Source organism: Micromonospora carbonacea, from assembly GCF_014205165.1.
Taxonomy (GTDB): Bacteria; Actinomycetota; Actinomycetes; order Mycobacteriales; family Micromonosporaceae; genus Micromonospora; species Micromonospora carbonacea.
In genome coordinates this window covers 3280097-3334218 of the sequence record NZ_JACHMZ010000001.1, presented here as the reverse complement: position 1 = coordinate 3334218, position 54122 = coordinate 3280097, and the positions used below count along the sequence as shown (strand labels likewise).

Genomic DNA, 54122 nt, shown 5'->3' with positions numbered 1-54122 from the left:
CACGGACGGCCGCCCGTGAGCGGCCCCGGGTTGGCTGGCGCGGGGGCCGACGACGAGCAGGTGACCCGCTGGGCGCGGCTGGCCGGCGCGGGCGACCAGCCGGCGGCCGCCGCCTTCGTCCGGGCGCTCCAGGGCCCGGTGTGGCGGTTCCTGGCCCACCTCGCCGGTCCGGGGGAGGCCGACGACCTGACCCAGGAGACGTTCCTGCGCGCGCTGCGCAGCCTGCCCGGCTTCGCCGGCCGCTCCTCGGCCCGCACCTGGGTGTTCAGCATTGCCCGCCGGGTCGCCGTCGACCACGTCCGCACGGCGATGACCCGCCCGCGCACGGCGGCGCTGCCGGACTGGCAGGCGGCGGCGGAGGACGCGACCGCGACCGGGCCGGGCGCCGACGACGGGGTCGTCCTGCGCCAGCTCATCGCGGGCCTGGCCCCGGAGCGCCGGGAGGCGTTCGTCGCCACCCAGGTCGCCGGCCTGTCGTACGCGGAGGCGGCGCAGGTCTGCGGCTGCCCCGTCGGGACGATCCGCTCCCGGGTCGCGCGGGCGCGGGAGGACCTCGTCGCCGCCTGGCACGCCGACACCCGGTCGACGCGGGCCGGCTGAGCCCACCCGCCCCGGGCACCGGGGCCCGGTCAGGCGGCCCGCCGGTCGCCCCGCCCCCCGACGGCCGCGCCGCGGCGGGCGTGGGCCTGCGCCGAGTACGGGTGCGGGGGCAGCAGCCGCAGCGTCGGCGTCGACGGCTCGGGCGCGTCCAGCTCGACGCGCCAGCGGGATCCCGGCGACCGGCCCTGCCGGGGCGCGGGCCCACCCGGCCGCAGGCCGGGGCGCGACAGCAGCGCGGTGAGCACCCAGCCGAACACCAGGATCGCGTGGCTGACCAGCCGCGACACGGCGACCTGGCCGGTCACCAGGTCGTTGACCGACAGCAGCACCAGGGTCGCGACGAAGGCGCTGAGCATCGGCAGCACGCCGGCCGGCGGAAACCGTCGTACCGCCACGAACAGGAATCCGGCGCCCACGGCGACGTTCCACGCCGCCGACTCGTGCCACAGGTGCTGCCCGGTGACGTGCGCGTGGGCGACGCTGGTGCCCCGGCCGACCTGCACCAGGCCCAGCACCACCTGCACCGCCCCCACCAGCCCCAGCGTGGCCCGCAGCCCGGCGACCAGCCGCTCCCGCCACCGTTGCGCCGACCACCGTTGCGCCCACCGCCGTGGCCGCCGCTGCGGCCCGCCGGCCACGGCGGCGAGCACCGCGTCGGCCAGGTCGGGCGTCGCCGTCACCACCCGGGTACGCGCCCGGCGGGTCACCGCCGCGGCCGTCTCGAACCACACCCGGCAGTCACCGCACGTGATCAAATGCCCCTCGGCCGCGACCCGCTCGGCCGGGGTCTCCTCCCCGTCCAACTGGGCCGACAGCATCTCCCGCCACCGCTCGCACCGCATGTACGGATAGTCGCTCGGCGGCGCGGCGTGGTTCCCGCGCGATCCGGCGGGGCGTCGGGGCGGCGGCGCGGCCGGTCGTTGCGGCGGGCGCACGGGTGGCCCGCGCGTGCGTCCGCCCCGACCTGAGCGCCCGCGGCGGCAGGTGCGCAGGTGGCCCGCGCGTGTGCCCGCCGTCACCCGAGTGCCCGCGGCGGCGGGCCCGGCCGACGGCCGGGCGACCCGCCCCGGAGTGTCTACTGTGGATCCGACGAGGGCTGTGATCTCATGCTCTCATGATCAATCCCTCTCCTCTCATGCGTCTGGTGGCCGGTGTGTGGGGGTTCAAGACCCTCGCCGTCGGCGTCGAGTTCGGGCTGTTCACCCGCCTCGCGGGCGGCCGGACGATCACCCTCGCCGAGGCCGCCGCCGAGTTCGGGCTCGACGAGCGCCCCGCCGACCTCCTGCTGGCCGCGAGCGCGTCCCTCGGCCTGCTGGAGCGGGCCGGCGACGGCTACCGCAACACCGAGCTGGCCGAGCAGTTCCTGGTGGAGGGGCGGCCCTACTACTTCGGCGCCCAGGTGCGCTACTCCGACCTGCGCACCTACCTGCCGTGGCACCGCATCGCCGACGCGCTGCGCACCAACCGGCCGCTGACCTGGGACCCGCAGGCGCAGGAGTCGCTGTTCGACACCGTCGACCCGGAGATGCTGGCGCAGTTCTGGGACGCCATGTTCTCCACCTCCAGCTTCACCGCCCGCGCGCTGGCCGACACGTACGACTTCGGGGCGCACACCCGGCTGCTCGACGTCGGCGGCGGGGCCGGGGCGTTCCCGATCGAGTTCTGCCGCCGGCTGCCGCAGCTGCGGGCGACGATCTTCGACCTGCCCCACGTGTGCGCGAAGGCACAGGAGCGGATCGCGGCCGAGGGCCTGACCGACCGGATCGGCACGGTCGCCGGCGACTTCCTCGCCGACCCGGCGCTCCCGGAGGGGCACGACGTCGTCCTGCTCAGCATGATCCTGCACGACTGGGACGAACCGACCAACCGGGCGCTGCTGGCCAAGTGCCACGCCGCGCTGCCGCCCGGTGGCGCGGTCGTCATCTGCGAGCTGCTGCTCGACGACGACCGCGCCGGCCCACCGGAGGCGGCCCTGATGGGCATGAACATGCTCGTCGAGACCGAGGGCGGCAAGAACTACTCCGGCGCCGAGTACGCGGCGTGGCTCGCCGACGCCGGCTTCGTCGACGTCGAGCGGCTGACGTTCGACGCGCCGGGCGCCAACGGCGCCGTGGTGGGCCGCCGGGCCTGACGCGCCGACCGGGTCGGGCGGGTCGCGGCCCGCCCGACCCGGTCAGGCCGCCGGTTTGTACGCGGTGACCAGCTCCCAGCCGCCGGGCAGCACCGCCACCCGCTCGAAGCCGACCTCCTTGAGCAGCCCCGTGTAGAACTCGACCTCCCGCAGCCGGCTCACGCAGCTGTCGACGCCGATCAGGAAGTAGCTCCAGAAGAACTGCATCGCCAGCCGGTCCGGGGTGCGGAACTCCTCGCCGATGAGCAGCAGCCCGCCCGGTTCGAGGGCCCGGTACGCCGCCTCGACCAGCCGGCGGGCGACGTCGTTGGGCCAGTCGTGCAGCACCCGGACGAACGCCAGCGCGTCGTAGCCGGTCGGCAGCGCCTCGGCGAAGAAGTCCCCGCCGACGAAGCCCAGCCGCTCGGCATGGCCGCGCCGCTGCCGGGTCTCGGCCACCAGGGGCGCCACCGCCGGCAGGTTGAACACGTCGGCCCGCAGGTGCGGGGCGTCGTCGAGCACCCGGGCGGCGAGCGTGCCGTCGCCGCCGCCGACGTCGAGCAGCCGGCGGCGGTCCGCCCAGAGCCGGTCGGCGTGCCGGTGCAGGGTCTCCAGCACCGGCCCGAGCCCGACGGCCATGCTGCGCTCGAACGCGGCGGTCTGCTCGTCGGTGCGCGGCGGCCACGCGAAGTCCTCGTCGGTCATGCCGACCTCGCCGCGCAGGCTCTCGGCCAGCCGGCCGTGCAGCACGCGCCACGGGTAGCGGTCCCGGTCCCGCTCGACGGCGCCCGGCCCGACGACCGCCGCCACGGCGTCGCGCAGCCCCGGCTCGGCCCGGTAGCGGGCGGCGGCGATGTCGTCGTCGGGCTCCTCGCGGGTGACGACGCCGAGGCTCTCCAGGCAGTCCAGGAACTTGTACAGCCGCAGCGGCCGGAACCCGAACCGCGCGGCGAGGTCGCCCAGGCGGGCGGGGCCCGGCTCCAGCGCGTCGAGCAGGCCCAGGGCGAGGGCCGTCTCCAGCACGTCCATCGCCTTCGGGCCGTTGGCGAGCAGGCTCATCAGCGCCCGCGGCGACAGGGTGACGTTCACCGGCGGACCTCCGCTTCCAGGGCGTCCATGAACACGTCGATCTCCTCCAGGGTGTTGTAGACGTGCGGGCCGACCCGTAGCCAGCCGCGCCAGCTGCAGATCACGTTCCGCGCGGCGAGCCGCCGCTTGACCGCCTCCCCGTCGGGCACGTCGAGGCAGACGACGCCGCCGCGGCGGTGCGGCTCGGTCGGGCTGACCACCGTGATCCCGGCGGCGGCGGCCCGCTCGACGATCCGCCCGGTGCAGGCCAGGGAGTGCCGCCGGATCGCGGGCGCCCCGACGCCGGCCAGCAGGTCCAGGCCCACCTGGGAGACCAGCGAGGTGAGCGGGAACGGCGTGCCGCCGGCGAACCGTTGCGCGCCGGCCGCCCAGCCGGTCGACGGCCGGAACGTCAGCGCGACGTCCCCGGCCTGCCAGCCGGTCGCCGCCGGTTCCAGCCGGGGCGTCAGGTCGGGCCGGACGTAGCAGAAGGCGGTGCCGACGCCGCACAGCCACTTGTGCGCGCCGCCGAGGACGACGTCCACGCCCAGCGCGGTCACGTCCAGCGGCACCACCCCGACCGTCTGGAAGGCGTCGACGATCACCAGGGCGCCGGCGTCGTGGGCGTGGGCGACGAGCCGGGGCAGGTCGATGGTGTCGCCGGAGGCGAAGCTGGCGTGCGGCACGCACACGAGCAGCGTCCGCTCGTCGATGCGCGCTTCGAGGGCGTCCTGGTCGAACCGGACACCGCCGGTGGCGACGACGTCGGCGTGCGCCCCGTAGCGGCCGAACGCGTTCCAGACGAACGGCACGGTCGGGAACTCCAGGTCGGTGGTGACGACCCGGTCGCGGGGCGGGCGGTAGTCGAAGCAGGAGGCGATCCGGGCCAGCAGGGTGCTCAGGTTCGCGTCGGTGACGACGCTGCCCGCGGGCGCGCCGATGAGCGTGGCCACCGAGTCGGCGTACCGGTCGAGGCCGACGTGCCAGCCCTGCCACACGTCGTCGCGCCAGCCGCGCAGGGTCTCCCAGTAGTCGGCCAGCACCCGCTGCGCGCCCTGCGGGACCGCGCCGGTGGAGTTGTTGTTCAGGTAGACGCAGGTGCGCAGCAGCGGGAACTCGGCGCGCAGGGCGGCGTGCGCGTCCGCGTCGAGGCAGCGCGCCTCGTCGGCGGCCGGGGCCGGGTCGGGGGTGCTCACGCGGGACAGCCTCCGGTGTTCGTCGGCGGGGCCGTCGCGCCCGGGTCGGGGCCGACGGCGGTGAAGACGGGGGTGGAGCGGACGGCGGCCAGGTAGGGGGTGCCCTCCGTGTATCCGGTGCCGGGGCGCGCGCCGAGCATCCGGACCGCCAGCCGGTGGTGGGTGCGCCGCCAGCCGAGCACCGCCTCGGCGAAGGCGCGCATCTCCCGCTCCACCCGGTCGCGGTCGGCCCCGGCGAGCCGGCCGGCGTGGGCCGCCGCCCGGTAGGCGGCGTCGACCGACGGGTGCCCGGCGAGCACCCACTCGCGCACCTCCGGCACCGAGCGGTAGGCCGCCGAGTCCAGCCGCGACCCGTCGGGGGTACGGCACAGCGACTCCACCAGCTTGTAGGAGCGGGACTGGATGGCGCTGGCCCCCTCGGTGTACTCCCGGAAGGTCCGGAAGGACTCCGGCTGCATGGTGGCCAGGAGCGAGAACAGCGGCGCGGCGGCGGCGAGCCGGTCGCGGGCGGACGCCAGCGGGCCGGCCGCCGTGCCCGGCTGCCCGGTGCGCAGGGCGGCGACCGTGCCGCGCAGTTCGTCGGCGAGCCCGGCGAAGACGCACTCGTACGCCTGGAGCACCCGGACGAACAGGTACTCGTCGTGCGACCGGTACACCGGCAGCATGCTCAGCCGCAGCCGGTGCTCCTCGTCGCCGGTGCCGTCGGCGACGGCGAACGCGTGCAGGGCCGCCGCGGCGGTGGCCGGACTCCGGTCGTCGACCGTCCACGCCGGGTCCAGCCGGGACATCGCGGGCAACACGGCCCGGACGCCGAGCCGCAGGCGCTTCGCGACCGTCGCCGGGCCGGGGCGCTGCTCGGGGAGCAGGGTGGTGGCTCCGGCCGTGGCGGCGAGTTCGAAGGCGAGGGCGTCGGCGACCAGCCGCACCAGGAGCCGGTCGGAGTCGCGGCGGGCGTCCGCCGGGTCGGGCACCGCGTCGGTCCCGGGGTCGTCCGCCGTGCAGGGCAGCCGCAGCAGGGGCAGCGCGAGGTAGCTGCGGTAGTCGTACCGGCCGTCCCACTTGTCGAGCGCGACGTCGAGGAACTCGCGCAGCAACCGGTGCGGCTCCGTGGGCCCGGCGGCGGCGCGCCCCGCCGCGACGACGTGCGTCCGTATCTCGTCGAGAAGTGCGAGCAGTTCTTTTTCGACAAAGTGTTTACCGACGCGCTGGAACGCGTCGAGCACCGCAGAGTAGGGAAAGTCGCCGGGATCGGATAGGCCGGATCGCCAAATCGTCAGCTCACGCACGAACGGCACCTCAACATTACGGTCGTGTTAAATACGGACGGTGAGGAACCGACGATTCCGGCGGCGGCCGGTCAGGGCCGTGGGGTGGCCGGCGCGGGGCCGGCGACGCCCACCCGCAGCTGCCACAGCTCGGGGAAGAACCGGTGGTCGATCAGCCGGGCGAGCATCGTCGCCGGGCTGCCCGGCGTGCCGGCCGGGCCGTGCCCGCCGATGCGCAGGGCCACCTGGTAGTGCCGCACCCGCCAGGACGCGACCCGTTCGTCCCACTCCACCATGGCCTCGGCCAGCCTGTGCAGCGGATCGGCGGGGTCGGTGCCCGGCAGCGCGGACACGTCGACGCCGACGGCGGCGAGGTGGTCGGCGAAGGCCCGGCCGAGCCGCCGGCTGGCGGCCTGCACCTGCCGCCAACCAGGCGATTCTGCGCCGGAGCCGTTGCCGAGCGCCGGCTGCATGGCCTGGAAGTCGGCCGGGGACAGGTGGCGGAACATCTCCAGCTGGTCGGTGACCAGCCGCACGCCGAGCGCCGCCCGGGTCAGCAGCAGCTCCGCCGCGCCCGGCTCGCCGGCGTCGAGTCGCGCGGCGGCCTCGCGCAGCTCGGACGCGGCGAGCTTGAGCCACAGCTCCGTCGACTGGTGGACCACCTGGAAGAGCAGCTCGTCGCGACAGATCACCTGCTCCGGGGTGCGTTGCAGGTCGAGCAGCTCGTCGACGCGCATGTAACGCGCATAGTCGGTGTCGCCGTCGCCCGGCAGCACGGGTGAGTGGTCCCGCTTCACGGAATTGTCCCCTTCGGCTAAGCGTCGGGGCACCTGAACGCGACCCGCGACGGCTCATCGCGGCGGACATTATCCAACGACGTCGAGCAATATGTCACGCCCGGGGATCCCGTCCGTAGGACGGCAGGGGTAATTCGAGCCTTCTCGACCGTTTCATTCGGCGGAAAGGAGACCGCCCGGCGCGCTGTCGAATAGGGGCGCGCCGGGCCGGGGAACGGATCAGCCGCGCAGGGCCAGGTCGAGCACGGAGCCCAGCCCGTTGGGCCGGCCCGGCTCGGCCTCGGGCAGCAGCAGCGCCGCGCAGCCGGCCCGCACCGCCCCGGCGTCCGCCGCCGTGTCGCCCACCATCAGCGCCCGCTCCGCGTCCACCCCGAGCATCCCGCAGGCCCGCCAGAAGATCGCCGGGTCCGGCTTGCAGCGCCCCACCTCGTAGGACAGGACGAACGCGTCCACCAGGGCGTCGAGACCCCACGCGGCGAAGAACGGCCGGATGTCGAAGCCGATGTTGCTCACCACCGCCACCTTCACCCCCGCCGACCGCAGCGCCGCGAGGGTCGGCGCGGTGTCCGGGTACGGCACCCACCCGTCGGGCCGCAGCACCCGCTCGTAGAGCGCGTCGGCGAGGCCGTCGATCCCGGCGTCCACGGTGGCCGCCAACCCCGTGTACGCGCCCCGGTGCGCGTGCGGGTAGAGGTCCCGCTCGGCCCACAGCTCGGCCAGCGCCGGCGGCACCCGCGCCGGCAGCGGCCCGCCGGCCCGGCCGGCGGTGAGCAGCCGGTCGGCCAGCGCGGTGGCCCGCACCCGCTCCAGGGCCACCCCGCACGCCCGCGCGGCGGCGAGCACCCAGTCGTGGGGCTCCTCCACCTGCGCGAGGGTGCCGTGGAAGTCGAACAGGACCGCCTCGACGGGCCGACGGGACGCCCCGACGCCCGCGGCGGAGTCGGCGCTCGGTGGGGTCGACTGGGTCGGTTCGGCATGATCCGGCACGCCGTGCACCCTACCGACCGCCCCCGACCCCCCTGTCGGACGGCCTTGCGGCGGTGGTCGTCGGAGGCACGCACTAATCTTGGTGACATGTCGAGCCCCGCCGAGCGGTACGCCGCGGCGCGCCGCCGGGCCGCGCAGGCCTCACAGTTCCCGGCGCTGGACGAGTTCACCCTTGACCTGGGGTTCGATCTCGACGACTTCCAGCGGGAGGCGTGCCAGGCCCTGGAACGGGGCAGCGGCGTGCTGGTCTGCGCCCCCACCGGCGCCGGCAAGACCGTGGTCGGCGAGTTCGCCGTACACCTGGCCCTGCGCGGCACGCCCGTGCGGCCGGCGGCGGCCGACGGCGACGGCCCGCCGCCCGCCCGGCGCAAGTGCTTCTACACCACGCCGATCAAGGCGCTGTCCAACCAGAAGTACCACGACCTGGTCGACCGCTACGGCGTCGAGCACGTCGGCCTGCTCACCGGCGACAACGCGATCAACGGCGACGCCCCGGTGGTCGTGATGACCACCGAGGTGCTGCGCAACATGCTCTACGCCGGCTCGGCCACCCTCGAGGGCCTGGCCTACGTGGTCATGGACGAGGTGCACTACCTCGCCGACCGGTTCCGCGGCGGGGTCTGGGAAGAGGTGATCATCCACCTGCCCGCCTCGGTGACCCTGGTCTCGCTGTCGGCGACCGTCTCCAACGCCGAGGAGTTCGCCGACTGGCTGGTCACCGTGCGCGGCGAGACCGCCGTGGTGGTCAGCGAGCACCGCCCGGTGCCGCTGTGGCAGCACATGCTCGTCGGCAAGCGGATGTTCGACCTCTTCCACGACGCCGACGCCGCCCGCAAGCACGACGTGCACCCGGAGCTGCTGCGCTACACCCGCGAGACGGTGCGCCGCCTGGAGCTGGGGGAGGGGCGCAGCGCCGGGCCGGGCGGCGGCCGGCGCGGGCCGCGCTGGCGGGGCCCGCTGCGCCCGGACATCGTGGACCGGCTCGACCGGGAGGGGCTGCTGCCGGCGATCCTGTTCATCTTCAGCCGCGCCGGCTGCGCCGCCGCCGTGCAGCAGTGCCTCGCCGCCGGCCTGCGGCTCACCAACCCGGAGGAGCGCGCCGAGATCCGCCGGGTCGTCGAGTCGCGGGTCACCGCCATCCCCGGCGAGGACCTGACGGTGCTCGGCTACTGGGAGTGGCTCGACGGCCTGGAGCGCGGCCTGGCCGCCCACCACGCCGGCATGCTGCCGGTGTTCAAGGAGGTCGTCGAGGAGCTGTTCGTCCGGGGCCTGGTCAAGGCGGTCTTCGCCACCGAGACCCTGGCGCTGGGCATCAACATGCCGGCCCGCTGCGTCGTCCTCGAACGCCTCGTGAAGTTCAACGGCGAGGCCCACGTCGACCTCACCCCGGGCGAATACACCCAGCTCACCGGGCGCGCCGGCCGCCGGGGCATCGACGTCGAGGGGCACGCCGTCGTGGTCTGGTCGCCCGAGACCGACCCCCGGCACGTGGCGGGCCTGGCCTCCACCCGCACCTACCCGCTGCGGTCCAGCTTCCGCCCGTCCTACAACATGGCCGTCAACCTGGTCGGCACGGTCGGCGCGGAGCCCGCCCGCGCGCTGCTGGAGAGCTCGTTCGCCCAGTTCCAGGCCGACCGGTCGGTGGTCGGCCTGGCCCGGCAGGTGCAGCGCAACACCGAGACCATCGACGCGTACGGCGCGGAGGCCGCCTGCCACCACGGCGACTTCGACGAGTACTTCGCCCTGCGGGTGGCCATCGCCGACCGGGAGCGCGCCATCGCCCGGCAGGGCCAGCACCAGCGCAAGGCCGCCGCCGTGGCGTCGCTGGAGCGGCTGCGCGTCGGCGACGTGATCCGGGTGCCGTCCGGCCGGCGCGCCGGCCTCGCGGTGGTGCTCGACCCGGCCACCGGCGGGTTCGGCGAGCCCCGTCCGCTCGTGCTCACCCAGGACCGGTGGGCCGGGCGGGTCAGCCCCGGCGACTTCACCACCCCGGCGGAGGTGCTCGCCCGCATCCGGGTGCCCAAGCACTTCAACCACCGTTCCCCGGCGGCCCGTCGCGACCTCGCCGCCGAGGTCAGCGGCACCGGCCTGGACCGGCACGGCGGCCGGCGGGGCGGCCGGTCCCGGCAGGGCGCGGGCGAGGACCACGCGCTCAGCCAGCTCCGCACCGAGCTGCGCCGGCACCCCTGCCACGCCTGCCCCGACCGGGAGGAGCACGCCCGCTGGGCCGAGCGGCGCCGCCGCCTCGAACGCGACACCGAGGAGCTGCGCCAGCGGGTCGCCGGCCGCACCGGCTCCCTGGCCCGCACGTTCGACCGGATCGTCGCGCTGCTCACCGCCCGCGGCTACCTGTCGGCCGATGGGGCCGTGACCGACGCCGGGCGGATGCTCGGCCGGATCTGGACCGAGGCCGACCTGCTGGTCGCCGAGTGCCTGCGCCAGGGCGTCTGGGACGGGCTCTCCCCGGCGGAGCTGGCCGCCGCCGTGTCGGTGGTGGTGTTCGAGGCCCGCCGGGACGCCGACGAGCGGGCGTCGCTGCCGCGCGGCCCCGTCGCGGACGCGGTGGACGAGACGCTGCACCTGTGGAGCGGCATCGAGGCCGACGAGGCCGCCCGTGGCCTCGCGGTGACCCGCGAGCCCGACCTCGGCTTCGCCTGGCCGATCTACCGTTGGGCCCGGGGCGAGGCCCTGGCCAAGGTGCTCGCCAGCGGGCACCAGCTCGACGGCGAGATGCCGGCCGGCGACTTCGTCCGCTGGGCCCGCCAGGTCGTCGACCTGCTCGGTCAGGTCGCCGACTCCGGCGGCGCCTCCACCGAGCTGCGCGCCACGGCCCGGCAGGCCATCGCCGCCGTCAACCGGGGCGTCCTCGCCTACCACGCCACCGCCTGACGGTCACCCTGCGTCATTTCGACGCGGGTCCCATGCGTCGGACTGTCACCGCAACAGCACCCCCCGAAGTGGTCGGGGGGCGCTGTTGCGGCAGCTCAACGCGTCCCCGATCATGTCTGCGGCGCGTCGTCGACGCGCCGGTGACCGGGTGGGGGGACAACCGCCGTGGCGGAGATCAATCACTTTGAGTACGGCTGGATCACGCCGGCGCTCAGCTACGCGCTGTCGGTGCTGGGCTCGTTCCTCGGTCTGGTCTGCGCGGGCCGCATCCGGGCCGCCGCCACCACCGGCCAACGCGTGTGGTGGGGCACCCTCGCCGCCTGGGCGATCGGCGGCACCGCGATCTGGAGCATGCACTTCATGGCGATGCTCGGCTTCGCCGTCGAGGGCACCCGGATCCGCTACGACGTGCCGGTCACCGTGGCGAGCGCCCTCATCGCCGTGGTCGCGGTCGGCATCGGCCTGGCCATCGTCGGCACCGGCCGGGTCTCCGCGCTGCGCATCGGCATCGGGGGCGGGCTGACCGGGGCCGGGGTCGTCGCCATGCACTACACCGGGATGGCGGCGATGCGGCTCGGTGGTTTCCTCGGCTACGACGGCGTGCGGGTCGCCCTGTCGGTGGCGATCGCCGTGGTCGCGGCGACCGTGGCGCTGTGGCTGGCCGTCACCGTGCGCCGCGCCCTGGCCGTCGCCGCCTCCGCGCTGGTGATGGGCGTCGCCGTCAACGGCATGCACTTCACCGGCATGAGTGCCCTGTCGGTGCACCTGCACGAGCAGCAGGGTGAGATCACCGGCGCCGGTTTCAGCACCCTGCTGGTGCCCATCGTCCTCGCGGTGATCCTCGTGGTGGTGGGGCTGGTCTACGCCCTGCTCGCGGCCCCCACCGAGGAGGACCGGGCCGGCGCCGCCTACCTCGACGCGCGCCGGGCCGACCCGGCCGGGGCGAGCGTGCCGGATCCGCAGCCGGCCCCGGACCCGGTCGGGCTGCGCGCCCGCGGCACCCGGGCCCGGCCCGGCAGCACGTTCCCGACCCGCCGCGTCGACCCGCCGCGCTGACCCCGCGCCGGGCCGCACGCCGTCCTCGCCGGACCCGGGGCTCGGCCCGGGCCGCGGTCGCTGGCGGCGAGGCCGGGCGCGGCGCGGTCAGTCGCGGGTGGCGAGGGCGTCGACGAGGCGGCGGCAGGAGCCGGCCAGGTTCCAGCGCTCGGCCAGCGCCAGCAGCCGGTCCGGGTCGGCCGGGGCCTGCGGCAGCGCCGTGGGCAGCTCCGGCAGCGGCACGTCCAGCGCCACCCGCACCACCGTCGGCGCGACGGCCAGGTAGCCGCGGGCGGCGTCCAGCCGGGCCCGTAGGCCGGGGGCGAACCCGGCGTCGGGGTCGTCGAGCGCGGCGAGGATGCCGGCGACGCCGCCGTAGCGGTCGACCAGCCGGGCCGCGGTCTTCTCGCCGACGCCCGGCACGCCGGGCAGCCCGTCGCTGGGGTCGCCGCGCAGGGCCGCGAAGTCGGCGTACCGGTCGGCGGGCACCCCGTAGCGGGCGCGCACCGCCGCGTCGTCGCAGTCCTCCAGCTTCGCCACGCCCCGCCCGACGTAGAGCAGCCGCACCCCGCGCGCGTCGTCGACGAGTTGGAACAGGTCCCGGTCGCCGGAGACCACCTCCGCCGGTGCGGGCTGGGTCACCGACAGCGTGCCCAGCACGTCGTCGGCCTCGTAGCCGGCGGCCCCGACCGCCGTGATGCCGATCGCGGCCAGCACGTCCAGGATCACCGGCACCTGCGGGCCGAGGGTGTCGGGCACCTCCTCGCCCCCCTCCGCGGCCACCCGGTGCGCCTTGTACGACGGCAGGAGCGCCACCCGCCAGTCGGGACGCCAGTCGTGGTCCAGGGCGCAGACCAGCCGGTCGGGGCGGCGGGTGCGCACCAGTGTGGCGAGCATGTCGAGGAATCCGCGCACCGCGTTGACGGGGCTGCCGTCGGCGGCCCGCGCGGCGGACTCGGGGACGCCGAAGTAGGCCCGGAAGTAGAGGCTGGGAGCGTCGATCAGCAGGATCGGGGATCGGTGTGCCACGCCGGACAGCGTGGCACAGCCGTCCGACGATCCGGGCGCGGCGCGGCGGTCAGCGCGGCCCGTCGTGCCGGTAGAGCGTCTCCCGGCGGGCGAGGCGCTGCACGGCGTAGCTCGCCACCAGCAGGACGAGGGCGACGGCCGCCTCCAGCCACGCGAGGGCCCCGTTGGCGACGGTGAGGCCGACCGCCAGCAGCACCAGCCCGGCGACGGCGAGGATGCCGGCCCACAACAGCCCGCGCCGCCGCCGCGCCCCGCGCTCCCGCTCGCCGCCCATCGCTCCGCCTTCCCGCCCGTCGGCCGGTGTTCCGGTGCCGGCGTGGGTCCAGGCTATCGACGTCGCCGCCCGCCTCGGGCGGGTTCGACGCGACACCGCCGCCTCCCACAGGTGGCCAAACGACCGTTAAGCTCACAGGGTGGGAACCGGCGGCAGACCCGGCCACCGGAACCCGACGCCGCCCGCACGACGGGCGGCGAGACCGGCTCAACACCACCCCCACGGAGCTCAGCGCGCTATGACCGTCGACCGGATCCTGCCCACCGACGAGGCCCACGACCTGCTCGACCTCGCCACCGAGCTCGCCGACCGGGAGCTCGCCCCCCGCGCCGCCGCGTTCGAGTCCCGCGCCGAGTTCCCCCGGGAGGTGCTGCGCACCCTCGGCCGCGCCGGCCTGCTCGGCCTGCCCTACGCCGAGGAGCACGGCGGGGCCGCCCAGCCCTACGAGGTGTACCTGCAGGTGCTGGAAGTGCTTGCCAGCCGCTGGCTCGCCGTCGCCGAGGCGGTCAGCGTGCACACCCTGTCCTGCTACCCCCTGGCCCAGTTCGGCACGGACGCCCAGCGCAAGCTGCTGCCCGACATGATCGGCGGGGAGCTGCTCGGCGCGTACTGCCTGTCGGAGCCGCAGGGCGGCTCGGACGCGGCGGCGCTGACCACGAGGGCCGTGCGCGACGGCGAGGCGTACGTGGTCACCGGCACCAAGGCGTGGATCACCCACGCGCAGGTGGCCGACTTCTACAACATCTTCTGCCGCACCGGCGGGCCCGGCCCGAAGGGCATCTCCTGCCTGCTCGCCGACCGCGACACCCCCGGCATCGTGCCGCAGGCCGCCGAGCGGACCATGGGCCTGCACGCCTCCCCGGTGGCGCAGGTCGCCCTCGACGACGCCCGCGTGCCCGCCGACCGCCTCATCGGCGGGGAGGGCACCGGCTTCACCATCGCCATGTCCGCCCTGGACTCCGGCCGCCTCGGCATCGCCGCCTGCGCCGTCGGCCTGGCCCAGGCCGCCCTCGACCACGCGGTCGGCTACGCCCGTGAGCGTCGGCAGTTCGGGCGGGCGATCGTCGACTTCCAGGGCCTCGGGTTCATCCTGGCCGACCACGCCACCCAGATCTCCGCCGCCCGCGCGCTCACGCTGGCCGCCGCGCGGCTGCGCGACGCCGGCCGGCCGTACTCGATCGAGGCGGCGAAGGCGAAGCTGTTCGCCACGGACGTGGCGATGCGGGTGACCATCGACGCGGTGCAGGTGCTCGGCGGGGCCGGCTACGTCGCCGACCATCCCGTCGAGCGCTACCTGCGGGAGGCGAAGGTGCTCCAGATCGTCGAGGGCACCAACCAGATCCAGCGCCTGGTGATCTCCCGCGCCCTGGCCAGGGGCTGAGCGCGCGCCCGCGGTGCGGGCCCGGCCCCGCACCGCCGGCCCCCGGTGTCAACGATTGATGTCCGGCTATCCGGTGGCTAGCCTCTGCTTGCCATGGTCCGTCGACGACCGCACGGAGGCCCGCGCATGGATCACGAGAACCCGTCCGGCTGTTGCGGCGGCCCGTCCGCGCCGCCGCAGGCCGGGCTCAGCCGCCGTACGCTGCTGCGGGGCGCGGCGCTGACCACCGGCGCCCTCACCGTCGGCGTCGTCGCCCTGCCCGGGGCGGCCCACGCGGCGCCCGCCATCTACAACCCGTTCGCCGGCTACCCGATCACCGGCACCTGGGAGGAGCACCTCGCCAGGGGCTCGCTCGGCGGCATCGACTTCGGGATGGGCGTCGGCACGAACCTGCCGGCCTGCGGCGCCGGGACGATCCAGAACATCCCGAACAACGGCACGGGCGGGCACACCGTGACCATCCACCACTCCGACGGCTACCGCAGCCAGTACCTGCACCTGTCGCAGTTCCTGCTGTCCGACGGCACCGCCGTCGCCGCCGGGACGGTGGTGGGGCGTTCCGGGGGCGCCGCCGGTGCCCCCGGTTCCGGCAACTCCACCGGCCCGCACCTGCACTGGCACATGATCAACCCGAGCGGGGTGCGGATCAACCCGTTGACCTACGTCGGCCAGAACCCGGGCGGCGGCCTGCCCAAGACGACCACCGAGCAGGACGGCATCCCGGGGCCCATCTGCTACAAGCGGATGCAGAACTGGCTGCGGATCACGTCGGGCTACCTGGGCCCGATCGACGGCGTGCCGGGGGTGAACACCTACGCCGCCCTGCAACGGGCCATGCGCGGCTACGGCTACACCGGGCCGATCGACGGCGTGCCCGGGGTGAACACCTGGAAGGCCGTGCAACGGCTCGCCTCCGGCTGGGGCTACACCGGCCCGGTCGACGGGGTGATGGGCCCCAACTCCTGGCGCGGCTTCGCCCGCTTCCTCAACCAGGACCAGTGGGACTGAGGCCCGACGCGGAAGGTCACCCGGGTCGCACCGAGCGTCACGCGGGGCGGGGGCGTCGTCGCGTGGGAGCGCTTTTACCGGTAGGTTGCACGCCGTGGAGGAGATCGACCGGGCCATCGTCGCGGCGCTGACCGCCGACGGGCGGCTGTCGTACACGGACCTGGCGGAGAAGGTGGGCCTGTCGGTGTCCGCCGTGCACCAGCGGGTCCGCCGGCTGGAGCAGCGCGGGGTGATCCGGGGCTACGCCGCCCGGGTCTCCTTCGAGGCGGTCGACCTGCCGCTGAGCGCGTTCGTGGCGATCCGGCCGTTCGACCCGTCGCAGCCCGACGACGCCCCGGAGCGGCTGGCCCACCTGCCCGAGATCGACTCCTGCTACTCGGTGGCGGGGGAGGACTTCTACCTGCTGCTGGTGCGGGTGGCCTCCCCGGCGGACCTGGAGCGCCTGCTCCAGGAGATCCGCACGGCCGCGAACGTCACCACCCGCACCACCGTGGTCCTGTCCACCCCGTACGAGAACCGGCCGCCGAAGATCAGCGGGGAGCCGTCGACCCGGGTGCGGTCCCGGGCGGTGGGGGAGGCGGCTGGTTCCACCGCAGGATGACCCGCCGGCCGTGCTCGTGGCCGAGGACGCTGACCGTGGCGGTGTCCAGCCGCAGCAGCCCGCCGCCGGACGGCGGGAGGCCGATCCACCGGGCGCCCAGCACCCGCAGGCTGTGCGCGTGGCCGACCAGGGCGACGTCGCCGTCGGCGAGCGCGGCGGCGGCGCGGGCCAGCACCCGGTCGAGCCGCGCGCCCACCTCGGCCGGTGACTCCCCGGCGGGGCAGCCGTCGGTCCAGATGTTCCACCCTGGGCGGCCGGTGTGGATGTCGGCGGTGGTGACGCCCTCGTACCGGCCGTAGTTCCACTCGGCCAGGTCCTCGTCGGCCGCCGTGACGGCGAGCCCGGCCAGTTCGGCGGTGCGCAGCGCCCGGCGGCGCGGGCTGGCCAGCACCAGGGCGAACCGCCGGCCGGCGAGGGGGGTGGCGAGCGCGCGGGCCTCCCGCTCGCCGTCGGCGGTGAGCTCCAGGTCGGTGTACGAGGTGTGCCGGCGGCTGGCGCTCCACTCGGTCTCGCCGTGGCGGACGAGGACGATCTCTCCCATCGGCCCAGTCAACCAGGTTCCCCGCCGTGCACGCGGCACCTAGCCTCCTAGGATGCGCTGCCGCGTGTGACGCCGCCCGCATCCCAGGTTTCCGCTGCCCCACACCCGGGCATGCCTGTGGTCAGGGGCAGTGAAGCCCCGGACCGCCGGAGCAGAGGGAGTGGACATGAGCTTCACCGACAAGGCGAAGAACAAGGCACAGGAGCTGGCCGGCGCCGCCAAGGAGCGCGTCGGCGACATGACGGACAACGAGCGCCTGCGCGCCGAGGGCGCCACCGAGCAGAGCGACGCGCGGGCCCGTCAGGCGGGCGAGCACGTCAAGGACGCCGGCCGGGACGTGCGCGACGCGTTCACCAAGTGACCGACCGCGCGGCGGCCCCGGAGGACTGCCTCCGGGGCCGCCGTCGTCGTGTCGTCCCCGCGTCCGGCCGGGGGAGAGGGCGGGCTAGGAGACCCGGGTGACGCGGATCGCGTCGGCGATGACGAGGCCGGCGCCGGTGGTCCACCGGCTCACGCCGACCCGGTTGGCGTCGCCGGCGGGGAGGGCGAACGTGCCGAGGGCGCGCCACTGGCCGCCGGTGGCGCGCTGGTCGACGTACACGGTCTTGTTGCCGGTGGTGGTGGCGACGAGGTACGGGGTGGCGCTGTTGTATCCGGCGTTGGCCGGCCACCAGGCGTCGACGCGGTAGGTGCCGGTGGCCGGGACGTTGACCCGGTACCAGGCGACGTCGCTGGCCGCGACGGGGTCGGCGTAGCGGTAGTCGGCGCCGTAGCGCTGCCCGGAGTAGGTGGAGACGCGCCAGTTGGCGCTGGCGGTGAAGCGGCCGGAGGTGGCGTTGTCGACGACGGCGCTCCAGGCGGTGCCGCCGTTCATCCGGGCGGCGACGTCGGCGCGCATGACGTCCAGGTCGATGAAGGACGGGTCGATCTTGCCGGTGGTGCTGGTTTCGCGGTGGCCCCGGGCATAGCTGGCGTCCCGGCCGAGGCGGGTGAGCACGGCGACGGTGGCGCGCAGCGACGCCTCGTACTGGGCGGGGGTCATCTCCTGGCTGACGCCGTTGTAGTCGATCTCCCAGCCGATCATGAGGGTGTTGCCGTCGCCGGCGGGGATGGGTCCGCTGCCGCCGCTGGCGCCGGCGTGGTTGGCGCGGCCGGCGGAGATGAGGTGGAACACGCCGTGGTAGTCGACGAGGGCCTGGCAGAGGGGCCCGGGCAGGTCGGAGCGGCCGTTGATGCAGATGCCCAGGGCGGGGTGGGGGTTGGTGGCGCTGGAGGTGGAGGCGGTGTGGTGCCACAGCACGCCGATGGGGTCGAAGTCGCCGGGGCGCATCCGGTTGCGCCAGTCACCCTCCTCGACGACCTGGACGCCGGCGGCGCGCAGGACGTCGGCGAGCCAGCCGACGGTGGCCATCAGGACCGCTCGATCAGGTCGGCGAGGCATTCGGCGCGGGCCTCGGCCCGGGCGGGCGCGGGGCGCAGGGCGACGGTGAGCGCGGCGGCGACGAGGGCGGGGAAGCCGAGGAGCCCTCGGCGGCGCAGGCGGGCGACGGGTGACGTGGCCACGGCACTCCTCACAGCGGCGGACGGTGGTCCGCCCGGTCGGTGGTCAGGGATGACGGCACGCTATCCGGTCGCGCCTGTCGATGTCGATACCCTTCAATCAATCGGCTGGGGTTGAAGGTTTCCCGCGGCGCGGGCCCGTCCGGAGGCGCTCGGGTCCGGGTCGGACACGGGCTGTCGGCCGGTCTGTCGCGGTCTTCCGGCCCTGTCCGGGGGCGGCCGGCCGCTGCTGCACTCGGGGCATGGTCGTCAAGCTGCGTGGGTTGGTGCGGCGTTGGCCGGTGGCGTCGTTCTTCGCCCTGGCCTACGTGCTGTCGTGGGGTTGGTGGGTGCCGATCGCGGTCGCCGGGGGTGTGGTGCGCGGCGGCGATCCGTGGCCCACCCACATGCCCGGCCTGCTCGGGCCGCTGCTGGCGGCGGTGACGGTCACCGCCGTGACCGGTGGCCGGGCGGCGGTGGCCGGGTACGTCGGGCGGCTGTGGCGCTGGCGCGGCGGCTGGCGCACGGCGCTGCTGGCCGTCAGTCCGTTGGCCATGCTGGCCGTCGGGCTGGCCGCCGTCGCCCTGGCCGGTCAGCCGGTCCCGCCGTGGCGGGACCTGTTCGTGATCAGCGGGTTGCCGTCGGCGGCGCTGCCGATGCTCCTGGGTCTGGTGGTGCTCAACGGCCTGGGGAGGAGGGCGGTTGGCGCGGCTTCGCCCAGGAGCAGCTCCAGGCCCGCCACGGGCCGGTCCGGGCGGCGCTGCTCACCGCCGTCGGGTGGGCGGTCTGGCACGCGCCGTTGTTCGTCATCCTGGCCACCTTCCGTGGCTTCCGCCCCGCCGTGCTGCCCGGCTTCTTCCTCGGCATGGTCGCCGGCGCGGTGGTCCTGGCCTTCGTCTACAACGCCGCCGGCGGGGGCGTCGCCGCCGCGGCCTGCTGGCATGTGGCCTACAACCTGTCCTCGGCATCGGCCGCCGCGTCGGGAACCGTCGCCGCCGTCTCCACCGCCGTGGTCATGCTGTGGGCGGTGGCCCTGCTGGTCATGGCCTGGCGTGCCGCCCGCCGCGGCGCGCCGTGGCCGTTGCTCGCCGGAAGGCGTCGGGCCGGATCCGAACCTCTGACCCTAGTATCCTAGGATGCGCTACGGGGCGTGACCCGCCACGCCAGAACCGAAAAGCATGGGCCCCGGCATCCGCCGGGGCCCATGCGGTCGAGCGGGTGCCGGTCAGTCGTCGCGGTGGTCGTGCCACCACTGCTGGCCGGCGGCGGGCAGGGTGTCGATCGGGTCGTAGTAGGCGTAGCGCTTGTTGAGCGCCTCCAGGTCGGCCGACTCGATGGAGGTGCGGTAGTTCTTCGTCCAGTAGGAGATGCCGCGCTCGCGGTCGTAGTCGGTGAGCATGTGCACCCACCGCTTGCCGACGAACGGCACGTCGCAGACGATCCGCGGGGTGGCGTAGCCGGGGAGGTAGCCCATGATGTCGTGCTGGAGCTGCTGGGCGTGCCAGACCGGGACCCGCCAGTGCTCCGCGTTGGGGATCATGTCGCACATGTAGAAGTAGTAGGGCAGGATGCCCGCCTCGCCCTGGAGCGCGAAGCAGAGGTCGAGCAGGTCGGGGGCGGTGGCGTTGACGCCGCGCATGAGGACGCCCTGGTTGCGTACGTCGCGTACGCCGACGTCGAGGGCGGTCTGGGCGGCCTTCGCGACCAGCGGGGTGAGCGACTGGGCGTGGTTGACGTGGGTGTGGATGGCCAGGTTGACGCCGCGGCGGGCGGCGGTGCGGGCGACGCGTTCCAGGCCCTCGACGACGTCGGGCTGGAGCCAGTGCTGGGGCAGGCCCATGAGGGCCTTGGTGGCGAGGCGGATGTCGCGGATGGTTTCGATCTCCAGCAGCCGCATCAGGTACGACTCGAGGTTGCGCCACGGGACGTTGGCCACGTCGCCGCCGGAGACGACCACGTCGCGTACGCCGGGGTGGGCCTTGAGGTAGGTGATGTGGGCGTCGTAGCGGTCGACGGGCTTGAGGGTGAGCTTGAGCTTGTCGACGGCGGGGGTGGAGTTGCCGACGAGGTCCATCCGGGTGCAGTGCCCGCAGTACTGGGGGCAGGTGGAGAGCAGCTCGGCGAGGACCTTGGTCGGGTAGCGGTGGGTGAGGCCCTCGGCGACCCACATGTCGTGCTCGTGGAGGGAGTCGCGGCTGGCGTAGGGGTGGGAGGGCCAGTCGGTGCGCCGGTCGGAGGCGACGGGGATCATGTAGCGCCGGATGGGGTCGGCGAGGAGCGCGGCGGTGGTGAGCGGCGCGTGCGGCACCATGGTGTTGATCATCTGGGGTGGCACGAGCATGGACATGGTGGCCAGGGCCTGCTGGTCGGCTTCCAGGTCGGCGTAGAAGGACTCGTCGACGGTGTCGCCGAGGACGGCGTGCAGCTGCTTGATGTTCTTGACGCAGTTGACGCGCTGCCACTGGGCGCTTTCCCACTGTTCGCGGGTGACGTGACGCCAGCCGGGGAAGCGGGTCCAGTCGGGTTCGACCAGGGGGCGGCGGCGGTATTCGTAGGGCTGCCCGGCGGTCGGTGCGGCGACCGGGGCGTGACGGGGCTGAGGGATGGTCTCAGCCGGTTGGGTCTGGGTCACGGCCCCTCCTCGGTGCATGGTGCGGATGATCGGCGGCCCGTAGGCTACTGGAAAATATCCGGCGAAGAAATTAGTCTGCCGTAAGTTTTCCCGCGATGCGAGTCCTGCGCGGGGCTTCGGGCGGCTGGACAGGGGAGGTCGGCGTGACGTCACCGGTGGGTCTGCACCGTGTTGTCGAACCGGCGGGGGTGCTGCCGCAGGCGGCGTGGCGGTTGGACGCCAGTGCGCCGATAGCGCCGAACGAGGTGCGGATCCGGGTGGAGCGGTTGAACCTGGACGCGGCGAGTTTCCGGCAGTTGTGGCAGAAGCACGGCGGGGACGGGGGGAAGGTCCGCGCCGAGGTGCTGGAGATCGTCGCGACGCGGGGGAAGATGCAGAACCCGGTGACGGGGTCGGGCGGGATGCTGATCGGCACCGTGGAGGAGGCGGGCCGGCGGTCGCCGCTGGGGCTGCGGGTGGGTGACCGGGTGGCGACGTTGGTGTCGCTGACGTTGACCCCGTTGACGATCACCGACGGGTTGGCCCGCTGGGACGGGCGCAGCGAGCAGGTGCCGTGTGACGGGTGGGCGATCCTGTTCGCGCGGTCGATCGCGGCGGTGTTGCCGGCGGATCTGCACCCGGAGTTGTCCCTCGCCGTGTTGGACGTGTGCGGGGCGCCGGCGTTGACGGCGCGGGTGGTGGCCGATCAGGTGGCGCGGCGGGAGCGGGCGGGTGATCCGCGTCCGGTGTCGGTGGCGGTGATCGGTGGGGCGGGCAAGAGCGGGTCGTTGTCGTTGGCTGCGGCGCGGCGGGCGGGTGCGGCTCGTACGGTCGGGGTGGTGCCGGTGGTGGCGGAGCGGGACGCGCTGACGGCGGCCGGGCTGGCCGATGTGGTGGCGTTGGCGGATGCGCGGGATCCGGTGGGGTTGTCGACGGCGGTGACGTCGGCGTTGGGGGTGCCGGCGGACGTGACGGTGGTGTGCGTGGACGTGCCGGGTTGTGAGCACGGGGCGGTGTTGGCGACGGCGGACGGCGGGACGGTGATCTTTTTCTCGATGGCGACGAGTTTCGCGGCGGCGGCGTTGGGGGCGGAGGGGTTGGCGGCGGACGTGACGATGCTGGTGGGCAACGGGTACGTGCCGGGGCACGCGGAGTTGGCGTTGGGGTTGTTGCGGTCGGAGCCTGGGGTGCGCGGCCTGTTCGAGGCCCGGTTGGCGGCAGACTGACGTCATGACTAGTCCCTCGATCTTGTACCGCGGTGGTGTGCTGCACTGTCCGGCGGATCCGCGTGCGACGGCGTTGTTGGTGCGTGACGGGCGGATCGCCTGGTTGGGGGTGGATGCGGAGGCGCCGGCGGCGGATCGGGTGGTGGATCTGGCGGGGGCGTTGGTGACGCCGGCGTTCGTGGACGCGCACGTGCATGCGACGGACACGGGGTTGGCGTTGGCGGGGCTGGATCTGTCGGCGGTGGGGTCGGGGGGGCAGTTGTTGGACGCGGTGTCGGTGTTCGCGGCGGGTCTGCCGGGTGACGCGGTGGTGTTGGGGCACGGGTGGGACGAGTCGGGGTGGGACGATCCGCGGTTGCCGGATGCGGTGGCGTTGGGTCGGGCGGCGGGTGGGCGGCGGGTGTACCTGTCGCAGGCGTCGATCCATTCGGCGTTGGTGTCGGCGGCGTTGCTGGCGGCGTGTCCCGAGGTGGCGGCGGCGGCCGGGTTCGACGCGTCGGGGTGGTTGCGGCGGGACGCGCATCACGTGGTGCGGGCGGCGGCGTTCGGGTCGGTGACGCGGGCGCAGCGGGTGGCGGCGCAGCGGCGGGCCCTGGCGCAGGCGGCGTCGTTGGGGATCGCGGCGGTGCACGAGTGTGGCGGTCCGGAGATCTCCGACGAGGAGGACTTCACGGGGTTGCTGGCGGTGTCCGGGCGGGGTGTGCCGGAGGTGTACGGGTACTGGGGTGAGTTGTTGGGTGCGGCGCGGGCGCGGGAGTTGGGTGCGGTGGGTGCGGGTGGGGATCTGTTCGCGGACGGTGCGTTGGGGTCGCGGACGGCGCACGTGTCGGCGGCGTACCTGGATGGGGAGCCGGGGGCGTGTGGGCACGGGTACGTGACGGCGGAGCAGGTGCGTGACCACTTGTTGGATTGTGTGGCGCACGGGGTGCAGGGCGGGTTCCACGCGATCGGTGATGCGGCGATCGGGACGGTGTTGGCGGGGTTCGCGGGGGCGGCGGAGCGGGTGGGGGTGGAGCGGTTGCGGGCGGGGCGGCACCGGGTGGAGCACGCGGAGTTGATGGGGCGGCGGTCGATCGCGGGTTTCGTGGAGTTCGGGATCGTGGCGTCGATGCAGCCGGCGTTCGACCGGTTGTGGGGTGGTGCGGGTCGGATGTATGAGGCGCGGTTGGGGTTGTCGCGGTCGTTGGAGTCGAATCCGATGGGTGCGATGCATTCGGTGGGGGTGGCGTTGGCTTTCGGGTCTGATTCGCCGGTGACGCCGTTGGATCCGTGGGGTTCGGTGCGGGCGGCGGCGGCGCATCACAATCCGGTGCAGCGGATGAGTGTGCGGGCGGCGTTCGCGGCGCACACCCGGGGTGGGTGGCGGGCGGTGCAGCTGGACAACGAGGGTGTGTTGGCGTTGGGGGCGCCGGCGACGTTCGCGGTGTGGGACACCCCGGCGGGGGTGGACCGGGGGTTGCCGGTGTTGCAGGCCGAGGACCCGGAGTTGCGGGGTGCGGATGATCCGACGCCGTTGCCGGTGTGTCGGGCGACGGTGTTGCGGGGTGACGTGATCTACGAGGAAGGCGTGTCGTGACGGGCAAGCTTGGGTTGGATCCGGCGCTGGTGGGGCGGGCGCGGGAGTTGGCGCGTCGGGCCGGGCAGCCGGTGGTGGATCTGGCGCGTAGCCACACGACGGTGTCGGTGGAGCGGGCGGTGTTGCGGCTCGCGGGGGTGTCCGGTGCTGATCCGGACGGGATTCCGTGGGTGAACCGTCTGGTGGACGCGGTGGTCGCCGACGTGGGGTTGGGGCACGGGGTGGCGGTGCCGGTGTTCGACGCGTTGGCGCGGGAGGGCGTGTCGGATGTGACGTTGTTGGCGCAGAAGGCGGCGGCGGGGTCGGTGCGGTTCGGTGTGCCGTCGGGGCGGGCGGCGTCGGCGGCGCGGCGGGGGTCGCGGCGGGCGGTGGCGGCGGGGATCCGGCGCATCGATCGGCGGCGGGCGGAGCGGGATCGTCTGGTGAGGCGGTTCGGGGATCCGGCGCGGCGGCCGTGGATCTATCTGATCGTGGCGACGGGTGACATCTACGAGGACATTCCGCAGGCGCAGGCGGCGGCGCGGGCGGGTGCGGACGTGATCGCGGTGATCCGGTCGACGGGGCAGTCGTTGTTGGACTATGTGCCGGAGGGGGCGACGCGGGAGGGGTTCGCGGGGACGTATGCGACGCAGGAGAACTTCCGGTTGATGCGGGCGGCGTTGGATGAGTCGTCGCGGGAGTTGGGTCGGTACGTGCGGTTGACGAACTACGCGTCGGGTCTGTGTATGCCGGAGATGGCGACGTTGGCGGGCCTGGAGCGGCTGGACATGATGCTCAACGATTCGATGTACGGGATTTTGTTCCGGGACATCAATCCGATTCGGACGTTCGTGGACCAGCGGTTTTCGCGGCAGGTGCACGCGCGGGCGGGGATCATCATCAACACGGGTGAGGACAACTATCTGACCACTGCGGACGCGGTGGACGAGGCGCACACGGTGACGGTGTCGCAGTTGTTGAACGAGTTCTTCGCGCACGAGGCGGGTTTGGCGGACTGGCAGTTGGGGCTGGGGCACGCGTTCGAGATCAATCCGGATGTGCCGGAGTCGTTGCGTCTGGAGTTGGCGCACGCGTTGTTGGCGCGGGAGTTGTTTCCGGACGCGCCGTTGAAGTGGATGCCGCCGACGAAGCACATGACGGGGGACGTGTTCCGGGGGAACCTGTTGGACGGGTTCTTCAATCTGGTGGGTGCGATGACGGGGCAGGGGATCCTGCTGGTGGGGATGATGACGGAGGCGGTGGTGACGCCGTGGTTGTCGGACCGGGACATCGCGTTGCAGAACGTGCGGTACGTGTTGGGTGCGGCGGGTGGGTTGCACGAGGATTTCGTGCCGGCGTCGGGTGGGTTCATCCAGCAGCGGGCGAACCGGGTGCTGGGTGAGGCGGTGGACCTGTTGGAGCGGATCGGGGATCAGTCGTTGTTGACGGCGATCGCGGAGGGCACGTTCGGGATCATGAAGCGGCCGGCGGACCGGGGGAAGGGTCTTTCCGGGGTGGCGCGGCATGAGGGGGACTACTACAACCCGGCGACGGAGATCCTGGAGCTGTCGGCATGAGCGAGCGCACCGAGCGGAGCGAGGGCCGCGTCGGCCAGCGCAGCATGAGCGAGGAGAGCGAGGGCGTGTCCGGCCGGCGCGGCACGGGTGGGAAGAGCATCGTGCGGCCGTACGGGGACACGACGGGTGACGGCATGGTGCAGGTGTCGTTCACGTTGCCGGTGCCGCACGACAAGCGGGCCGAGGGCGCGGCGGTGCAGCTGGCGAACAGGATGGGCATGGATCCGGCGATGCTGGTGCACGCCAAGCCGATCGGTGACGGGTTCACGTTCTTCGTGGTGTATGGGCGGGTGAACCACCTGGTGGACCTGTCGACGGTGCAGGTGGTGGAGCGTGACTTCCCGCTGTTGTCGGCGAAGGAGGTCAACGCGGTGGTGAAGCGGCGGCTGCGGCGGAAGCTGTCGGTGGTGGGCGCGTGCATCGGCACGGATGCGCACACGGTGGGGATCGACGCGATCCTCAACGTGAAGGGCATCGCCGGGGAGAAGGGCCTGGAGTACTACCGGGAGTTGAAGGTGACGAACCTGGGTGCGCAGGTGAGTGTGCCGGAGCTGGTGGAGGCGGCGCGGCGGGAACGCGCCGACGCGGTGCTGGTGTCGCAGGTGGTGACGCAGCGGGATGCGCATCTGCACAACACGCGGGAGATGTCGGCGGCGTTCCGGGAGGCGTTGCCGGCGGGGCGGCGGCCGTTGTTGATCGTGGGTGGGCCGCGGTTCGACGAGACGATGACCGCCGAGTTGGGCGTGGATCGGATCTTCGGTCGGGGCACCACCCCGGGCGAGGTGGCCAGCTATCTCGTCCATGCGTTGGTCACGTCGAGGAAGGCGGGTGTGGCATGAGTGATCCCCGGGTCGGTCTGACCGTCGTGCACCGCCGGTATGTGCCGTATTCGCATGCCCACTATGCGGGGAGCCTGGTGGACGGGGCGTACGCGTTGGGGTTGTTCGGGGACGTCGCGACGGAGGTGTGTATCCGGACCGACGGGGACGAGGGGTTGTTCGCGTCGTATTCGCAGGTGCAGTTCCGGGCGCCGGTGCGGGCGGGTGACGTGGTGGAGGTGGCGGCGACGGTGACGCGGGTGGGCACGCGCAGCCGCACGATCGACTTCGAGGCGCGGGTGGTGTGTCGGGGGCGTCCGGACCGGGGTGGGTCGGCCGCGGAGGTGTTGGCCGAGCCGATCGTGGCGGTGACGGCGACCGGCACGGTGGTCGTGCCGCCGGTGGCGTGAGCACGGCGGTCTGCGTCGACGTCGGTTCGACGTACACGAAGGCGGTGGTGGTCGACCTGGACGGCGGCCGGCTGGTCGGTGCGGGGGCGTCGCCGACGACGGTGGGTTCGGACGTGCTGCTCGGGTTGGACGCGGCGGTGGGGGCGGCGACGGCGGCGGCCGGTGTGGGTGACGTGCCGTGGTACGTGTGTTCGTCGGCCGGTGGTGGGTTGCGCCTGGCGGTGGTGGGCTACGAGGCGTTGGTGACGGCGCAGGCGGGTCGGCGGGTGGGCCTGTCGGCGGGGGCGGACGTGGTGCACGTGGCCGCGGGCCGGTTGGGTGCGGCGGAGGTGGCGGCGTTGCGGGCGGCGCGTCCGGATGTGGTGTTGCTGGTGGGTGGCACCGACGGTGGGGACGCGGAGGTGTTGACGCACAACGCGACGCGCCTGGCGCGGGCGCGGTGGCGGGTGCCGGTGGTGTTGGCGGGCAACGTCGACGTGCGCGAGGAGTTGCGGGCGGTGTTGGCGGGGTCGGGGGTGCCGGTGTCGGTGGCCGACAACGTGTTGCCGCGGATCGGGGTGTTGGAGCCGGGGTCGGCGCGGGCGGCGATCCGGGAGGTGTTCCTGCGGCATGTGATCGGTGGGAAGCGCCTGTCGCGGGGGCCCCGGTTCGGGCGGCTGGTGCGGGCGGCGACGCCGGACGCGGTGCTGACGGGGGTGGAGGTCCTCGCCGACGCCGTCGGTGGGGACCTGTTGGTGGTGGACGTGGGTGGGGCGACGACGGACGTGTATTCGGTGTTGACGCCGGACGAGCGGGCGGGCGGGCCGGGGCGGGAGGTCGCCGGGTCGTTGTGGCGGGCCCGCACGGTGGAGGGGGATCTGGGGGTGCGGTGGAGCGCGCCGGGGGTGGTGCGGGCGGCGGCGCAGGAGCGGCTGGTCGACGCGGCGGAGGAGGCGGCGTTGGCGGTGGCGGCGCGGGCGCGGGCGGCGGATCCGGGGTGGGTGGCGGCGGACGGCGCGGGGTGGGTGGTGGACGCGCGGATCGCGGCGTTGGCGGCGACGGTGGCGGTGCGTCGGCACGCGCGGGGTGGGGCGACGGGGGAGCGTGGGGGGCGGGATCTGCGGGACGTGCGGCTGCTGGTCGGGTCGGGGGGTGTGTTGCGTCACGTGCCGGCGGGGGTGGGTGCGGGGGTGTTGGGGGCGGTGTTGGCGGATCATGCGGGCGGGTGGGCGGTGCCGCGGGCGGCGCGGGCGGTGGTGGACGTGGAGTACGTGCTGGCGGCGGCGGGGTTGTTGGCGGCGGATCATCCGGGGGCGGCGGGGGCGTTGGTGCGGCGGTGCCTGGCCGTGGATTGAGACTCGCCGACGCGACACGCCGGGGCGGGTGGGGCGACTGGCCGGGGGCGGGTTGACAGGGGCCGGGGGGCAGCACGTACCGTCTTTGAGTCCTACTACGGGAAGCGGCTGTTGTTCGCTTCGTCCCTTCGTCCGCTGGCCGAGTGACCTTCGACGGTTGCGGCGGCCAGGTCCAGCGGGCGGGGGTCGGCGGGGCGGCGCGAACCGGCCGCGGTTACCGGTGTACGGGCAGGGTGAGGTGCGCGGCCAGTAGACAACGGCCAGGCGGGGGCAGCCAGTTTCCCGTCGGGTCGGTCCGAAGGTCGTGGTGCCTGATCCTCGCCCCACCGGCCGGGAAGGGCCTGGGAGCATCGGGGTGCGGCGTAGGCCGTGCCCCGATTTCCGTTTCTCAGGTGGCGTCTGTCGCCGGGGCGACGCGGTGGTGCGGGTAGCCTTCGGCGGTGTGATCGCAGGTGAGATGCCGGTGACGGCTGTCGCGCAGGACCCGTCGTCTGCGCCGGTGGCGCGTCCGGCCGCAGGGCCGTTGCCGTTGCGGGTGGCCGTGCCGGCGGCGGTGGCGGCCGGGTTGGTGCTGCTGGTGGCGTTCCCCCCGTACGACTGGTGGGTGGCGGCCCCGGTGGGGGTGGCGTTGCTGGCGGCGGCGGCGCACCGGCGTCGGGTGCGCGCGGGCGCGGGGTTGGGTTTCCTGGCGGGGCTGGCGTTGTTCGCGCCGCTGCTGGAGTGGACGAACCTGCACACGGGGATGCTGCCGTGGGTGTTGTTGTCGCTGTCGCAGGCGGCGGTGGTGGCGTTGCTGGGTGCCGCCTCGGCGTGGGTGTCGCCGGTGGTGGACCGGTGGCGGTGGGCGTGGCCGGCGGTGACCGGGGTGTTGTGGGTGGCGCAGGAGGCGCTGCGGTCGCGGGCCCCGTTCGGGGGGTTCCCGTGGGGCCGGTTGGCGTTCAGCCAGGGCGATGCGCCGACGCTGCGGTTGGCGGCGTGGGGTGGGGCGCCGCTGGTGACGTTCGCGGTGGCCGTGGCGGGTGGGCTGGTGGTGGCGGCGCTGTGGCGGCCGTGGCGGGCCGGGGCGCGGGCGCGGTGGGCGGCGGTGGGGCCGGCGGTCGCGGCGGTGGCGGTGCTGTCGGTGGGGTGGCTGGTGCCGGTGGGGGTCGCCGGTGGTGGGGCGACGGTGACGGTGGCGGTGGTGCAGGGCAACGTGCCGCGGTTGGGGTTGGACTTCAACGCCCAGCGGCAGGCGGTGCTGAACAATCATGTGCAGGCGACGTTGGACCTGGCGGCGCAGGTGGCGGCCGGGCAGCGCCCGCAGCCGGACCTGGTGGTGTGGCCGGAGAACGCCAGCGACATCGACCCGTTGCGCAGTGCGGCGGCCGGTGAGCGCATCGGTGTGGCGGCGGCGGCGGTGCGGGCGCCGATCCTGGTGGGCGCGGTGCTGGTGGGTCCGGGGCCGGGGCAGAGCCAGAACGCGGGGATCCTGTGGCGGCCGGGGGCCGGGCCGGATCTGGAGCAGATGTACACGAAGCGGCATCCGGTGCCGTTCGCGGAGTACGTGCCGTTGCGGGACGTGGCGCGGATGGTCAGCAAGGAGGTCGACCGGGTCCGCAGCGACATGGTGGCCGGTGACCGGCCGGGGGTCGTCGACGCGGGTGCGGTGACCGTGGGTGACGTGATCTGTTTCGAGGTGGCCTACGACGGGTTGGTGCGGGACACGGTCACCGGCGGCGCACAGCTGCTGGTGGTGCAGACGAACAACGCGACGTTCGACGTGGCGGAGGCCCGCCAGCAGTTGGCGATGGTGCGGGTACGGGCGGTGGAGCACGGCCGTGCGTCGTTGATGGCGTCGACGGTGGGGGTGTCCGGGTTCGTGGGCGCCGACGGGCGGGTATCCGACGCCACCGGGTTCAACACCCGCGCCGTGGTGTCGCGGCAGCTGCGCCTCGGTGACGGGCGCACCCTGGCCACCCGGGTCGGGGTGTGGCCGGAGGTGGCGTTGGTCGCGGTGGCGGTGGCCGTGGTGGCCGGTGCGGCGGTGCTGCGCCGGCGGCGCTCGGGCGCCGAACGGTCCCGAGTGACGGTGGGCTGACGGATGCGCCGGCGGTGCCGGCGGGAACGGTGGGTGCAGCGGTGGGCGTGCGAGCACGGGCGGGCCGGGCGCCGCTGCGGCGGGTGCTGGTGGTCATCCCCACCTACAACGAGGCCGACAACGTGACGTCGATCGTGGCGCGGGTGCGGGCCGCCGTCCCGGAGGTGGACGTGTTGGTCGCCGACGACGCCAGCCCCGACGGCACGGGGGTCCTCGCCGACGCCCTGGCAGCCTGCGACGGGCGGGTGCACGTGCTGCACCGGGCCGGTAAGGAGGGGCTCGGCGCGGCGTATCTGGCGGGGTTCGCGTGGGCGCGGGAACGCGGCTACGACGCGGTGGTGGAGATGGACGCCGACGGTTCCCACGCGCCGGAGGACCTGCCGAGGTTGTTGGCCGCGGCCGCCGACGCGGACGTGGTGATCGGGTCGCGGTGGTGCCGGGGCGCGCGGGTGGTGGGGTGGCCGCTGCGGCGGCTGCTGCTGTCGCGGTGCGGGAACCTGTACACGCGGGTGGCGTTGGGGATGCCGGTGACGGACGCGACGGGCGGGTACCGGGTGTACCGGTTGGGGGTGTTGGACGCGGTGGACCTGGGGTCGGTGTGTTCGCAGGGGTATTCGTTCCAGGTGGAGTTGTCGCGGTTGGCGCATCGGGCGGGGGCGCGGATCGTGGAGGTGCCGATCACGTTCGCGGAGCGTCAGCGGGGGGCGAGCAAGATGAGCGGGTTGATCGTGGCGGAGGCGTTGTGGCGGGTCAGCGTGTGGGCGGTGCAGGATCGGCGGGCGGCGTGGCGGCGGGGCCTGCACGGCGACGGTCAGGTGCGGTGGCCGTGAGCGGCGGCGTGTCATGCTTGCGGGACCGGGTGGGACGCGACGGGGCGATGGGGTGAGATGCGCCGAGGACTGAGGTTCGTGCCGTTGGCCGCGTTGGCGGCCGTGTTGGTGGAGCTGGCGGTGTTCGTGGGTGTCGGCCGGGCGGTCGGGTTCGGCTCGGCGGTGCTGCTGGTGTTCGCGGCGTCGCTGCTGGGGTTGGTGCTGCTGCGCCGGGAGGGCATGCGCGCGTGGCGGGGGTTCCGGGCTGCCGCGCAGGCGGGCGCGCCGCCGGGCCCGCAGGTCACCGACGGGCTGGTGGGCCTGTTGGGGGCGCTGCTGCTGGCGGCGCCGGGCCTGGTCTCCGGGGTGGTGGGGTTGGTGCTGCTGGTGCCGCCGGTGCGGCGGCTGGCGGGCGCGGGGGTGCGCCGGGCCACGGAGCGGCGGGTGTCGTCGATGGTGGCCGGTGACCTGTTCGGGCCGCGGCGGGTGCGGGTGCGCCGCGGCGACGCGCCACCGTCCGGGCAGCCCGAGCCGACGGAGCCGGGACGGGCCGCGCCGACGGTGGTCGACAGCGGCGCGGCCATCGAGGGTGAGATCGTCGACCGGTAGCCGGTCGCAGACGCGAAACGCCCCCGCGGGGATGATCCCTGCGGGGGCGTCGTCGGCGGTGGGTCAGGCGCGGCCGCGGCGGGTGCGAACCTCCTGGAGCCGTTCGGCGAGGATGTCCTCCAGCTCGGCGATGGAACGGCGCTCCAGCAGCATGTCCCAGTGGGTGCGCGGCGGCTTGGCCTTCTTCTGCTCCGGCTCAGTGCCGTCGACCAGGCGGGCGACGCTGCCGTCGAACTTGCACTCCCAGGTCGTGGGGACCTCGGCGTCGACGGCGAACGGCACCTCGAACTGGTGGCCCTTGGCGCAGAGGTACTCGCGGGTCTGACGCGGCGCGAGCTCCGTGTTGCGGTCGGATTCGTAGCTGACCGCGCCCAGACGGCTTCCGCGCAGCATACGCTCGCCCATGATCGACTTCCCCTCGTTCGTGGTGGTGGCCTTCAGGTCCAACGGTGTCTGTCGGCCGGGTCATTCCCGCCCCGCCGGGCCACACCCCGCCGGCCGGCGGGACGCGGCGAGCCCCGCCGCCCCTGCAAGGGTAGCCGGCCACGCCAGGTGCCCGGCGGGGTCGTCCCGGCCGGGCGAATCGGTGGAGGTGTCCGGCGGCTCACCGGGGATGCTACCCATTCCCGCGCGGGCGCGGGCGGCGCCGCCCGGTGACGCGCCGGTCGCCGCGCCCACCAGCGCCGTCAGCGCGGCGGGGACCCCAACCGGGCCAGCGCGGTGGCGAGGTCGCTGACCTGGTCGACCAGTTGCGCCGAGCGGCGCTGCGCGGCGTCGCGTTCGGCCTCGGCCGCGCGCAGCCGTACCTCCAGCTCACCGAGGCGGCCCTCGACGGCGGCGGCGGCCTCCCGCGCGGCCGCCGCCTGGCCGGTGGCCGCGTCGAGGGCGGCGGTGGCCTCGGCCAGCCGCGCCGCCAGCGCCGCCGCGTCCTGGCGGGCGGCCTGCGCCTGCGCCCGGGCGGCCTCGGCGTCGCGGCGCGCGTCGGCGGTGTCGGCGCGCAGCCGGTCGGCCTGCTCGCGGGCCCGCTGCGCGTCGGCGCGGGCGGCGTCGGCGCCCAGCGCGGCGCTGCGGGCGTCGGCGAGGGCCTGCCGGGCCTGCGCGTCGGCCTGCTCGGCCCGCTGGCGGGCCTGCGCCGCGGCCTCGGCGTCGCGGCGCGCGGCCTCCCGGGCGGCGTCGCGTTCGACGCCCAGGTCGGCGGCGCGTTGCCGCTCGGCGTCGCGTTCGCCGCGCACCGTGCGCAGCTCGTGGCGGGCCGCGTCGCGGTCCCGTTCGGCCTGCACCCGCAGCGCCTGCGCCGCGTCCGCGTCGCGGCGTGCGGCGTCGCGGGCCGCCTCGGCGGCGGCGGCCCGCTGCCGGTCGGCGGCCGCGTCGGCCAGCGCCGAGTCGGCGCGGGCGACGGCGGCGTCGCGTTCGGCGGTGGCGGTGCGGGCCTGCTGGCCGGCGCGGGCGGCGGCCGCCGCCGCGTCCTGGGCGTCGCGGCGGGCCTCGTCGCGTTCGGTGTGCGCCTGGGCGAGTTCCGCGGCGGTCTCCGCGCGCAGCTGGGCCAGCTGCCGCTGCACCCCCGCCGGGGACAGCTCGGCGTGCAACGCCTCGGTGAGGGTCTGCACGATCTGGTCGAGGCGGTCCACCGCCTCCCAGGTGCGGGCCACCTGACCGGGCAGGCCGGGGGCGTTGCGGTGCCGCATCCGGCTGTTGCGCGAGGCCCGCTGGCAGGCGCCGTCGTTGTCGCGGCAGTAGCGGAACGGCCGGCCCGCGCCGGCCCGCTGCGGCACGTCGCGCCCGCAGTGGGCGCAGGGGCGGATGTCGGCGGCGGGGGAGGGCTGGTCGTCCATCGAGGCGGAAGTCTAACGGCGGTGGCCGCCCGGCCTGGCCGGGCCTGCGGCGGCAGGTGGTTAACAAGGGACCCCTGCTCTACCGGAGGCGATAACAAGGGGCCCCTGCTTGCGCGTCAGCCGGCGGCGCGGGCCGCGCCGTCGAGGGTGTAGCGGCGTTGCAGCAGCACCGCGGCGAGCATCAGCGCGGCCGGCAGCAGCCCGAATCCGTAGCGGATCGCGGCCCCGGCCGCGTCCGACTGGTCGACGACCTGACCGCCGGTGGAGGCGACGAACCCGCCGGCGGTCAGGCACAGCGCGAACGCGTAGGGGCCCAGCGCCGCGCCGGTGGCCTCGGTGGCCGTCCACACCCCGGCGTAGGTGCCCGCGCCGGTGCCGCCGGCGGCGCGGATGACGTCGGGCATCATCGCGAACGGCAGCAGCTGCATGCCGGCGAACGCGATGCCGAGCACCGTCACCGCCGCGACCAGGACGGGCAGGCCGGCGGGGGCACCTGCGGCCAGGACCAGCGATCCGGCCGCGAACGCGCCCTGCGCGACCAGCAGGGCCCGCTGCTTGCCGACGCGGCGGGCCGCAGCCAGCCACACCGGGGTGACCAGCAGCGCCGGGGCGACGAACGCGGCGACCAGCACCGTGGTCAGCGCCGGGCGGCCCAGCTCGTACTCGGCGTAGTACGGCACCCCGGCCAGCACCAGGTGTGTCGTGGTGGACATCGCCAGGTAGGCGGCGACCAGCCAGCGGAACTGCCCGTCGCGCAGCGCCGCCGCCAGCGCCGGCCAGCCGCCCGGCGCGTGGCGGTGCGCGGTGACGCCGGCGCGCCGGCGCAGCCGGCCGATGCCGGCGACCCCGGCCAGCATGGCGACGCCGGCGGCGACGCCCAGCAGCAGGCCCATCCGCTGGTAGCCGCCGCGGGTCGCGGCGTCCCCGCCGGCCAGCAGCGGCGCGAGCAGCCCGGAGACCAGGATCCCGGCGGTGAGCACCACCATCCGGAACGCCATCAGCCGGGTCCGCTCGTGGTAGCCGATCCGCAGGTCGGCCGGGGTGGCCAGGTAGGGCACCTGGTAGGCGGCGAACAGCAGGTTCCCGGCGACGAACCAGGCCGCGACCCACCCGGCTGCGGCCGCGCCGGCGAGGCCGCCGGGCACCGCGAACAGCGCGGCGAACGCCGCCGGCAGGGCGCAGCCGGCCAGCAGCAGCCGCCGCCGGTCGCCGCGGCGGGCCGACCCGGCGTCGCTGAGGTGGCCGACCCACGGGTGGGCCAGCACGTCGACGACCTTCGGGGCCAGCAGGACCAGGCCGGCCAGCCACGGCGTCACCGCGAGCACGTCGGTGAGGAAGTACAGCAGCAGCAGGCCGGGTACGGTGACCCACACGCCCATGCCGAGGGAGCCGGCGGCGAAGCCGAGCAGCGGGCCGCGCGGCAGGTCCGCCCGTGGCGCGGGGGCCGGGTCGGTCATGGTGGGGTCCTCTCGGCGGCACGCCGCCGCCAAATCCAACGGTCGCTGGATTGTAGGGGGACAATGGCGCCCATGACCATGCCCCGACGGCGGCCCGGCCGACCCCGGCGTTCCGAGAGCCGGGACACCCGCGAGGTGGTGCTGACCGCCGCCACCGCGCTGTTCGCCGCCCGGGGCTTCGACGCCGTCGGGCTGCGGCAGGTCGCCGCCGCCGCCGGCGTCGACGTCGCCACGGTCTCCCACCACACGGGCACGAAGGCGCAGCTCTACGACGCCTGCTTCGCCCGGGTGTTCGTCGCCGAACGCGACGCCCTGCGGGCGGCGACGCGCGCGGCCCACGACGCCCTCGACACCGGGCCCGCCGCCGCCCGGGGGGCGCTGCACGACCTGGTCGACGTGTTCGTGGACTTCCTCCAGGAGCACCCGCAGACCACCGCCCTGTGGCTGCGCCGCTGGCTGGAGCCGCACCGGCACGCCGACCTCGACGAGCGGTACTCCGCGCCGCTGTACGAGCTGGTGGAGCAGCTGCTGCGGGCCGCGGCGGACGCCGGGGCGCTGGTCGAGCCCACCCCGCACATCACGGTGCGCAGCCTGGTCTGGGCCGTGCACGCGCACGTGGTGGCGCTGGCCGCCGACGCGGCCTCGGCGCAGCGGGAACGCCGGGAGTTCCGCGCCTTCGTGCACCGGTTCCTCGACGGCCTGTACTGGCCCGGCGGGCGACCGGACGCGCGATAGCCGGCGGCGCACGGGACCGGCCCGCGCGCCGCCGGCGGGATCGTCAGCGCCGCATCAGCGCGAACACCCCCCACCCGAGGTGGGGCCGCTGGTAGCGGACGTACTGCTGCGGCGCGGCGTCGAGCTCGGCGCGCAGCTCGCCGGCCAGCTCGTCGTCGGGGTGGGCGTCGAGCCAGCGGCGCACCGACAACCACTGCGCGGCGACGTAACGGTCCCAGCTGTCCTCGTCGGCGAGGACCATCTCCACCAGGTCGAAGCCGAGCCGGCCGTAGCGGGCGACCAGGCCCGGCAGGTCGTGGAAGTCCTCCCGGGCCGTGGCGTGGCAGGCCGCCACCGTCGCCTCGTCGGGCGGGTCGGCCTGCCAGAACGGCTCGCCGACCAGCAGCAGGCCGCCGGGGCGCAGGGCGCGTTCGAGCAGCTCGATGGTGCCCGCGACGCCGCCGCCGATCCAGGTCGCCCCGACGCAGGCGGCGACGTCGACCGCGGCGTCGGCGGTGTACGCGGCGGCGTCGCCGTGCACGAACGTCACCCGCCCGGCGACGCCCAGCTCGGCGGCGCGGGCCCGGGCGGCCTCGACGAAGGCGGTGCTGATGTCGACCCCGGTGCCGGTCACGCCGTGGGCGCGGCTCCACTGGCAGAGCATCTCGCCGCTGCCGCAGGCCAGGTCGAGCAGGGTCGTGCCCGGCCGCAGGCGCAGCGCCCGCCCGAGGGTGGCGAGCTTCTCGGCGGTGAAGGGGTTGTGGATGCGGTGGTCGCGTTCGCGGATGACAAAGCTACGTGGCAGGTCCACTTCTCGGTTTCCTCACGTCGGGGGCGGGGGTCTGCTGGGCGGGCGCGCTCGACACGGGCATCCGGAACACCTCCACGGGACGTGAGGTCCGTAAGGTAACCGCGGCGCGCGGCGGCGTCGACCGCATTACCGGCCCGCGCGGGCCGGACGTCTTGACGCCGGGCCATCGACCCCCGCATTATCCATCGAGTGTTGGATTAACGTGGGGGAGGACGACGACATGGGGCAGTCCCCACGGGTCGCGGTGATCGGCGCCGGCGCCGCCGGCCTGGCCACCCTCAAGGCCCTCGCCGACGCCGGCGTGCCGGCCGTGGCCTTCGAGACGGCCGACACCGTCGGCGGCCTGTGGGTGTACGGGGCGCCGGACTCGCCCGCCTACCGCACCCTGCACCTGAACACCAGCCGGACCCGCACGCAGTTCGCCGACCACCCCATGCCCGCCCACTGGCCCGACTACCCCCACCACACCCGCGTCGCCGGCTACCTGCACGACTACGCCCGGCGCTTCGGGCTCCTCGACGCCGTCCGGCTGCGGCACACCGTCGTCGGGGTCACCCGTGGCCCCGACGACCGGTGGACCGTGCGGGCCACCGGCCCCGACGGCGTCAGCGAGGTCACCGTCGCCGCCGTCGTCGTCGCCAACGGCCACAACCGGGTGCCCCGCCCGCCCGAGCCCCCGCCCGCCGGCGACAGCACCGCCGAACAGCTCCACAGCCACGCCTACCGCGGCCCCGAGCAGCTCGCCGGCCGGCGGGTCCTCGTCGTCGGCGGCGGCAACTCCGCCATGGACATCGCCGTGGACGCCTCCCACACCGCCCGACGCACCTTGCTGTCGCTGCGCCGCGGCGTGTGGGTGGTGCCCAAGCACCTGCTGGGCCGTCCGTCGGACACCCTCAACGGGGCGCTCGCGCGGCGGCTGCCCTGGCGGCTGCGCCAACGGATCAGCCAGGCCCTGCTCACCGCCACCGTCGGCCCGCCCACCCGCTACGGGCTGCCCGCCCCCGCCCACGGCCTCCTCCAGGACCATCCCACCCTCTCCGACGCGCTGCTGTCGCGGCTCAGCCACGGCGCGATCGAGGCCCGCCCCGGCATCGCCGCGTTCCACGGCGACGAGGTCGAGTTCGCCGACGGCCGCGTCGACGCCGTCGACCTGGTCGTCTGGTGCACCGGCTACCGCATCGAGATGCCGTTCCTCGACCCCGCGCTGCTCGGCGCCGGCCCCGACACCCTGCCGCTGTACCGGCACGTGTTCCACCTCGACGCCCCCGGCCTGGCCTTCGTCGGGCTGACCCAGTCCACCGGGGCGGCGTTTCCCCTGCTGGAGGCGCAGGCCCGCCTCGTCGCCGCCCGCCTCGCCGGCCGGTACGCCCCACCGGCCCCGGCGGCCCAACGCGCCGCCTGCCGCGCCGAACTGCGCGCCGCCACCGCCCGGTGGGGGCACCGCCGTCCGGCGATGCGCGTCGACTTCGACACCTACCTGGCGCAGCTCGGCCGCGAACTGGCCGCCGGCGCCCGCCGCGCCGCCCGGGACGCGACGTGACCGCCCTGACCGGCCGCCGCGCCCTCGTCACCGGCGCGCGCGGCACCTTCGGCCGGCGCCTGTGCGCGGCCCTGCACGCCGCCGGCGCCCACGTCGTCGGCCTCGACCTGCACGCCCACGACCACCCCGACACCCCGGTGCTCGGCGTCGACCTGACCGACCCGGCCGGCACCGCCGCCGCCGTGACCGCCGCCGTCGACCGGCTCGGCGGCCTCGACCTGCTGGTCAACAACGCCGGCGTCGGCGGCCCCGCCCCCGCCGAACTCCCCCCCGACGACACCGTGCGCCAACAGCTCGAGGTGAACCTCCTCGCCGCCTGGCGCACCACCGCCGCCGCCCTGCCCGCCCTCGTCGCCGACCACGGCCGGGTGATCTTCGTGGCCAGCCGGATGGCGGTGCTGCCGCTGCCCCTGGCCGCCGCGTACGGGGTCAGCAAACGCGCCCTCGTCGCGTACGCCGACGCGCTGCGCCTGGAGGTCGGCACCCACGTCGGCGTCAGCGTCGTCTACCCCAGCATGGTCGCCTCACCCATCCACGACAGCACCGCCCGCGCCGGACTGTCCCTGGACGGGGTGTCCCGGCCCGAACCCGTCGAGGGCGTCGTCGCGGCGATCCTGCGCGCCGCCGCCGCCCGCCGCGCCCCGCGCGACGTGGCCACCACCGCCCGGGGCCGCCTCGAACTGGCCGTCGCCCGCCACGCCCCCGCCCTGGCCGACCGCCTCGTGCGGCGCACCGTCGCCCGCCGGATCGCCGCCGGTGACCTCGACGCCGCGCCGCTGGCCGCCGGCCTCGTGCGCCGCCACCGCCATCCCGGGACGCCCTGACCCCGGCCCGCCCACGGGACGACGCCGGCCGCGGCGGCGGGCGACACTATGGGGATGTCCATGCTCCTGCGGGTCCCCGCGACCCCCCACCACGGCGGGCTGGAGCTGCGCCCCTGGCGCGACGGCGACGTTCCCGAGCTGATCGAGGTCTACCGCGACCCGGTGCTGCGCCACTGGACCCGGCGTCCGGTCGACGACGCCCGAGACGCCCACCGGTGGCTGGTCCGCAGCCGGCAGGGCTGGGCCGCCGGCCGCCGGTTCGCCTTCGCCGTACGCGAACCCCGCCCCGGCGGCGACCGCCTCGTCGCCACGGTCGTCCTCAAGGACGTCCTGCCCGGCCGCCCGCACGCCGAGGTCGGCTACTGGACGGCCGCGTGGGCCCGCGGGCGCGGCGTCGCGCCGCGCGCCGTGCAGGCGGTCACCGACTGGGCGTTCACCCGGTTCGCCGCGACCGGCCTGACCCGCCTGGACCTGCTGCACCAGGTCGACAACACCGCCTCCTGCCGGGTCGCCGAGAAGGCCGGCTACCCGTTCCAGGAGACGCTTCCCGCGCGGGCGCCGTTCCCGCTCGACGGGCACCGCCACGCCCGCCACGCGGCCCCCCGAGGGTGAGCAGCAGCGCGCGGCATCAGGTCGCGGAGCCCCGGAACGCCCGCCGGTAGGCGCCCGGGGTCGCGCCCACCCGAACCCGGAAGCGACGGCGCAGATTCGCCGCCGAGGTGAGGCCGACCCGGACCGCGACGGCCTCCACCGACAGGTCCGTTTCCTCCAGCAGCGTGCGTGCCCGCGCCACCCGGCGAGACAGCAGCCACGCGCCCGGGCTCGTGTCGAGCTGCTCGGCGAACCGTCGGGCCAGCGTCCGGGGCGAGACGTGCAGATACGCCGCAAGGTCACTCACCGACAACGCCGTTCCCAGACGCGCCTCGGCCCACTCCAGGAGTCCGTCCAGGCTGTCCGTGGCCGGCGCGGTCAGCACGGGCTGGGTCTGGCCGCCGCCGCGGTGCGGTGGCATCACCATGTACCGCGCGACAAGCGCCGCGTGCCCGACCCCGTGATCCTTCCCGACGAGGTGCAGGCACAGGTCGATGCCGGCGCCTGCGCCGGCGCTCGTGGCCACGTCCCCGTGATCGACGTAGAGCACCTCCGCGTCCACGCGCACCCGGGGGAACTCCTGCCGCAACTGCTCGGCACGCGCCCAGTGCGTCGTGGCCGAGCGGCCGTCCAGCAGGCCGGTACGGGCCAGCGCGAACACGCCGCCGCAGATCGTGACGAGCCGCGCCCCCCGGGCGTGGGCCCGCAGCAACGCACGGCGCACCCGTGCCGACAGCGGCGCCTCCACCGGCGCCCAGCCCGGGATCACCACGGTGTCCGCGGAATCGAGAGCCGAAAGATCCCGCGACACCGACAGCGCGTACCCGGCTGACGTCGACACCTGCCCGGGCCTCTCCGTGCACACCTCGAACTCGTAGTGGCGGGGCGTACCAGGGGGCACCGTACCGAAGACCTCGGCGGCGCAGCCCAGCTCGAACGTCGACTGCACCGGTCGTACCAGGGCGACCACGCGATGCATGGCGAGAAAGTACCCCACGGTGTCCTCGTCGCCGCTGTCGTGCGGGGCTCCCCGGCGGCACCGTGGAGGGCATGCATCCAGAGATCCTGGCCCAGGAGGGCTACACCGCCGTACGCGTCGAGACGGCCCCCGTCCGCGAGCTCTTCCCCGGCGTCCGGCTGCGTCCGCTGTGGCGGGGACCGCACGGCGCGCAGGCCGCCGTGCTCGAGATGGACCCCGGCTCGTCGTGGCCGCGCCGCGACGTCCACACGCCCGGCCCCGAAGAGGTGTACGTGCTCGACGGCACGTTCCACGACGGCGCGCGCGACTACCCGGCGGGCACGTTCCTGCACGCCCCGGCCGGATCGTGGCACGTGCCCGCGACCGTCACCGGCTGCAGACTGTTCCTCTTCTACCCGGCGGGCTAGGGCACCGGGACCACGCGACCTCACCGCGCCCCGGTCACCGACACGGCCGGACGGGTACCGTGGGGCCGGGGAGGTGCCGGGTGAGCGACAGGTGGGAGGCCGCGGCCGAGGCGCAGATCCGCACCGCCCAGGAACGCGGCGAGTTCGACAACCTTCCCGGTGCGGGCAAGCCGCTGCCGGGCCGGGGCACGCCCTACGACGAGTCGTGGTGGATCAAGAGCTTCCTGGATCGTGAGAAGCTGCCCAGCGACCTGCTGCTGCCCACGCCGCTGCTGCTGCGCCGCAGGATCGAACGGCTGCCCGACGAGGTGCGGGGGCTGCCCACCGAGGCGGCCGTGCGGGCGTACGTCGCCGACCTCAACCGGGAGGTCGTCGCCTGGCTGCGCAACCCGACCGGCCCGCAGGTCGTCGTGCGTCCCGCCAACGCCGACGAGGTGGTCGCCGGGTGGCGCGCCGACCGGGAACGCGCCCACGCGCAGGCGGTGGCGGCGGCGCGGCCGGCAGCTGCGCCGCCGCGCGGCCCCGGCCCTCGCCGCCGCCGGTGGCGGTGGCCGTGGCGGCGGCCCTGACGTCCCGCTGCTAGCCGGGCGCACCCAGGTCGACGGCCTGCCGGACGAAGACGACGCCGTCGATCACGTCGAGCCGGGCCGGGTCCAGCGGGAAGTAGGCGAAGTCCCGGGAGACACGGGGGGAGGCTCCGGCGGCCACCTGAGCCAGGTGCCGGCCGCCGACCAGGGCAGCGTCCCACGGCAGGGTGGCCAGGACGCCCTCGGCGCAGTCCGCAGCCGGGGTGTCGCCACCGACGGCACCGAAGGCCGAGGCGAGGTAGGCGTACCGGTCGCCCAGCCGGGCCGCGGTGATCGCCCCCGCGCTCCACATCTGCACGTGCTGGTCGCCGAGCGACAGGCGGCTGCGGTGGCGTTGCAGGTGGAGGTTGTGGGCGAAGACCAGCGCCGGGCCGTGCGCGGCGACGGCACACAGGTTCGCGGCCATCATCGCGTCCCGCAGCGCCGACAACCGGGAGATCCGGGCCGCGCCGGGGTCGGCCATCGCGTGATGGTAGCGGAGCAGGCCGACGGCGGTACGTCCGTAGAGCTGCGCCCGCTCCCGGTCGCGCACGCCCAGCTGCGGCAGCTGCGTGTCGAGCAGCGCCACCAGCTCGTCGGCGATCACCCGCAGCCGCTGGGCGTCGGCGGACCGGCCGATCGACCGGGCCGGGTCCATGACCGTGGCCTCGTCCGACCACCGCTCGTCCGGGCCGAGCAGCGCGTCGAGGGTTTCCCGGGTGCAGGGCAGCGGGCCGTCGAGGAGGCCGTGCAGGGCGGTGAGCGCCTCGCGGGGGCTTGCCGCCCAGTACTCCAGCGGGCCGTCGACCCCGAAGAACCGCAGCTTCTCGTCGTGCTTCTCGTTGTGGGCGCGCATCCAACGCACGAGCTCACGATTGGCCGGTGACGCGCCGAAGCCGTGGCTGAAGCCGCGCGCCATGACGTCGTCGAGGTCACCGGCGCCGGTCGCGAGGTGGTCGTCGACCACGAGGCCCTTCAGGCAGTCGCTCTCGATGGCGAACGACCGGTAGCCCTCGTGTTCGACCAGGTGCCGGAAGATCTCGTTGCGCAGCTCGCCCAGCTCCCCCACGAAGTGCCGGGCCTCGCCCAGGCCGAGCAGCAGGGGACGGGCGGGCAGGGAACGCAGGAGGGCCGAGATGGCGGCCCCGTCGAGTTCGCGGGCCATGTTCCGGATAGTCATTCCCTCAACGGTATCGTTGAGCGAACGGTGTGAACTTTTCCGATGACGACAGCTCCGCATCGAGGAAAAGCCTCCAACGACGGGTCGGGGCGGGGCGGCGGCGTCGGTCACCGGTCGGGCGACGCCCGCGCCGCCAAGGCCCGACTCGGGTGAAGTGTTTGCTCCGGAGCCGGGTCGTTCAGGTGGGCGATATCGGGGAGGGCGACAGGTGGGCGCGTTCGCCCTGGGCGCTGAAGAGCGTCAGCAGCTCCGCGGCCTGAGAGTCGGCGCTGCCGATCTGGTGCGGGACGCGGTGTCGAACTCTGCGCGAGAGGATCGACGGATCCACCGGCCGCTGACAGCCACCGCGGCCGACCCTCGATCGCCACCGCACGCGCACATCCGCTGCTTGATCGGACGTGCCCAACTCGGCGGATCCCGGAGGGTTCCGGGCTGTCAGAACGCGCTGTAGTGGTGCTCGGCGCCCTCCCGCTTGGTGTAAAGGTCCCAGTAGTGCCGGGCGATCGTGTCGGGCTGGGTCTCGGGGCCGCCGGCGCCGATCCAGACCGAGAGGGGGACGTGGGCGGCGTAGACGCCGGTGCCGTCGGTGACCTGGTGCAGCTTGAGGACCCAGGAGCGCAGGGCCGCGCCCGCGATGGCGATGTTGGCGAACTCCGGCGATGCCTGGGCGGGGTTGACCGAAGCGCCGCCGGTGGTGAACAGCAGGGTGCCGCTGCCGCGTTCGAGCATGTCGGGCAGGACCTGCTGGGCGGCGGTGATGCCGCCGTACAGGTAGTAGTCGAGCTGGGGCTGGATGTTCTCGACGGTGACGTCCAGGGGACCCGCCATGGTGATGCCGGGAACCGGGGTGTGCGGGGCGGGCGAGTATTCCAGGACGTCGACGGTGCCGAAGCGCTACTTGATCCGGGCGAAGGCGTCGACCAGCGAGGCGCGGTCCATGACGTCGGCGGCGAAACCGGCGGCGTCGACACCGGCCTGGCCGAGTTCGGCGGCGAGGGCGTCGAGTTTGCTCTGGGTACGGGACACGAGGGCGACGGAGAAGCCGTTGCCGCCGAAGGTCTTCGCGATGGACTGGCCGAGGCCGGAGCCCGCGCCGACGATGGCGATGGTGGGCATGGTGGTTCCTTTCGGGGTGTGCCGGTGGGTTGTCAGCTGCAGAGCCCTCCCGGCCGGCAGCTGTCGCCGTCGGACACGAGGAGGATCTCCGGGATCGTCATCGGTTCGGCCGAGGCGTCCGGGTCCAGCTCGAACGAGCGCAGCGTGAGCGTAATGCCGGCGGCCCCGGCGCGGTTCATGGCGTGGCGTAGCCGGTGGCTACCGAGGTAGCACCAGGGGCAGCCAAGGTCGGTCCAGACCTCGACCGTCAGCGGACCCGCTGCGGGCGGGGCGTTCGTCACCGTTGCGGTGTCCGTCATCGCTGTCTCCTGATCACGTCACGAATAAGTGGTGCCTTGCCTCCACTTGACCGTAGCAGGTAAGTGGCGTCGCAGCTCCACTTATGCGATCGTGAGAGTGTGACGAGCCGGACACCCACCGAGAAGCCCCTGCGTGCCGACGCTGCGCGCAACCGCAACGCGATCATCACCGCCGCCCGGCACGCGTTCGCCGAACAAGGGCTACAGGTGCCGCTCGACGAGATCGCCCGGCGGGCCGGCGTCGGGGAGGCGACCCTGCACCGGCGCTTCCCGGACCGCGAGTCCCTGATCGCCGCCGCGTTCACCGACAAGATGACCGACTACGCCAACGCCGCGGCGCAGGCGCTCGCCGACCCCGATCCGTGGGCCGGGTTCTGCGGCTACGTGCGCCGGGTGTGCGCGATGCAGTCCGGCGACCGCGGCTTCGCCGACCTGCTCACCCTGACCTTCGCCGCCACCAACCCCGCCATCGAGGACCTCGAAGGCCGCCGCGCGGGCGCCTACCGCGACTGGGTCACCATCGTGCGCCGCGCCAAGACCTCCGGGCAGCTGCGCGCCGACTTCCACCCCGACGACATGATCCTGCTGCTCATGGCCAACGCCGGAGTCGTCGCCGCCACCGTCGGCACCGCCCCGGACGCCTGGCAACGGATCGTCGAGTACCTACTCCAAGCATTCACCACCGAACACGCCCGCGAGCTACCCGCCCCACCGCCGCGCGAAGCCCTGCTCCGAGCCATGCACCGCAGTCAGCAGGCCGCGGTCTGAGCACCGGCGCCCGTTCCATCCAGGCCCGTCACGGTACGGACAACCCGGCAGGGGCGCCGCCCGCGCTCGTGGCCGCACAGGTGGGCAGAAACCGAAGCTGTGGGGTTCGTGCGGGGCGGACGCCGTCCAACCCGCCGCCACGGCACGCAGAGGCTCAACGCGCCCTCGCCTACCTCTCCATTATCCCATGAGCACCATTTCCGGCTACAAGGGGTAGCGGCTTCGGGTCCATCCGGTGACGGCTACGGTGCCCGGCATGCTTACTGGTGAGGAGAAGTTCGTTCGTTCCGGGCGAGTCCGGTTGTGGACCGAGCGTTTCGGTCGCCCTGACGACCCCACTGTTCTGTTGGTCATGGGCACCTCTACCCAGGGCATCGGCTGGCCCGATCAGCTCGTGGAAGCTCTCCTGGACAGCGGCCGGCAGGTGATCCGGTTCGACCACCGTGACACCGGCCGTTCCGACTCCGTCGACTTCACGACGCATCCGTACGCGCTCGCCGACATGGCAGCCGACACGACCGCCGTTCTGGACGGTCACGGAGTCACCGCCGCGCACGTCGTCGGGACGTCGCTGGGCGCGGCGATCGGGCAGTGGCTCGCCGTGCATCAGGCAGCCCGTGTCCGCACCCTGACGGCCATGGCTTCCTCTCCCATGGGGAACAACCCCGGCCCGGCATGGGCGCGGGCGATGGCAGGTCAACCGGCTGCGGCCGACGAGCTCCCGCCTCCGACGGCACGGTTCCTCCACCACGTGCTGGACTCGGTGAAGGCGCCACGCACGACGGCCCAGCAGCGCATGGACGCCGACATGCAGACCTGGCGAGTGCTCAACGGCGATGTCCTGCCCTTCGACGAGGCCGCCGCGCGACGGTTCGTCGAACACTGCTACGCCCGGGCCGACAACGTCGCTGCCGCCTCGAATCACGATCTCGCCGGCCGGCGCTGGGGCGACGACCGGCGGGCCTCCTTGTCCCGCATCACCGCTGCGACCTTGGTCCTGCACGGCAGCGACGACCCGCTGTTCCCTCAAGCCCACGGCGAAGCCGTCGCGGCGCAGATCCCGGCGGCGCGCCTGGAGATCGTGCCTGGAATGGGCCACCATCCCTTCTTCTCGCCGGGGCTGACCGAGCGGATCGCCCGCTCGATCATCCGCCACACGACCTGATTCCCAGCCGAACGGGGATGTCCGCCACCGGCTCAGGCCCGGTCAGGGCAGGGCGGCCTGCCACGTCCACGCGGCGCGGCGGGGCCGTCCGTCGAGCTCGGCCCGTCCCGTCATCCACAGCAGCACCTCGGCGGGCGGGCCGGGCGGGGCCTCCGGGAACAGGCGGGCCAGCACGGCGGCGGCGGGCGCGGCGGGCGGCTGCCAGTCGACGCGGAGGCCCCGGGTGATGTCGTGGGTGTGCAGGAGGGTCTCGGCCACGCCCATGGCGGCGAACCCGGCCGGGTCGCAGGGGCCGAAGTGCCAGGCCCGCAGGTCCGGGTCGGCCGCGTCGACGGCGGTGGCGAGCAGTCCGCCGCAGGCGGCGACGACGGCCAGCACCCGGGCGGGCGTCGCGGTAGGGGAGACCCGCAGGTCGAACGGCAGGTAGCCGTCGGCGGGCCGGCCGGCCAGCTGCCCCGCGTACGCGAGCAGGTCGTGCGCCACGTGCGCCGCCGTGGTCCAGCAGTCCCACTCCAGGGTTCCGGCCGGCACCGCCCAGTCGCGTTCGGTGTGTGGCCGCAGGACGCGGCCCATCTCGTCGACGGCGGCGCGTACGCCCGCTCCATCCGTGCCCGTCATGCCCCGACCGTGCCAGCCGGCGGCCCGGCCGACAAGCCAGCTAATTATCGGATTACCGGTAACGGCAATACGGCAATTGGACGCCGCAAAACGGGCATATCATCAGCACATCATAATGACAGTTATGTGCGCTGGGCGTCGTGCATCTCGCGGGTCGACGGATGCGGTGGTCAATGAGTCGCCGTGTGGACCGGTGGCGCCGAAAGGGCGCGAACGTGGCACTAGCGCCAATAGGTTTGCTGTGGAAACCTATTGGCATGACTACTGAGCCGGTTGCTGCCGGCGGCGATCCCCGCCGACTGCTGTCTGACATTCGCTCTCTGGCGCACCAGGTACGCCTCGACCAACGGATGACCTGGGTCGCCCTGCTGGTGCTGGGCGCGGTGACGCTCGTCGGAATCCCGTTCGACTGGCTCGCCATGACGGTGCACTGCCACCCCGACACCAGCTGCGAGTTCGCGCGGCGGGGCGTGCTGTTCTACTGGCCCTCCGCGCTCCTGCTGGCCTACACGGCGATCGCCGTCTGCTATTCGCGGGCCGCCCGGTCACGGGGTCTGGGTGCCCGGACGTTGCCGTACGCGATCGTCGGCGCCGCGACGACCGTCGTGTTCACCGCCGCGTGGGTGGCCGCAGCCCTGTACTTTCCACATCACCCGCTGCCGCACCAGTCGCTGCCGTACTGGTGGTTGGTCCTGGACCGGTTGGTCTCGCCGTGGGGCATTATCGGGATCGCGCTGGTGGTGCTGGCCCGGATCGAGCGCAACATCGGGCTGCTGCTGTTCACCCTCGCCTACCTGGCCCTGGTGCTGCTGGTGCTGCCGATGAACGAGGGCTGGGGACTGGCCGGCTGGGGAATTCAGGCCCGATTCGCGGCACCGCAAGTCGTCAGCGGCGTGCTGTTGCTGCTCGGCGCGGCCGGGTTCTTCAGAGCAGCCCGCAGGCGGCAGCGGTGACGGCGACGATCGGCGCCCCGGACCCGGGCCCAGGGCACCCGGTCACCGGGCTGGACGAGGTGGTGCACCAGCGGGCACGGCTGGGCATCCTGACCATCGCGCACGAGGCCCACCGGGTCGAGTTCGGCTACCTGCGCACCCACCTCGAGCTGACCGCCGGCAACCTCTCCAAGCACCTCAGCGTGCTGGAAACGGCCGGCCTGATCGAGATCCAGAAAGGCTACGAGGGTCGGCGCGGCCGTACCTGGATCACCCTCACCGCCGCCGGAGCCACCGCGCTCGCCGACGAGATCGCGCGACTCAAGCAGCTCATCGCCCGCGTCGAGACGACCAACTGGCCGTAGCGTCAGCTGGCAGGCCCAAACAGGACGGGATCTGCCAGCTGACGCGATCGGCCGGTTGCGCATCTCCTGCTGGCTACCGCCATGCAGGAGGACCGGCGGCCGGTGCGGCCTTCTGCTGGCCTGCGGCGGCTAGCGCAGGTGCCGGGCGAAGAACCCGGCCGCGTCCTCCCCGGCGAACTGCGGGACACCGGTGTGTCCGCCCATGTTGGCGTGCAGCGTCTTCTCCGTGGAGCCGAAGGCGTCGAACAGGTCCAGGGCCGCCTGCCGGTCGTTGCCCTCGTCGTCCCACTGCAGCAGGACGTGCAGCGGAGTGGTGACCTGTCGGGCCTCCTCGAACATGACGCGGGGCACGAGGCTCCCGGCGAAGAGGCCGGCGGCCACGATGCGGGGCTCGACCACCGCGAGCCGGATGCCCACGGAGATCAGCCCGCCCGAGTATCCGACCGGGCCGCCGATCTCGGGCAGCGCCAGGAGGGCGTCCAGGGCGGACCGTAGTTCCGGGACCGCCCTGTCGACGAGCGGGAGGATGAGGGCGTCGACGATCTCGTCGCTGACCGGCCCGCCGGCCTCCAGCGCCCGGCGCAGGTCGGCGCGGGCCTGCTCGGCGGCGGCCCAACGGGGCCGGTCACCGCTGCCGGGAAGCTCGATGCACGCCGCGGCGAAGCCGTCCGCCGCGGCGTGCCGGGCCCGGGCCACCAGGCGGGGGTACATCCTGCGCAGTCCGAGCGGAGGGTGGCCGAGCAGGATCAGCGGGACCGGCGCGGATGCGGATGCGGGCGTCCACAGGATGCCGGGGATCTCGCCGAGGGCGAACTCGCGTTCGAGGACGCCGTCGTCGAGGCGCTGTTCGGTAGTGAAACGCATGGTCGTGCCTTTCGGGATCGCTCGTAACGGCGCTCCCGGACGACCTACCGCCCGACCGTGGCCCCGCAGGGGAGCACCCATGTCGAAACATTCACGGGTACCACCTCCTCGGTCCCTCGCACGGCCTCCCGAAAGCTAGCAGTGGCCGCCGTGACCCGCCAACGTGTTTCCGCCGTGCTCCCGAAGCCGGCCGTCGTCGGGGACCGGACGCCGAAGCGCGGCTGCGGCACACGAACACCGGACTACGGTGGTGGCGATGCAGGCGTTCGAGGCTCAGCAGGCGACGCGGGCAGCCGTGTCGATCGGCTCGTCGCTCGGCCTGGCCGTCCACGACGCCGTCGTCCTGCACAACTCGAACGCGCTCACCCTGCGTTTACAGCCCTGCGACGTGCTCGCCCGGGTGGCGCCGATCGCACACCAACGCGCCCAACTTGAGGTGGACGTCGCTCGGGGGTTGGCCGGGGCCGGGAGCCCGGTGGCCGCGCTGGAGTCGCCCGAGGTCTTCGTCCGGGGCGACTACGTGGTCACCCTCTGGACCTACTACGAACCGGTGACCACCCAGCCGATCCCCAAGGCCGAGTACGTCGGCGCGCTCGAACGCCTGCACGCCGGCCTGCGCAGGATCGACCTGCCCGCCCCGCATTTCACCGACCGGGTCTCTGCGGCCCAGAGGTTGGTGGCCGACCACGCCCGAACGCCGGAACTGGCTGCCCCCGACCGGGCCTTCCTCGCCGGCACGTTGGCCCGGATGCGCCGAGCGGTCACCGACAGCGGCCGGCCCGAGCAGCTCCTGCACGGCGAACCCCATCCGGGCAACCTGCTCTCGACCCGGGCCGGCCCGCTCTTCATCGACTTCGAGACGTGCTGTCGGGGGCCGGTCGAGTTCGACGTGGCCCACACGCCCGACGAGGTCGCAGGCCACTATCCGGGGGCCGATCACCGGTTGCTCCGAGACTGCCGGGCCCTCGTGCTGGCGATGATCACCGCGTGGCGTTGGGATCGCGACGACCAGTTCCCCGACGGCCGCCGGCTCGGCATCGAGTGGCTGAGCGAACTCCGTAGCACAGCGGGCGGCCTGGACGAGTAATCCGACTCCGGATTCGGGATCGGACAGCTCAGCCTCCGTCGCGGATAGCGACGCCGGTAGGCACCGTCATTCCCCCACGCTGAAGGTGTGGGTGAAGGTGATCGGCGTAACTGTGATGGTGAGGTCGCGCAAGTCACTGCGGCCGAATGCCATCGTCCAGCGCTGCCAGCGGCGGGCTGAGGCTGCCCCGTACGAGGGGTGGACCAACTCGCCGGTGTCGCTGGTGGCAGTGACGCTGACGGTGTCGATTCCCGACAGTCTCCATGCCCCTTGCTGGAGTACGCCCGGTCCGTCCACGTCGACGACTTCAACCACCAGCGACAGCCCGTGCAGGCCATCGACCAATCCCCAGTGCGTCACGGCGATGGTGCCGACACGACCGAGGATGGCCGGTGGACGGATGAGACGAGGCGCGGAAATCGTCATGGATCACACGATAACGACACGCCGAACTGCGTCAGGGGCGCACGGCGTGCACGATCGGTATCGGAACGATCCCGCTACGCCCACGTCCATGACCGAAGCCCTGATCGAGGTGGATGACGGCACGCGGCTGCGGACCTGGACCACAGGCCCGGCGAACCCGCAGACGCTGTCCCTGGTGATGCTGCACGGCGGCCCCGGGATCCGCGACTATCTGGCCCCGGTCGCCGGCATCGTCGACGACCGGTATCGGGTGCACCGCTACGACCAGCGCGGCACCGGCGGGTCCTCCTGGACCGGGCAGCACACGATCGCCTGCCACGTGCGCGACCTGGCGTTGTTGCTCGACACGTGGGGACACGACCGGGTGGTGCTGGCCGGGCACTCGTTCGGCGCCCACCTGGCCAGCTACTTCCTGCTCGCGCAGCCCGATCGGGTGGCCGGGCTGGTGCAGCTCGCCGGGCCCTTCCTGGCGCCGTGGCGGGAGGCAGACCGGGCAGCACAGCGGGCCCGACGCACCGACGCGCAGCAGGCCAGGCTCGACGCGGTGGAGTCCCGCACCGACGCCGAGGAGATCGAGTACCTGACGCTGTCGTGGTGCACCGACCACGCCGACCGGGGCCGGGCATGGGAGTGGGCGTCGGCGGCGGCGCGCTCGCTGCGGCCCGTCAACTACGCGATGAACCACCAGCTCAACGCGGCGGCGAAGGCCGACCCGCTCGAATCTCGCGTGGACGAACTCCGTGAGCGGCTGCCGCCCGACGCGATGATCATCGGCGGTGCCGGCGACAGCCGCCCCGCCGATGCGCTGCGCCGTCTGGGGGCACGTCTCGGCTGCGAGGTGACCATCGTGCCGGACGCGGGTCACCATCCCTGGCTGGAGGCGGCGGAGCGGTTCGCCGCGGTGTTCCGCGCCGCAGTGGGCAGGCAGGCCCGTCGGGGCGGTTGATCAGGCCGCCCGCCCCGTCCGGTGACCGGTCCAGGGCGGGCGGCGACCGTCGGTCAGTGCGGGGGCGTGAGGTGCCGGGTGAAGAACCGGACCGCGCTGTCCAGCTCGTGTTCGGGCAGCCGGTCGCCGTGCCGGCCCGGGTTGGCGTGCAGGGTCTTCTCGGCGGAGCCGAACGCGTCGAACAGGGCGAGGCTCTGCGCGCGGGGGACCCGCTCGTCGTCCCACTGGACCAGGAACTCGACGGGCACGGTGATCCGCGCGGCGGCCTCGACGGCGGCGCGGGCCGAGGCCCCGCCCAGGCCGAGGACCGCCGCGCGGACCCGGGGTTCGGCGGCCACGAACGGCACACCGAGCCCGCAGCCCAGCGAGACGCCCCAGTAGCCGACCGGTCCGGGATCGAGGCGGTCCAGGACGGCCCGCCATTCCGGTACGGTCTGCGCGGCGACGAGCGCCTGGAAGTCGGCGAGCAGGGGTGCCGGGTCGTCGCCGGCGTCGGCGCGGGCCCGGATCTGCGTGGCGATGCGCTGGTAGCGGTCGTCGCTCGGGCGGTCGCCGTGGTTCGGTGCGTCCACCGCGACGACCGCGAAACCGCTGGCTGCGAACCGGTGGGCGCGGTGCACGACGGCGGGGGCGGTCTTGTGCTGGCCGCCGCCGTGGCCGATGAGGATCAGCGGGTGGGGGTCGGTGGTGCTGTTGTCCGGGGTCCACCGGACAGCGGGCACACCGTCGACGGTGAAGTGTTCTTCGTGGATGCGCATGCCGAATACGCGCCTTTCAGGGATGCCTTGTGCAGGCGCTCCCTAGGCCATGCGGGGGAGGGAGCCCCGACCGGTCGCAGCGTTGATCGGACCCACCTCCTCGGACAGTGCTCGTGCACGGCGGGGTGACCGTATCACCCGCCCGTGCGCGAGGATGGGACCGTGGGTGAGGAGCAGCGACTTCCCGGCGGCAATACCGGCGGCGCGGTCCGGGTCGGCGACACCATCCGGCGTACGCCGGGGCCGTGGACGCCGTCGGTGCACGCGCTGCTGCGGCACCTGGAGACGGTCGGCTTCGACGGGGCGCCCCGGGCGCGGGGCTTCGACGAGCACGGGCGGGAGGTCCTGTCGTTCCTGCCCGGGGAGACGGTCGGCGCGGCCCGGCCGTGGCCGGCCTGGGCGCACAGCGACGACGCGCTGCGCCAGGTGGCGCGGTGGCTGCGGGACCTGCACGCCGCGGTGGCGGGCTTCGTGCCGCCCGCCGGGGCGCGGTGGCGCGAGGGCGGCGCCTGGCGGCCGGGGCTGATCGTCGGGCACAACGACGCCGCCCCGTACAACGCGGCGTGGGCCGACGGGCGGCTCGTCGGGTTCTTCGACTGGGACTTCGCCGCCCCGGTCACCCGCGAGTGGGACCTGGCGTTCACCGCGTTCGCGTGGGTGCCGCTGCACGCCCGGCACGTGGTGGCCGCCGAGGGGTTCACGGCGTTCGCGGACCGGCCCCGGCGGCTGCGGTTGTTCCTCGACGCCTACGGTCACGCCGGGCCGGTGGGGCCGTTCGTCGAAACGGTCCGCCAGCGGGTGGCCGCGTCGGCCGAGGGCATCCGCCGCACGGCGGCGGCCGGCGACCCCGCGTACCGGATGATGGTCGACCGCGGCGTCGACGCCGCGCTGGAGACGGCGGTGCGGGATCTGGCCGACTTCCCGGTCGGGTGAGGCGGCGTCGGGTTGACACGGCCGCCGGGGCGCGCTATCAAAGAACCAGGACTTGAGTCGCCCAGACTCAACTTGACGTCTTCGGCCAGGAGAACCGAGGAGGAACCACGATGCTGATGCGCACCGACCCGTTCCGTGAGATCGACCGGCTCGCCGAGCATCTGCTCGGCACCAACTCCCGCCCCGCCGTGATGCACATGGACGCCTACCGCGACGGCGACTACTTCTACGCCGCGTTCGACCTGCCCGGGGTGGACCCGGACAGCATCGACTGCACCGTCGAGCGCAACGTGCTGACCGTCCGCGCGCAGCGCCGCCGCCCGACCGGCGACAACGTCGAACTCGTCGCCGCGGAGCGCCCCATGGGCACGTTCAGCCGGCAACTGTTCCTCAGCGACACCCTCGACACCGACCGCCTCGAGGCGGGCTACGACAACGGGGTGCTGACCCTGCGCATCCCCGTGGCCGAGCGGGCCAAGCCCCGCCGGGTGGCCATCGCCACCGGCGGCAACGGCCACCGGCAGATCGACGCCTGACCCCGACGCCCGCGGTCAGGGCGCCCGACGTCGGGCGCCCTGACCGCCCCGCACCGGGTAAACCGGTCGCGGGCGGCGGCGGGGGATGCCAGACTCGACGACGTCCCCGCAGCCGAGACACCGGAGCCGACCAGCACATGTGATCCCGCAGGCCGCGGCCGGGCCGACCGCCCCGCCGCCACGCGCACCGACCGGCCGCCCGTCGTGGGCGCGCCGGCCCGCCTGCCGTCCCGCGGAGGATCACCGTGTTGAAGGCCGTGTCCGTCAGCTTGCAGTACGACGCCGAGCCGCTGTTCACCGGCGTCGACCTGATCGTCAACGCCGGCGACCGGGTCGGCCTGGTCGGCCCCAACGGGGTCGGCAAGTCCACCCTCCTGCGGGTGCTCACCGGGGCCGAGCCGCCGTCGACCGGGCACGTCGCCGTCGCCCCCGGCATCCGGATCGGCTACTTCGCCCCGCAGCCGCCCGACCCGACGGTCACCGTCGGGCAGTTCCTCGCCGCCGGCCTCGGCGAACTGGGCCGGCTCGACCGGCGGCTGCGGGCCCTGGAACGGCGGCTGGCCGGCGGGGACACCGCCGCCCTGGACGCCTACGGCGAGGCCCAGGACCGCTTCGCCGCCCTGGACGGGTGGCGGGCGCAGGCCCGGCTGGCCGAGGCCCGCCAGCGCCTCGACGTGGCGGACCTGCCCGACGACGCGCCGCTGCACCGCGTCAGCGGCGGCGAGCAGGCCCGGCTGACCCTGGCCCGGGTGCTCCTGGACACCCCGGACCTGCTGATCCTCGACGAACCGACCAACCACCTCGACGCCGACGGCATCGCCTGGCTCGGCGGCTGGCTCGCCGCGTTCGGCGGCGGCCTGCTGGTGGCCAGCCACGACCGGGCGTTCCTCGACCGCACCGTCACCCGCGTCGTCGAACTCGACGGCATCCACGACACGCCGCAGACGTACACCGGCGGGTACACCGCCTACCGGGCGGAGAAGACCCGCCGCTGGCAGCGGCTGCTGCTGGACTACGAGGCGCAGGAGAAGACCCACCAGCGGCTGCTGGCCGACATCGCGC

General features: G+C 74.3%; 59 protein-coding genes (1 of these 59 cut by a window edge). 33 read left to right on the top strand and 26 right to left on the bottom strand.

Features of this window, described 5'->3' with window-relative positions; translation table 11 throughout:
* Positions 1-15: 15 nt before the first annotated feature.
* Entirely contained in the window at positions 16-600 is a 585-nt protein-coding gene (locus HDA31_RS14530) for a sigma-70 family RNA polymerase sigma factor (RefSeq protein WP_178065484.1), read from the top strand.
* 29 nt (positions 601-629) lie between these two features.
* On the opposite strand, the gene HDA31_RS14525 is transcribed toward HDA31_RS14530, so the two are convergent.
* Entirely contained in the window at positions 630-1442 is an 813-nt protein-coding gene (locus tag HDA31_RS14525; RefSeq protein ID WP_178065483.1) for a zf-HC2 domain-containing protein, read from the bottom strand.
* Between the two features lie 272 nt (positions 1443-1714).
* Between HDA31_RS14525 and HDA31_RS14520 the strand changes: the two genes are divergently transcribed.
* Complete coding sequence (locus HDA31_RS14520) at positions 1715-2731, top strand: methyltransferase (protein WP_178065482.1); 1017 nt, start codon at positions 1715-1717, stop codon at positions 2729-2731.
* 42 nt (positions 2732-2773) lie between these two features.
* Here the strand turns inward: HDA31_RS14520 and HDA31_RS14515 are convergent, their stop codons facing one another.
* The 5 genes from HDA31_RS14515 to HDA31_RS14495 form a co-directional block, all read right to left on the bottom strand.
* The gene (locus HDA31_RS14515) at positions 2774-3799 is read right to left on the bottom strand and encodes a methyltransferase (protein ID WP_178065481.1); all 1026 of its coding nucleotides are present in this window, start codon (positions 3797-3799) and stop codon (positions 2774-2776) included.
* Positions 3796-4974, bottom strand: a complete 1179-nt coding sequence (locus tag HDA31_RS14510) for an aminotransferase class V-fold PLP-dependent enzyme (RefSeq protein WP_246383980.1) — start codon at positions 4972-4974, stop codon at positions 3796-3798. The genes HDA31_RS14515 and HDA31_RS14510 overlap by 4 nt, the downstream gene beginning before the upstream one ends.
* The gene (locus tag HDA31_RS14505; protein ID WP_311774355.1) at positions 4971-6269 is read right to left on the bottom strand and encodes a hypothetical protein; all 1299 of its coding nucleotides are present in this window, start codon (positions 6267-6269) and stop codon (positions 4971-4973) included. Before HDA31_RS14505 ends, HDA31_RS14510 begins: the two co-directional genes overlap by 4 nt.
* Before the next feature lie 62 nt (positions 6270-6331).
* On the bottom strand, positions 6332-7036 hold the full coding sequence (locus HDA31_RS14500) for a tryptophan 2,3-dioxygenase family protein (RefSeq protein ID WP_178065479.1): 705 nt from the start codon (positions 7034-7036) through the stop codon (positions 6332-6334).
* A 219-nt stretch (positions 7037-7255) separates the two neighbouring features.
* A complete protein-coding gene (locus tag HDA31_RS14495; RefSeq protein WP_221487329.1) occupies positions 7256-7930 on the bottom strand; it encodes an HAD family hydrolase in 675 nt (224 codons plus the stop codon).
* Positions 7931-8110: 180 nt separating this feature from the next.
* Here HDA31_RS14495 and HDA31_RS14490 point away from each other — a divergent pair, with 180 nt between their 5' ends.
* A complete protein-coding gene (locus tag HDA31_RS14490; protein WP_178065477.1) occupies positions 8111-10912 on the top strand; it encodes a DEAD/DEAH box helicase in 2802 nt (933 codons plus the stop codon).
* 165 nt (positions 10913-11077) lie between these two features.
* The gene (locus HDA31_RS14485; RefSeq protein WP_178065476.1) at positions 11078-11968 is read left to right on the top strand and encodes an MHYT domain-containing protein; all 891 of its coding nucleotides are present in this window, start codon (positions 11078-11080) and stop codon (positions 11966-11968) included.
* An 87-nt stretch (positions 11969-12055) separates the two neighbouring features.
* Here HDA31_RS14485 and HDA31_RS14480 read toward each other — a convergent pair whose 3' ends face one another.
* Complete coding sequence (locus HDA31_RS14480) at positions 12056-12976, bottom strand: 5'-3' exonuclease (protein ID WP_178065475.1); 921 nt, start codon at positions 12974-12976, stop codon at positions 12056-12058.
* 49 nt (positions 12977-13025) lie between these two features.
* Positions 13026-13250 (bottom strand): hypothetical protein, encoded by a 225-nt coding sequence (locus HDA31_RS14475; protein ID WP_178065474.1) that lies wholly within the window; start codon positions 13248-13250, stop codon positions 13026-13028.
* Positions 13251-13488: 238 nt separating this feature from the next.
* Here HDA31_RS14475 and HDA31_RS14470 point away from each other — a divergent pair, with 238 nt between their 5' ends.
* The 3 genes from HDA31_RS14470 (at position 13489) to HDA31_RS14460 (ending at position 16240) form a co-directional block, all read left to right on the top strand.
* Positions 13489-14631: an acyl-CoA dehydrogenase family protein gene (locus tag HDA31_RS14470; RefSeq protein ID WP_178065473.1), complete on the top strand. Its 1143-nt coding sequence runs from the start codon at positions 13489-13491 to the stop codon at positions 14629-14631.
* Positions 14632-14757: 126 nt separating this feature from the next.
* The gene (locus HDA31_RS14465) at positions 14758-15639 is read left to right on the top strand and encodes a peptidoglycan-binding M23 family metallopeptidase (RefSeq protein ID WP_178065472.1); all 882 of its coding nucleotides are present in this window, start codon (positions 14758-14760) and stop codon (positions 15637-15639) included.
* 94 nt (positions 15640-15733) lie between these two features.
* On the top strand, positions 15734-16240 hold the full coding sequence (locus HDA31_RS14460) for an Lrp/AsnC family transcriptional regulator (RefSeq protein WP_074476531.1): 507 nt from the start codon (positions 15734-15736) through the stop codon (positions 16238-16240).
* Here the strand turns inward: HDA31_RS14460 and HDA31_RS14455 are convergent.
* A complete protein-coding gene (locus HDA31_RS14455; RefSeq protein WP_178065471.1) occupies positions 16170-16781 on the bottom strand; it encodes a histidine phosphatase family protein in 612 nt (203 codons plus the stop codon). The two genes, HDA31_RS14460 and HDA31_RS14455, sit on opposite strands and share 71 nt — an antisense overlap.
* A gap of 166 nt (positions 16782-16947) precedes the next feature.
* Here HDA31_RS14455 and HDA31_RS14450 point away from each other — a divergent pair, with 166 nt between their 5' ends.
* A complete protein-coding gene (locus HDA31_RS14450; protein WP_043969178.1) occupies positions 16948-17142 on the top strand; it encodes a CsbD family protein in 195 nt (64 codons plus the stop codon).
* Positions 17143-17226: 84 nt separating this feature from the next.
* Here HDA31_RS14450 and HDA31_RS14445 read toward each other — a convergent pair whose 3' ends face one another.
* The 3 genes from HDA31_RS14445 to HDA31_RS14435 all read right to left on the bottom strand — a co-directional run bounded on the left by HDA31_RS14445 (position 17227) and on the right by HDA31_RS14435 (position 18876).
* Positions 17227-18192 (bottom strand): golvesin C-terminal-like domain-containing protein, encoded by a 966-nt coding sequence (locus HDA31_RS14445; protein WP_178065470.1) that lies wholly within the window; start codon positions 18190-18192, stop codon positions 17227-17229.
* Positions 18192-18344, bottom strand: coding sequence for a hypothetical protein (locus HDA31_RS14440; RefSeq protein WP_178065469.1), 153 nt, complete (start codon positions 18342-18344; stop codon positions 18192-18194). The genes HDA31_RS14445 and HDA31_RS14440 overlap by 1 nt, the downstream gene beginning before the upstream one ends.
* 301 nt (positions 18345-18645) lie before the next feature.
* A complete protein-coding gene (locus HDA31_RS14435; protein ID WP_178065468.1) occupies positions 18646-18876 on the bottom strand; it encodes a hypothetical protein in 231 nt (76 codons plus the stop codon).
* Positions 18877-18927: 51 nt separating this feature from the next.
* On the opposite strand from HDA31_RS14435, the gene HDA31_RS14430 reads away from it, so the two are divergent.
* Positions 18928-19455 (top strand): CPBP family intramembrane glutamic endopeptidase, encoded by a 528-nt coding sequence (locus HDA31_RS14430; RefSeq protein WP_178065467.1) that lies wholly within the window; start codon positions 18928-18930, stop codon positions 19453-19455.
* 90 nt (positions 19456-19545) lie between these two features.
* Here HDA31_RS14430 and HDA31_RS14425 read toward each other — a convergent pair whose 3' ends face one another.
* The gene (locus tag HDA31_RS14425; protein ID WP_178065466.1) at positions 19546-20952 is read right to left on the bottom strand and encodes a KamA family radical SAM protein; all 1407 of its coding nucleotides are present in this window, start codon (positions 20950-20952) and stop codon (positions 19546-19548) included.
* Positions 20953-21095: 143 nt separating this feature from the next.
* Between HDA31_RS14425 and kdd the strand changes: the two genes are divergently transcribed.
* The 9 genes from kdd (at position 21096) to HDA31_RS14380 (ending at position 31346) form a co-directional block, all read left to right on the top strand.
* Positions 21096-22157, top strand: coding sequence for an L-erythro-3,5-diaminohexanoate dehydrogenase (gene kdd, locus HDA31_RS14420; RefSeq protein WP_501039826.1), 1062 nt, complete (start codon positions 21096-21098; stop codon positions 22155-22157).
* A gap of 4 nt (positions 22158-22161) precedes the next feature.
* Positions 22162-23733, top strand: coding sequence for an amidohydrolase (locus HDA31_RS14415; protein ID WP_178065464.1), 1572 nt, complete (start codon positions 22162-22164; stop codon positions 23731-23733).
* Positions 23730-25289, top strand: a complete 1560-nt coding sequence (kamD, locus tag HDA31_RS14410; protein ID WP_074476447.1) for a lysine 5,6-aminomutase subunit alpha — start codon at positions 23730-23732, stop codon at positions 25287-25289. Before HDA31_RS14415 ends, kamD begins: the two co-directional genes overlap by 4 nt.
* 44 nt (positions 25290-25333) lie before the next feature.
* Complete coding sequence (gene kamE, locus HDA31_RS14405) at positions 25334-26128, top strand: lysine 5,6-aminomutase subunit beta (protein ID WP_178067578.1); 795 nt, start codon at positions 25334-25336, stop codon at positions 26126-26128.
* Entirely contained in the window at positions 26125-26517 is a 393-nt protein-coding gene (gene kal / locus HDA31_RS14400; RefSeq protein WP_074476446.1) for a 3-aminobutyryl-CoA ammonia lyase, read from the top strand. Before kamE ends, kal begins: the two co-directional genes overlap by 4 nt.
* Positions 26514-27851 (top strand): glutamate mutase L, encoded by a 1338-nt coding sequence (locus HDA31_RS14395; RefSeq protein WP_178065463.1) that lies wholly within the window; start codon positions 26514-26516, stop codon positions 27849-27851. The genes kal and HDA31_RS14395 overlap by 4 nt, the downstream gene beginning before the upstream one ends.
* A gap of 457 nt (positions 27852-28308) precedes the next feature.
* Positions 28309-29928 carry an apolipoprotein N-acyltransferase gene (lnt, locus tag HDA31_RS14390; RefSeq protein ID WP_178067576.1) on the top strand — a complete coding sequence of 540 codons (1620 nt, stop codon included), beginning with the start codon at positions 28309-28311 and terminating at the stop codon, positions 29926-29928.
* Positions 29929-29969: 41 nt separating this feature from the next.
* The gene (locus HDA31_RS14385) at positions 29970-30758 is read left to right on the top strand and encodes a polyprenol monophosphomannose synthase (RefSeq protein WP_376701385.1); all 789 of its coding nucleotides are present in this window, start codon (positions 29970-29972) and stop codon (positions 30756-30758) included.
* Between the two features lie 57 nt (positions 30759-30815).
* Complete coding sequence (locus tag HDA31_RS14380; protein ID WP_178065462.1) at positions 30816-31346, top strand: FxsA family protein; 531 nt, start codon at positions 30816-30818, stop codon at positions 31344-31346.
* Positions 31347-31409: 63 nt separating this feature from the next.
* Here HDA31_RS14380 and HDA31_RS14375 read toward each other — a convergent pair whose 3' ends face one another.
* The 3 genes from HDA31_RS14375 to HDA31_RS14365 all read right to left on the bottom strand — a co-directional run bounded on the left by HDA31_RS14375 (position 31410) and on the right by HDA31_RS14365 (position 34635).
* Positions 31410-31751: an RNA polymerase-binding protein RbpA gene (locus HDA31_RS14375; RefSeq protein ID WP_007070998.1), complete on the bottom strand. Its 342-nt coding sequence runs from the start codon at positions 31749-31751 to the stop codon at positions 31410-31412.
* Between the two features lie 281 nt (positions 31752-32032).
* Complete coding sequence (locus tag HDA31_RS14370; RefSeq protein WP_178065461.1) at positions 32033-33178, bottom strand: hypothetical protein; 1146 nt, start codon at positions 33176-33178, stop codon at positions 32033-32035.
* Positions 33179-33294: 116 nt separating this feature from the next.
* Complete coding sequence (locus HDA31_RS14365; RefSeq protein WP_178065460.1) at positions 33295-34635, bottom strand: MFS transporter; 1341 nt, start codon at positions 34633-34635, stop codon at positions 33295-33297.
* Positions 34636-34707: 72 nt separating this feature from the next.
* Between HDA31_RS14365 and HDA31_RS14360 the strand changes: the two genes are divergently transcribed.
* Positions 34708-35370 (top strand): TetR family transcriptional regulator, encoded by a 663-nt coding sequence (locus HDA31_RS14360; protein ID WP_376701384.1) that lies wholly within the window; start codon positions 34708-34710, stop codon positions 35368-35370.
* A gap of 43 nt (positions 35371-35413) precedes the next feature.
* Here HDA31_RS14360 and HDA31_RS14355 read toward each other — a convergent pair whose 3' ends face one another.
* The gene (locus HDA31_RS14355; protein WP_178065459.1) at positions 35414-36160 is read right to left on the bottom strand and encodes an SAM-dependent methyltransferase; all 747 of its coding nucleotides are present in this window, start codon (positions 36158-36160) and stop codon (positions 35414-35416) included.
* 220 nt (positions 36161-36380) lie between these two features.
* On the opposite strand from HDA31_RS14355, the gene HDA31_RS14350 reads away from it, so the two are divergent.
* Genes HDA31_RS14350 through HDA31_RS14340 form a run of 3 tightly spaced genes read left to right on the top strand, consistent with a single transcriptional unit; the run spans position 36381 to position 39136 of the window.
* Positions 36381-37700, top strand: a complete 1320-nt coding sequence (locus tag HDA31_RS14350; protein WP_178065458.1) for a flavin-containing monooxygenase — start codon at positions 36381-36383, stop codon at positions 37698-37700.
* Positions 37697-38524 carry an SDR family NAD(P)-dependent oxidoreductase gene (locus HDA31_RS14345; RefSeq protein WP_178065457.1) on the top strand — a complete coding sequence of 276 codons (828 nt, stop codon included), beginning with the start codon at positions 37697-37699 and terminating at the stop codon, positions 38522-38524. The genes HDA31_RS14350 and HDA31_RS14345 overlap by 4 nt, the downstream gene beginning before the upstream one ends.
* 54 nt (positions 38525-38578) lie before the next feature.
* Positions 38579-39136, top strand: coding sequence for a GNAT family N-acetyltransferase (locus HDA31_RS14340; protein ID WP_178065456.1), 558 nt, complete (start codon positions 38579-38581; stop codon positions 39134-39136).
* Positions 39137-39152: 16 nt separating this feature from the next.
* On the opposite strand, the gene HDA31_RS14335 is transcribed toward HDA31_RS14340, so the two are convergent.
* Positions 39153-40094: a GlxA family transcriptional regulator gene (locus HDA31_RS14335; protein ID WP_178065455.1), complete on the bottom strand. Its 942-nt coding sequence runs from the start codon at positions 40092-40094 to the stop codon at positions 39153-39155.
* A gap of 71 nt (positions 40095-40165) precedes the next feature.
* Here HDA31_RS14335 and HDA31_RS14330 point away from each other — a divergent pair, with 71 nt between their 5' ends.
* A complete protein-coding gene (locus HDA31_RS14330) occupies positions 40166-40501 on the top strand; it encodes a cupin domain-containing protein (protein WP_178065454.1) in 336 nt (111 codons plus the stop codon).
* Between the two features lie 80 nt (positions 40502-40581).
* Complete coding sequence (locus HDA31_RS14325) at positions 40582-41070, top strand: DnaJ family domain-containing protein (protein WP_178065453.1); 489 nt, start codon at positions 40582-40584, stop codon at positions 41068-41070.
* Between the two features lie 10 nt (positions 41071-41080).
* Here the strand turns inward: HDA31_RS14325 and HDA31_RS14320 are convergent, their stop codons facing one another.
* The 4 genes from HDA31_RS14320 to HDA31_RS14310 form a co-directional block, all read right to left on the bottom strand.
* Complete coding sequence (locus tag HDA31_RS14320) at positions 41081-42247, bottom strand: erythromycin esterase family protein (RefSeq protein WP_074476434.1); 1167 nt, start codon at positions 42245-42247, stop codon at positions 41081-41083.
* A 435-nt stretch (positions 42248-42682) separates the two neighbouring features.
* A complete protein-coding gene (locus tag HDA31_RS31790) occupies positions 42683-43075 on the bottom strand; it encodes a Rossmann-fold NAD(P)-binding domain-containing protein (protein WP_219824924.1) in 393 nt (130 codons plus the stop codon).
* Positions 43076-43141: 66 nt separating this feature from the next.
* A complete protein-coding gene (locus HDA31_RS31785; protein WP_219824923.1) occupies positions 43142-43363 on the bottom strand; it encodes an SDR family NAD(P)-dependent oxidoreductase in 222 nt (73 codons plus the stop codon).
* Between the two features lie 32 nt (positions 43364-43395).
* Positions 43396-43662, bottom strand: coding sequence for a DsbA family protein (locus tag HDA31_RS14310; protein WP_219824922.1), 267 nt, complete (start codon positions 43660-43662; stop codon positions 43396-43398).
* Positions 43663-43761: 99 nt separating this feature from the next.
* Between HDA31_RS14310 and HDA31_RS14305 the strand changes: the two genes are divergently transcribed.
* Positions 43762-44430, top strand: coding sequence for a TetR/AcrR family transcriptional regulator (locus HDA31_RS14305; protein ID WP_178065452.1), 669 nt, complete (start codon positions 43762-43764; stop codon positions 44428-44430).
* A gap of 256 nt (positions 44431-44686) precedes the next feature.
* Positions 44687-45595 (top strand): alpha/beta fold hydrolase, encoded by a 909-nt coding sequence (locus HDA31_RS14300; protein WP_178065451.1) that lies wholly within the window; start codon positions 44687-44689, stop codon positions 45593-45595.
* Positions 45596-45637: 42 nt separating this feature from the next.
* On the opposite strand, the gene HDA31_RS14295 is transcribed toward HDA31_RS14300, so the two are convergent.
* Positions 45638-46213, bottom strand: a complete 576-nt coding sequence (locus HDA31_RS14295; protein ID WP_178065450.1) for a maleylpyruvate isomerase N-terminal domain-containing protein — start codon at positions 46211-46213, stop codon at positions 45638-45640.
* Between the two features lie 257 nt (positions 46214-46470).
* Between HDA31_RS14295 and HDA31_RS14290 the strand changes: the two genes are divergently transcribed.
* Both HDA31_RS14290 and HDA31_RS14285 read left to right on the top strand, forming a co-directional pair.
* Positions 46471-47166 (top strand): hypothetical protein, encoded by a 696-nt coding sequence (locus HDA31_RS14290; protein WP_178065449.1) that lies wholly within the window; start codon positions 46471-46473, stop codon positions 47164-47166.
* Positions 47163-47510: a transcriptional regulator gene (locus tag HDA31_RS14285; protein ID WP_178065448.1), complete on the top strand. Its 348-nt coding sequence runs from the start codon at positions 47163-47165 to the stop codon at positions 47508-47510. Before HDA31_RS14290 ends, HDA31_RS14285 begins: the two co-directional genes overlap by 4 nt.
* Before the next feature lie 129 nt (positions 47511-47639).
* Here HDA31_RS14285 and HDA31_RS14280 read toward each other — a convergent pair whose 3' ends face one another.
* Positions 47640-48374, bottom strand: coding sequence for an alpha/beta hydrolase (locus tag HDA31_RS14280; protein ID WP_178065447.1), 735 nt, complete (start codon positions 48372-48374; stop codon positions 47640-47642).
* Between the two features lie 256 nt (positions 48375-48630).
* On the opposite strand from HDA31_RS14280, the gene HDA31_RS14275 reads away from it, so the two are divergent.
* On the top strand, positions 48631-49461 hold the full coding sequence (locus tag HDA31_RS14275) for a phosphotransferase family protein (protein WP_178065446.1): 831 nt from the start codon (positions 48631-48633) through the stop codon (positions 49459-49461).
* A 66-nt stretch (positions 49462-49527) separates the two neighbouring features.
* On the opposite strand, the gene HDA31_RS14270 is transcribed toward HDA31_RS14275, so the two are convergent.
* Complete coding sequence (locus HDA31_RS14270) at positions 49528-49887, bottom strand: hypothetical protein (protein WP_178065445.1); 360 nt, start codon at positions 49885-49887, stop codon at positions 49528-49530.
* 88 nt (positions 49888-49975) lie between these two features.
* Here HDA31_RS14270 and HDA31_RS14265 point away from each other — a divergent pair, with 88 nt between their 5' ends.
* Complete coding sequence (locus HDA31_RS14265; protein WP_178065444.1) at positions 49976-50833, top strand: alpha/beta fold hydrolase; 858 nt, start codon at positions 49976-49978, stop codon at positions 50831-50833.
* A gap of 53 nt (positions 50834-50886) precedes the next feature.
* Here the strand turns inward: HDA31_RS14265 and HDA31_RS14260 are convergent, their stop codons facing one another.
* Positions 50887-51591, bottom strand: coding sequence for a dienelactone hydrolase family protein (locus tag HDA31_RS14260; protein WP_178065443.1), 705 nt, complete (start codon positions 51589-51591; stop codon positions 50887-50889).
* A gap of 162 nt (positions 51592-51753) precedes the next feature.
* Between HDA31_RS14260 and HDA31_RS14255 the strand changes: the two genes are divergently transcribed.
* From HDA31_RS14255 to HDA31_RS14245, 3 genes are all read left to right on the top strand, one after another.
* The gene (locus HDA31_RS14255; protein ID WP_178065442.1) at positions 51754-52524 is read left to right on the top strand and encodes a phosphotransferase; all 771 of its coding nucleotides are present in this window, start codon (positions 51754-51756) and stop codon (positions 52522-52524) included.
* Between the two features lie 110 nt (positions 52525-52634).
* On the top strand, positions 52635-53060 hold the full coding sequence (locus tag HDA31_RS14250) for an Hsp20/alpha crystallin family protein (protein WP_178065441.1): 426 nt from the start codon (positions 52635-52637) through the stop codon (positions 53058-53060).
* A 257-nt stretch (positions 53061-53317) separates the two neighbouring features.
* On the top strand, positions 53318-54122 hold the start of the coding sequence (locus tag HDA31_RS14245) for an ABC-F family ATP-binding cassette domain-containing protein (RefSeq protein ID WP_246383976.1). Its footprint extends 854 nt past the window's final position; the window shows 805 of its 1659 coding nt (coding positions 1-805); its start codon is at positions 53318-53320; its stop codon lies off the right edge, out of view.

What these genes read in the sequence shown, in the direction of transcription:
- HDA31_RS14490 (WP_178065477.1), top strand. Translation starts at nt 8,111, where the DNA reads ATGTCGAGCCCCGCCGAGCGGTACGCCGCGGCGCGCCGCCGGGCCGCG.
- HDA31_RS14320 (WP_074476434.1), bottom strand. Translation starts at nt 42,247, where the DNA reads ATGACTATCCGGAACATGGCCCGCGAACTCGACGGGGCCGCCATCTCG.
- HDA31_RS14330 (WP_178065454.1), top strand. Translation starts at nt 40,166, where the DNA reads ATGCATCCAGAGATCCTGGCCCAGGAGGGCTACACCGCCGTACGCGTC.
- HDA31_RS14470 (WP_178065473.1), top strand. Translation starts at nt 13,489, where the DNA reads ATGACCGTCGACCGGATCCTGCCCACCGACGAGGCCCACGACCTGCTC.
- HDA31_RS14300 (WP_178065451.1), top strand. Translation starts at nt 44,687, where the DNA reads ATGCTTACTGGTGAGGAGAAGTTCGTTCGTTCCGGGCGAGTCCGGTTG.
- HDA31_RS14445 (WP_178065470.1), bottom strand. Translation starts at nt 18,192, where the DNA reads ATGGCCACCGTCGGCTGGCTCGCCGACGTCCTGCGCGCCGCCGGCGTC.
- HDA31_RS14525 (WP_178065483.1), bottom strand. Translation starts at nt 1,442, where the DNA reads ATGCGGTGCGAGCGGTGGCGGGAGATGCTGTCGGCCCAGTTGGACGGG.
- HDA31_RS14450 (WP_043969178.1), top strand. Translation starts at nt 16,948, where the DNA reads ATGAGCTTCACCGACAAGGCGAAGAACAAGGCACAGGAGCTGGCCGGC.
- HDA31_RS14310 (WP_219824922.1), bottom strand. Translation starts at nt 43,662, where the DNA reads ATGACGGACACCGCAACGGTGACGAACGCCCCGCCCGCAGCGGGTCCG.
- HDA31_RS14465 (WP_178065472.1), top strand. Translation starts at nt 14,758, where the DNA reads ATGGATCACGAGAACCCGTCCGGCTGTTGCGGCGGCCCGTCCGCGCCG.
- HDA31_RS14260 (WP_178065443.1), bottom strand. Translation starts at nt 51,591, where the DNA reads ATGCGCATCCACGAAGAACACTTCACCGTCGACGGTGTGCCCGCTGTC.
- kamE (WP_178067578.1), top strand. Translation starts at nt 25,334, where the DNA reads ATGAGCGAGGAGAGCGAGGGCGTGTCCGGCCGGCGCGGCACGGGTGGG.
- HDA31_RS14250 (WP_178065441.1), top strand. Translation starts at nt 52,635, where the DNA reads ATGCTGATGCGCACCGACCCGTTCCGTGAGATCGACCGGCTCGCCGAG.
- lnt (WP_178067576.1), top strand. Translation starts at nt 28,309, where the DNA reads ATGCCGGTGACGGCTGTCGCGCAGGACCCGTCGTCTGCGCCGGTGGCG.
- HDA31_RS14435 (WP_178065468.1), bottom strand. Translation starts at nt 18,876, where the DNA reads ATGGCCAACGGACTGACGGCCAGCAGCGCCGTGCGCCAGCCGCCGCGC.
- HDA31_RS14340 (WP_178065456.1), top strand. Translation starts at nt 38,579, where the DNA reads ATGTCCATGCTCCTGCGGGTCCCCGCGACCCCCCACCACGGCGGGCTG.
- HDA31_RS14350 (WP_178065458.1), top strand. Translation starts at nt 36,381, where the DNA reads ATGGGGCAGTCCCCACGGGTCGCGGTGATCGGCGCCGGCGCCGCCGGC.
- HDA31_RS31790 (WP_219824924.1), bottom strand. Translation starts at nt 43,075, where the DNA reads ATGGCGGGTCCCCTGGACGTCACCGTCGAGAACATCCAGCCCCAGCTC.
- HDA31_RS14290 (WP_178065449.1), top strand. Translation starts at nt 46,471, where the DNA reads ATGACTACTGAGCCGGTTGCTGCCGGCGGCGATCCCCGCCGACTGCTG.
- HDA31_RS14375 (WP_007070998.1), bottom strand. Translation starts at nt 31,751, where the DNA reads ATGGGCGAGCGTATGCTGCGCGGAAGCCGTCTGGGCGCGGTCAGCTAC.
- kal (WP_074476446.1), top strand. Translation starts at nt 26,125, where the DNA reads ATGAGTGATCCCCGGGTCGGTCTGACCGTCGTGCACCGCCGGTATGTG.
- HDA31_RS14280 (WP_178065447.1), bottom strand. Translation starts at nt 48,374, where the DNA reads ATGCGTTTCACTACCGAACAGCGCCTCGACGACGGCGTCCTCGAACGC.
- HDA31_RS14275 (WP_178065446.1), top strand. Translation starts at nt 48,631, where the DNA reads ATGCAGGCGTTCGAGGCTCAGCAGGCGACGCGGGCAGCCGTGTCGATC.
- HDA31_RS14520 (WP_178065482.1), top strand. Translation starts at nt 1,715, where the DNA reads ATGATCAATCCCTCTCCTCTCATGCGTCTGGTGGCCGGTGTGTGGGGG.
- HDA31_RS14475 (WP_178065474.1), bottom strand. Translation starts at nt 13,250, where the DNA reads ATGGGCGGCGAGCGGGAGCGCGGGGCGCGGCGGCGGCGCGGGCTGTTG.
- HDA31_RS14365 (WP_178065460.1), bottom strand. Translation starts at nt 34,635, where the DNA reads ATGACCGACCCGGCCCCCGCGCCACGGGCGGACCTGCCGCGCGGCCCG.
- HDA31_RS14370 (WP_178065461.1), bottom strand. Translation starts at nt 33,178, where the DNA reads ATGGACGACCAGCCCTCCCCCGCCGCCGACATCCGCCCCTGCGCCCAC.
- HDA31_RS14415 (WP_178065464.1), top strand. Translation starts at nt 22,162, where the DNA reads ATGACTAGTCCCTCGATCTTGTACCGCGGTGGTGTGCTGCACTGTCCG.
- HDA31_RS14335 (WP_178065455.1), bottom strand. Translation starts at nt 40,094, where the DNA reads ATGCATCGCGTGGTCGCCCTGGTACGACCGGTGCAGTCGACGTTCGAG.
- HDA31_RS31785 (WP_219824923.1), bottom strand. Translation starts at nt 43,363, where the DNA reads ATGCCCACCATCGCCATCGTCGGCGCGGGCTCCGGCCTCGGCCAGTCC.
- HDA31_RS14265 (WP_178065444.1), top strand. Translation starts at nt 49,976, where the DNA reads ATGACCGAAGCCCTGATCGAGGTGGATGACGGCACGCGGCTGCGGACC.
- HDA31_RS14380 (WP_178065462.1), top strand. Translation starts at nt 30,816, where the DNA reads ATGCGCCGAGGACTGAGGTTCGTGCCGTTGGCCGCGTTGGCGGCCGTG.
- HDA31_RS14455 (WP_178065471.1), bottom strand. Translation starts at nt 16,781, where the DNA reads ATGGGAGAGATCGTCCTCGTCCGCCACGGCGAGACCGAGTGGAGCGCC.
- HDA31_RS14360 (WP_376701384.1), top strand. Translation starts at nt 34,708, where the DNA reads ATGACCATGCCCCGACGGCGGCCCGGCCGACCCCGGCGTTCCGAGAGC.
- HDA31_RS14295 (WP_178065450.1), bottom strand. Translation starts at nt 46,213, where the DNA reads ATGACGGGCACGGATGGAGCGGGCGTACGCGCCGCCGTCGACGAGATG.
- HDA31_RS14270 (WP_178065445.1), bottom strand. Translation starts at nt 49,887, where the DNA reads ATGACGATTTCCGCGCCTCGTCTCATCCGTCCACCGGCCATCCTCGGT.